Annotated in this window: 74 protein-coding genes (1 of these 74 only partly in view); 24 read left to right on the forward strand and 50 right to left on the reverse strand. The window is 34.6% G+C overall.

The window, feature by feature from the left end; all coding sequences use genetic code 11:
• Positions 1–60: 60 nt before the first annotated feature.
• The 46 genes from B9N65_RS09655 to B9N65_RS09875 all read right to left on the reverse strand — a co-directional run bounded on the left by B9N65_RS09655 (position 61) and on the right by B9N65_RS09875 (position 27665).
• Positions 61–1065, reverse strand: coding sequence for a tyrosine-type recombinase/integrase (locus B9N65_RS09655; RefSeq protein WP_180385111.1), 1005 nt, complete (start codon positions 1063–1065; stop codon positions 61–63).
• Complete coding sequence (locus tag B9N65_RS09660) at positions 1046–1339, reverse strand: hypothetical protein (protein WP_087582499.1); 294 nt, start codon at positions 1337–1339, stop codon at positions 1046–1048. The genes B9N65_RS09655 and B9N65_RS09660 overlap by 20 nt, the downstream gene beginning before the upstream one ends.
• Before the next feature lies 1 nt (position 1340).
• Positions 1341–1520: a hypothetical protein gene (locus B9N65_RS09665; protein ID WP_087582498.1), complete on the reverse strand. Its 180-nt coding sequence runs from the start codon at positions 1518–1520 to the stop codon at positions 1341–1343.
• A 2-nt stretch (positions 1521–1522) separates the two neighbouring features.
• Complete coding sequence (locus tag B9N65_RS09670; protein WP_087582497.1) at positions 1523–2209, reverse strand: hypothetical protein; 687 nt, start codon at positions 2207–2209, stop codon at positions 1523–1525.
• On the reverse strand, positions 2202–2507 hold the full coding sequence (locus B9N65_RS09675; RefSeq protein ID WP_180385110.1) for a YopX family protein: 306 nt from the start codon (positions 2505–2507) through the stop codon (positions 2202–2204). Before B9N65_RS09675 ends, B9N65_RS09670 begins: the two co-directional genes overlap by 8 nt.
• 110 nt (positions 2508–2617) lie before the next feature.
• A complete protein-coding gene (locus tag B9N65_RS09680; RefSeq protein WP_087582495.1) occupies positions 2618–3130 on the reverse strand; it encodes a hypothetical protein in 513 nt (170 codons plus the stop codon).
• Positions 3121–3558, reverse strand: a complete 438-nt coding sequence (locus B9N65_RS09685; protein WP_087582494.1) for a hypothetical protein — start codon at positions 3556–3558, stop codon at positions 3121–3123. Before B9N65_RS09685 ends, B9N65_RS09680 begins: the two co-directional genes overlap by 10 nt.
• On the reverse strand, positions 3558–4037 hold the full coding sequence (locus B9N65_RS09690) for a hypothetical protein (protein ID WP_087582493.1): 480 nt from the start codon (positions 4035–4037) through the stop codon (positions 3558–3560). The genes B9N65_RS09685 and B9N65_RS09690 overlap by 1 nt, the downstream gene beginning before the upstream one ends.
• Positions 4015–4527 (reverse strand): hypothetical protein, encoded by a 513-nt coding sequence (locus tag B9N65_RS09695; RefSeq protein ID WP_087582492.1) that lies wholly within the window; start codon positions 4525–4527, stop codon positions 4015–4017. The genes B9N65_RS09690 and B9N65_RS09695 overlap by 23 nt, the downstream gene beginning before the upstream one ends.
• Positions 4527–4769, reverse strand: coding sequence for a hypothetical protein (locus B9N65_RS09700; protein WP_087582491.1), 243 nt, complete (start codon positions 4767–4769; stop codon positions 4527–4529). Before B9N65_RS09700 ends, B9N65_RS09695 begins: the two co-directional genes overlap by 1 nt.
• A gap of 27 nt (positions 4770–4796) precedes the next feature.
• Positions 4797–5162: a DUF6378 domain-containing protein gene (locus B9N65_RS11060; protein ID WP_180385109.1), complete on the reverse strand. Its 366-nt coding sequence runs from the start codon at positions 5160–5162 to the stop codon at positions 4797–4799.
• Positions 5159–5419 carry an HU family DNA-binding protein gene (locus B9N65_RS09710; protein WP_087582490.1) on the reverse strand — a complete coding sequence of 87 codons (261 nt, stop codon included), beginning with the start codon at positions 5417–5419 and terminating at the stop codon, positions 5159–5161. Before B9N65_RS09710 ends, B9N65_RS11060 begins: the two co-directional genes overlap by 4 nt.
• Complete coding sequence (locus tag B9N65_RS09715) at positions 5420–5860, reverse strand: hypothetical protein (RefSeq protein ID WP_087582489.1); 441 nt, start codon at positions 5858–5860, stop codon at positions 5420–5422. It abuts the gene before it with no gap.
• On the reverse strand, positions 5860–6510 hold the full coding sequence (locus B9N65_RS09720) for a hypothetical protein (protein WP_087582488.1): 651 nt from the start codon (positions 6508–6510) through the stop codon (positions 5860–5862). The genes B9N65_RS09715 and B9N65_RS09720 overlap by 1 nt, the downstream gene beginning before the upstream one ends.
• Before the next feature lie 9 nt (positions 6511–6519).
• Positions 6520–7182, reverse strand: coding sequence for an AAA family ATPase (locus B9N65_RS09725; RefSeq protein WP_087582487.1), 663 nt, complete (start codon positions 7180–7182; stop codon positions 6520–6522).
• Positions 7183–7977: a PD-(D/E)XK nuclease family protein gene (locus B9N65_RS09730; protein ID WP_087582486.1), complete on the reverse strand. Its 795-nt coding sequence runs from the start codon at positions 7975–7977 to the stop codon at positions 7183–7185.
• Positions 7974–8153 carry a hypothetical protein gene (locus B9N65_RS09735; RefSeq protein WP_087582485.1) on the reverse strand — a complete coding sequence of 60 codons (180 nt, stop codon included), beginning with the start codon at positions 8151–8153 and terminating at the stop codon, positions 7974–7976. Before B9N65_RS09735 ends, B9N65_RS09730 begins: the two co-directional genes overlap by 4 nt.
• Complete coding sequence (locus B9N65_RS09740) at positions 8135–8521, reverse strand: hypothetical protein (RefSeq protein WP_087582484.1); 387 nt, start codon at positions 8519–8521, stop codon at positions 8135–8137. The genes B9N65_RS09735 and B9N65_RS09740 overlap by 19 nt, the downstream gene beginning before the upstream one ends.
• On the reverse strand, positions 8506–9729 hold the full coding sequence (locus B9N65_RS09745; protein WP_087582483.1) for an ATP-dependent DNA helicase: 1224 nt from the start codon (positions 9727–9729) through the stop codon (positions 8506–8508). The genes B9N65_RS09740 and B9N65_RS09745 overlap by 16 nt, the downstream gene beginning before the upstream one ends.
• On the reverse strand, positions 9693–10115 hold the full coding sequence (locus B9N65_RS09750; protein ID WP_087582482.1) for a hypothetical protein: 423 nt from the start codon (positions 10113–10115) through the stop codon (positions 9693–9695). The genes B9N65_RS09745 and B9N65_RS09750 overlap by 37 nt, the downstream gene beginning before the upstream one ends.
• On the reverse strand, positions 10112–12310 hold the full coding sequence (locus B9N65_RS09755) for a hypothetical protein (protein WP_087582481.1): 2199 nt from the start codon (positions 12308–12310) through the stop codon (positions 10112–10114). Before B9N65_RS09755 ends, B9N65_RS09750 begins: the two co-directional genes overlap by 4 nt.
• A gap of 288 nt (positions 12311–12598) precedes the next feature.
• Positions 12599–12853 (reverse strand): hypothetical protein, encoded by a 255-nt coding sequence (locus B9N65_RS09765; protein WP_141083827.1) that lies wholly within the window; start codon positions 12851–12853, stop codon positions 12599–12601.
• An 8-nt stretch (positions 12854–12861) separates the two neighbouring features.
• On the reverse strand, positions 12862–13053 hold the full coding sequence (locus B9N65_RS09770) for a hypothetical protein (protein ID WP_087582478.1): 192 nt from the start codon (positions 13051–13053) through the stop codon (positions 12862–12864).
• Positions 13050–13469 (reverse strand): hypothetical protein, encoded by a 420-nt coding sequence (locus B9N65_RS09775; protein WP_087582477.1) that lies wholly within the window; start codon positions 13467–13469, stop codon positions 13050–13052. Before B9N65_RS09775 ends, B9N65_RS09770 begins: the two co-directional genes overlap by 4 nt.
• Positions 13466–14053 carry a hypothetical protein gene (locus tag B9N65_RS09780; RefSeq protein ID WP_087582476.1) on the reverse strand — a complete coding sequence of 196 codons (588 nt, stop codon included), beginning with the start codon at positions 14051–14053 and terminating at the stop codon, positions 13466–13468. Before B9N65_RS09780 ends, B9N65_RS09775 begins: the two co-directional genes overlap by 4 nt.
• Before the next feature lie 11 nt (positions 14054–14064).
• On the reverse strand, positions 14065–14835 hold the full coding sequence (locus tag B9N65_RS09785; RefSeq protein WP_087582475.1) for a DNA polymerase: 771 nt from the start codon (positions 14833–14835) through the stop codon (positions 14065–14067).
• A gap of 206 nt (positions 14836–15041) precedes the next feature.
• A complete protein-coding gene (locus tag B9N65_RS11065) occupies positions 15042–15188 on the reverse strand; it encodes a hypothetical protein (RefSeq protein ID WP_180385108.1) in 147 nt (48 codons plus the stop codon).
• Positions 15189–15309: 121 nt separating this feature from the next.
• Positions 15310–15915: an NUMOD4 domain-containing protein gene (locus tag B9N65_RS09790; protein WP_087582474.1), complete on the reverse strand. Its 606-nt coding sequence runs from the start codon at positions 15913–15915 to the stop codon at positions 15310–15312.
• 110 nt (positions 15916–16025) lie between these two features.
• Positions 16026–16211, reverse strand: coding sequence for a hypothetical protein (locus B9N65_RS09795; protein ID WP_087582473.1), 186 nt, complete (start codon positions 16209–16211; stop codon positions 16026–16028).
• On the reverse strand, positions 16204–16410 hold the full coding sequence (locus B9N65_RS09800) for a hypothetical protein (protein ID WP_087582472.1): 207 nt from the start codon (positions 16408–16410) through the stop codon (positions 16204–16206). Before B9N65_RS09800 ends, B9N65_RS09795 begins: the two co-directional genes overlap by 8 nt.
• A gap of 131 nt (positions 16411–16541) precedes the next feature.
• Positions 16542–17600, reverse strand: coding sequence for a hypothetical protein (locus B9N65_RS09805; RefSeq protein WP_087582471.1), 1059 nt, complete (start codon positions 17598–17600; stop codon positions 16542–16544).
• 195 nt (positions 17601–17795) lie between these two features.
• Positions 17796–18191, reverse strand: coding sequence for an FAD-dependent thymidylate synthase (locus B9N65_RS09815; protein WP_087582469.1), 396 nt, complete (start codon positions 18189–18191; stop codon positions 17796–17798).
• Positions 18169–18747, reverse strand: coding sequence for a hypothetical protein (locus B9N65_RS09820; RefSeq protein ID WP_087582468.1), 579 nt, complete (start codon positions 18745–18747; stop codon positions 18169–18171). Before B9N65_RS09820 ends, B9N65_RS09815 begins: the two co-directional genes overlap by 23 nt.
• On the reverse strand, positions 18740–19081 hold the full coding sequence (locus tag B9N65_RS09825; RefSeq protein ID WP_087582467.1) for an FAD-dependent thymidylate synthase: 342 nt from the start codon (positions 19079–19081) through the stop codon (positions 18740–18742). Before B9N65_RS09825 ends, B9N65_RS09820 begins: the two co-directional genes overlap by 8 nt.
• A complete protein-coding gene (locus B9N65_RS09830; RefSeq protein ID WP_087582466.1) occupies positions 19078–19278 on the reverse strand; it encodes a hypothetical protein in 201 nt (66 codons plus the stop codon). Before B9N65_RS09830 ends, B9N65_RS09825 begins: the two co-directional genes overlap by 4 nt.
• An 84-nt stretch (positions 19279–19362) precedes the next feature.
• The gene (locus B9N65_RS09835; RefSeq protein WP_087582465.1) at positions 19363–20133 is read right to left on the reverse strand and encodes a hypothetical protein; all 771 of its coding nucleotides are present in this window, start codon (positions 20131–20133) and stop codon (positions 19363–19365) included.
• Positions 20121–21566, reverse strand: a complete 1446-nt coding sequence (locus B9N65_RS09840; RefSeq protein WP_087582464.1) for a hypothetical protein — start codon at positions 21564–21566, stop codon at positions 20121–20123. Before B9N65_RS09840 ends, B9N65_RS09835 begins: the two co-directional genes overlap by 13 nt.
• Positions 21556–22650, reverse strand: a complete 1095-nt coding sequence (locus tag B9N65_RS09845; RefSeq protein ID WP_141083826.1) for a hypothetical protein — start codon at positions 22648–22650, stop codon at positions 21556–21558. Before B9N65_RS09845 ends, B9N65_RS09840 begins: the two co-directional genes overlap by 11 nt.
• A gap of 272 nt (positions 22651–22922) precedes the next feature.
• Positions 22923–23387, reverse strand: a complete 465-nt coding sequence (locus tag B9N65_RS09850) for a hypothetical protein (protein ID WP_087582462.1) — start codon at positions 23385–23387, stop codon at positions 22923–22925.
• Positions 23368–23898 (reverse strand): hypothetical protein, encoded by a 531-nt coding sequence (locus B9N65_RS09855; protein WP_087582461.1) that lies wholly within the window; start codon positions 23896–23898, stop codon positions 23368–23370. Before B9N65_RS09855 ends, B9N65_RS09850 begins: the two co-directional genes overlap by 20 nt.
• 73 nt (positions 23899–23971) lie before the next feature.
• The gene (locus tag B9N65_RS09860) at positions 23972–24271 is read right to left on the reverse strand and encodes a hypothetical protein (protein ID WP_087582460.1); all 300 of its coding nucleotides are present in this window, start codon (positions 24269–24271) and stop codon (positions 23972–23974) included.
• 56 nt (positions 24272–24327) lie between these two features.
• Positions 24328–26259 (reverse strand): DNA-directed RNA polymerase, encoded by a 1932-nt coding sequence (locus B9N65_RS09865; protein ID WP_087582459.1) that lies wholly within the window; start codon positions 26257–26259, stop codon positions 24328–24330.
• A gap of 97 nt (positions 26260–26356) precedes the next feature.
• Positions 26357–26527, reverse strand: coding sequence for a hypothetical protein (locus B9N65_RS11070; RefSeq protein ID WP_180385107.1), 171 nt, complete (start codon positions 26525–26527; stop codon positions 26357–26359).
• Positions 26528–26537: 10 nt separating this feature from the next.
• Positions 26538–26708: a hypothetical protein gene (locus B9N65_RS11075; protein ID WP_180385106.1), complete on the reverse strand. Its 171-nt coding sequence runs from the start codon at positions 26706–26708 to the stop codon at positions 26538–26540.
• Positions 26709–26883: 175 nt separating this feature from the next.
• Positions 26884–27174: a hypothetical protein gene (locus tag B9N65_RS09870; RefSeq protein WP_087582458.1), complete on the reverse strand. Its 291-nt coding sequence runs from the start codon at positions 27172–27174 to the stop codon at positions 26884–26886.
• Between the two features lie 272 nt (positions 27175–27446).
• Positions 27447–27665 (reverse strand): hypothetical protein, encoded by a 219-nt coding sequence (locus tag B9N65_RS09875; protein ID WP_087582457.1) that lies wholly within the window; start codon positions 27663–27665, stop codon positions 27447–27449.
• 858 nt (positions 27666–28523) lie between these two features.
• Between B9N65_RS09875 and B9N65_RS09885 the strand changes: the two genes are divergently transcribed.
• Positions 28524–28952 (forward strand): hypothetical protein, encoded by a 429-nt coding sequence (locus B9N65_RS09885; protein ID WP_087582455.1) that lies wholly within the window; start codon positions 28524–28526, stop codon positions 28950–28952.
• Between the two features lies 1 nt (position 28953).
• Positions 28954–29571 carry a hypothetical protein gene (locus tag B9N65_RS09890; RefSeq protein WP_087582454.1) on the forward strand — a complete coding sequence of 206 codons (618 nt, stop codon included), beginning with the start codon at positions 28954–28956 and terminating at the stop codon, positions 29569–29571.
• On the opposite strand, the gene B9N65_RS09895 is transcribed toward B9N65_RS09890, so the two are convergent.
• Positions 29555–29851, reverse strand: coding sequence for a hypothetical protein (locus tag B9N65_RS09895; protein WP_087582453.1), 297 nt, complete (start codon positions 29849–29851; stop codon positions 29555–29557). The genes B9N65_RS09890 and B9N65_RS09895 overlap by 17 nt on opposite strands.
• Positions 29852–29970: 119 nt before the next feature.
• Between B9N65_RS09895 and B9N65_RS09900 the strand changes: the two genes are divergently transcribed.
• The 21 genes from B9N65_RS09900 to B9N65_RS10015 all read left to right on the forward strand — a co-directional run bounded on the left by B9N65_RS09900 (position 29971) and on the right by B9N65_RS10015 (position 50749).
• Entirely contained in the window at positions 29971–30738 is a 768-nt protein-coding gene (locus tag B9N65_RS09900) for a hypothetical protein (RefSeq protein ID WP_087582452.1), read from the forward strand.
• The gene (locus B9N65_RS09905; protein WP_087582451.1) at positions 30731–32329 is read left to right on the forward strand and encodes a phage terminase large subunit family protein; all 1599 of its coding nucleotides are present in this window, start codon (positions 30731–30733) and stop codon (positions 32327–32329) included. Before B9N65_RS09900 ends, B9N65_RS09905 begins: the two co-directional genes overlap by 8 nt.
• Position 32330: 1 nt before the next feature.
• Positions 32331–33089, forward strand: a complete 759-nt coding sequence (locus tag B9N65_RS09910) for a hypothetical protein (protein WP_087582450.1) — start codon at positions 32331–32333, stop codon at positions 33087–33089.
• Positions 33089–35077, forward strand: coding sequence for a phage tail protein (locus B9N65_RS09915; RefSeq protein WP_087582449.1), 1989 nt, complete (start codon positions 33089–33091; stop codon positions 35075–35077). Before B9N65_RS09910 ends, B9N65_RS09915 begins: the two co-directional genes overlap by 1 nt.
• Before the next feature lie 10 nt (positions 35078–35087).
• Positions 35088–36722 (forward strand): RCC1 domain-containing protein, encoded by a 1635-nt coding sequence (locus B9N65_RS09920; RefSeq protein WP_087582448.1) that lies wholly within the window; start codon positions 35088–35090, stop codon positions 36720–36722.
• Between the two features lie 10 nt (positions 36723–36732).
• Complete coding sequence (locus B9N65_RS09925) at positions 36733–37131, forward strand: hypothetical protein (RefSeq protein ID WP_087582447.1); 399 nt, start codon at positions 36733–36735, stop codon at positions 37129–37131.
• Positions 37132–37400: 269 nt separating this feature from the next.
• Positions 37401–38024: a DUF7338 family protein gene (locus tag B9N65_RS09935; RefSeq protein ID WP_087582445.1), complete on the forward strand. Its 624-nt coding sequence runs from the start codon at positions 37401–37403 to the stop codon at positions 38022–38024.
• The gene (locus B9N65_RS09940) at positions 38017–38361 is read left to right on the forward strand and encodes a DUF1353 domain-containing protein (RefSeq protein WP_087582444.1); all 345 of its coding nucleotides are present in this window, start codon (positions 38017–38019) and stop codon (positions 38359–38361) included. Before B9N65_RS09935 ends, B9N65_RS09940 begins: the two co-directional genes overlap by 8 nt.
• 1 nt (position 38362) lies before the next feature.
• A complete protein-coding gene (locus B9N65_RS09945) occupies positions 38363–38749 on the forward strand; it encodes a hypothetical protein (RefSeq protein ID WP_087582443.1) in 387 nt (128 codons plus the stop codon).
• A 425-nt stretch (positions 38750–39174) separates the two neighbouring features.
• Positions 39175–39507, forward strand: a complete 333-nt coding sequence (locus tag B9N65_RS11480) for a phage holin family protein (protein ID WP_087582440.1) — start codon at positions 39175–39177, stop codon at positions 39505–39507.
• On the forward strand, positions 39504–39923 hold the full coding sequence (locus tag B9N65_RS09965; protein WP_087582439.1) for a DUF5675 family protein: 420 nt from the start codon (positions 39504–39506) through the stop codon (positions 39921–39923). Before B9N65_RS11480 ends, B9N65_RS09965 begins: the two co-directional genes overlap by 4 nt.
• The gene (locus tag B9N65_RS09970) at positions 39910–41928 is read left to right on the forward strand and encodes a portal protein (RefSeq protein ID WP_087582438.1); all 2019 of its coding nucleotides are present in this window, start codon (positions 39910–39912) and stop codon (positions 41926–41928) included. Before B9N65_RS09965 ends, B9N65_RS09970 begins: the two co-directional genes overlap by 14 nt.
• A gap of 18 nt (positions 41929–41946) precedes the next feature.
• Positions 41947–42243, forward strand: a complete 297-nt coding sequence (locus tag B9N65_RS09975) for a hypothetical protein (RefSeq protein WP_087582437.1) — start codon at positions 41947–41949, stop codon at positions 42241–42243.
• The gene (locus B9N65_RS09980; RefSeq protein ID WP_087582436.1) at positions 42243–43220 is read left to right on the forward strand and encodes a hypothetical protein; all 978 of its coding nucleotides are present in this window, start codon (positions 42243–42245) and stop codon (positions 43218–43220) included. Before B9N65_RS09975 ends, B9N65_RS09980 begins: the two co-directional genes overlap by 1 nt.
• A 23-nt stretch (positions 43221–43243) precedes the next feature.
• Positions 43244–44413 (forward strand): N4-gp56 family major capsid protein, encoded by a 1170-nt coding sequence (locus B9N65_RS09985; RefSeq protein ID WP_257640012.1) that lies wholly within the window; start codon positions 43244–43246, stop codon positions 44411–44413.
• A gap of 55 nt (positions 44414–44468) precedes the next feature.
• The gene (locus tag B9N65_RS09990; protein ID WP_087582434.1) at positions 44469–44852 is read left to right on the forward strand and encodes a hypothetical protein; all 384 of its coding nucleotides are present in this window, start codon (positions 44469–44471) and stop codon (positions 44850–44852) included.
• Positions 44853–44855: 3 nt separating this feature from the next.
• Positions 44856–45515 carry a hypothetical protein gene (locus B9N65_RS09995; RefSeq protein WP_087582433.1) on the forward strand — a complete coding sequence of 220 codons (660 nt, stop codon included), beginning with the start codon at positions 44856–44858 and terminating at the stop codon, positions 45513–45515.
• 10 nt (positions 45516–45525) lie between these two features.
• Complete coding sequence (locus B9N65_RS10000; RefSeq protein WP_087582432.1) at positions 45526–47148, forward strand: hypothetical protein; 1623 nt, start codon at positions 45526–45528, stop codon at positions 47146–47148.
• Positions 47148–48257 carry a hypothetical protein gene (locus B9N65_RS10005; protein ID WP_087582431.1) on the forward strand — a complete coding sequence of 370 codons (1110 nt, stop codon included), beginning with the start codon at positions 47148–47150 and terminating at the stop codon, positions 48255–48257. Before B9N65_RS10000 ends, B9N65_RS10005 begins: the two co-directional genes overlap by 1 nt.
• Positions 48258–48267: 10 nt before the next feature.
• Positions 48268–48768 carry a hypothetical protein gene (locus B9N65_RS10010; protein WP_087582430.1) on the forward strand — a complete coding sequence of 167 codons (501 nt, stop codon included), beginning with the start codon at positions 48268–48270 and terminating at the stop codon, positions 48766–48768.
• 1 nt (position 48769) lies between these two features.
• A complete protein-coding gene (locus B9N65_RS10015) occupies positions 48770–50749 on the forward strand; it encodes a hypothetical protein (protein ID WP_087582429.1) in 1980 nt (659 codons plus the stop codon).
• Here the strand turns inward: B9N65_RS10015 and B9N65_RS10020 are convergent.
• Genes B9N65_RS10020 through B9N65_RS10030 form a run of 3 tightly spaced genes read right to left on the reverse strand, consistent with a single transcriptional unit; the run spans position 50746 to position 52537 of the window.
• Positions 50746–51153, reverse strand: coding sequence for a hypothetical protein (locus B9N65_RS10020; RefSeq protein ID WP_087582428.1), 408 nt, complete (start codon positions 51151–51153; stop codon positions 50746–50748). The genes B9N65_RS10015 and B9N65_RS10020 overlap by 4 nt on opposite strands.
• Positions 51153–51614: a hypothetical protein gene (locus B9N65_RS10025; protein WP_087582427.1), complete on the reverse strand. Its 462-nt coding sequence runs from the start codon at positions 51612–51614 to the stop codon at positions 51153–51155. The genes B9N65_RS10020 and B9N65_RS10025 overlap by 1 nt, the downstream gene beginning before the upstream one ends.
• Positions 51605–52537, reverse strand: coding sequence for a DUF559 domain-containing protein (locus tag B9N65_RS10030; RefSeq protein ID WP_087582426.1), 933 nt, complete (start codon positions 52535–52537; stop codon positions 51605–51607). The genes B9N65_RS10025 and B9N65_RS10030 overlap by 10 nt, the downstream gene beginning before the upstream one ends.
• A 206-nt stretch (positions 52538–52743) precedes the next feature.
• Between B9N65_RS10030 and B9N65_RS10035 the strand changes: the two genes are divergently transcribed.
• A protein-coding gene (locus B9N65_RS10035; RefSeq protein WP_087582425.1) for a hypothetical protein crosses the window boundary here: on the forward strand, positions 52744–55809 show its beginning. 7200 nt of this gene lie beyond the right edge of the window; 3066 of the gene's 10266 nt are visible here — the first part of the coding sequence; it begins with the start codon at positions 52744–52746; its stop codon lies beyond the right edge, outside the window.

Consider the following 55809-nt stretch of genomic DNA (forward strand, 5'->3'; position numbering starts at 1 on the left):
TATTTTTTGCTTTAAGAAATATTTTTGCAATATTGTTAAAAGCCCATATTTCAATTCGTTCTAGTCTTGATGTGCCTTAATCGTGTCAAGACTAGCTTTTATAGCTTCTTTATCTTCAGTCTTCACTCCAGTAAAATGTCCATAAACTTGCTCTAACATTTTCATAGATGAATGTCCTAATGCCTCTTTAATAATTAATGGATTAACCTTATCGTTGAGTAATAAACTAGCATAGGTATGTCTAAGGCTATGAAATCCTGCATAAGGTAAATCTAAAGCATTACATAAGTTCTGAAATGCTCTACCTAGTCTCTGGTAAGACATGGTAAATCCCTTGAAGTCAGTGAACTCTGTTAGGATATCTTTAGGTATATAGACAACTCTAGGTTTATTAGTCTTGGTAGGATGTAACCCACCAGTATTAATGGCTATTGTCTTAGATATAGAGATAAACTCACTAGATATATCTTTAGATGTCAGTGCAAGTATCTCTCCTATTCTAGCTCCAGAATAGAAAGCTAATAATAATACAAGTCTAAGCTCACCCTTAGCACTATTAATCAATCTAGGTATATCTTCTTTAGAATATACAACTCTAGTCAAGCTCTGTTTAGTATTTACCTTTATATTATAGACTGGATTAAAGGTAATAATACCTTGCTTTATAGCATACCTAAAAGCTTTACTAAGTACCATTAGATAATTCTTAATAGTATTAGAGCAATAGCCTTGCTTAGATAGCATAATCGAGAACTTTTCTATATCTATGACAGTGATCTCTTGAATACTTCTATCCTTAACCATCTTCTTTATACTAGATATAGTATAGATAATATTCTGCAGAGAAGAATTACGTAAATAGTTTTCGTCTAGTTCTAGGGATAAATCTAAGGCATCGAAGAGCATCAGTTCTCTAGGTTTATCTTGCATAAGTTTAGGTATCAATTCTACTCTAGCATAGTTAAGATTAGTCTTATTCCACTCTAATTTTAAACTCTGTCTGTATCGCTTACCTCCCTTGACATAATCAGCATAAATAATATTATTACGCTTGTATAGTTTCATTGTTAAACCTTTCTTGTAGTAAGGCATCTCTATCCCAAACTAATATCCTATCTGAAATTTTCTTATAATGAATATTAGGGAGATAGATAGCCTTAAATACTCTAAGCCTAAGAGCATTAGGAGTGATACCTAATAGCTCTGCAGCTTGAGTATTACCCTTGATCTTTTTAGGATACATTCTCTGTAACTCTCTTAGTTCTAGGGTATCTACAATTTTAGATAAAGATAAATCTAAAGCTCTTGTAAATATACTAAGAAGTTCAGATTCACTCATATTAGTTCTCGCTATCTGCGAAGACATGAGCCTTAACTATAAAGATAGTCTTATCACTATCTTTTCTTATTCTAGCATTTTGTTCAGCAGCTTCTTTCTCAGCATTCTCTTCTTTCAAGAATGCTTTATGAAAATGTTGCCTATCTTCATTTACTATCCTGACTTCATAAAACTTTTTCACTTTTACTCCTTTATTGAAAATCCGAGACTATAAAGTATTCGCCTCTCTGTAACTGATTTACCATCTATGCTAGTGATCTCTAAGGTATCTTGAAATGACTTTCTAGTAGATGTAGGCATAGACCAATCACCATCTGTCTTTAGCTCCCAATGCCATAAGACATTATCACCGAAGGCATCTAGATATACATCATGAGCTGTCTTAAAGCTTACAGCTATCCCATTAGATAGGTAATAGATCTCTTCAGATTGATTAGTTTCTACAACTTTAGGTAGATATTTATCATTATCTTCTAAAGATCGTCCTGCATCAGACTTACGTACTAAGACATCGTCTTCAACGAACTCCATCTCAATAGGTATTCTAAACCCTTCCCAGTAAGCTGTAAGTAGTATCTTATCTGTAGTCTTACTAGGAGCATATAAATCTCTAGCTTCTTCAATAGTCATAGGACCATTGTAAGGTGTCAGCTTATTAGTTGTAGTATCTAGAATGTAATGTTGCCATAAGACATCAGTAACCTTAACGTACTCTCTTTCAGCTTGTTTTATATCTATAGTGCCATAGTCTGATAAGAAGTATTCTCCTTGTTGTAGCCCAGTAACTACTTCAAAGTACATTAGTGGATCTATAGTTTGTCTTTCTCTAAACCTATGTATTAATAGATCTCCATCTGAAAACTTACACATTTAGTAACTCCTTATTCTCGTAGATATTCCCTAAGATTTTTATATTATCTACTTCGTTAAAATACTCATTGTAGTGGTCTTTAACTCTAAGTACATAGCTAGTAGCATCTTTATCCCACTCAACAACGCCTACATAGTTCTGACGAGAAGCTGAGAAGCTAACGATATAGCCTGTATATATCTCATTACCATCCATATCGTAGTACTCAGTGAACTCTAATAGTTCAATCTTATCTTTAGGATAGAGATCTAGAATAAGATCAGTATCTCCATAGTATTCTGGTAAGGCATCTTTCATTGGTACAGCAACAGTTTCTATAAGCCCTGCTTCATTGAACTTTACACTTACTACTCTAAGTATCTTCTTCTGAGCAGGATAATAAAGCTTATACTTGATGTTTCTCATTATTAGTCCTTTCTTAACCCTTTTCTTAAGGCATCTAAAATGTAGTAAGAGAGATCAAAATCTCCATCATCAATTCCTTTAAGTGTAGAAGCTTCTACTCTATTAAAGGCTATTTCTTTAATCTTATTCTTAATAGCTTCCTCATTCTTTTTCAGCATATTCTGGACTAAAGTATTGATATATGTAGCTCTCTTATAAGTAGCTGGTCGATAGTACCTATCACTGGCATTTGGTTCAATGCTATACCCAAACAATGAGTAGCTAGATATGAACTCTCCATCTTTAACTAGCTTCCTTAGTTGCTGTAAGGCTTTCTCTACAGCTTCAGGGTTCTCTTGAAAGATAACTTTTAAAAACTCTCCTGATATTGAACCATAGACAGCTTCAGAAATAAAGTCCTTTATGTTAGTAAATTGACTTATCTGTTTATCTAGATAGCTTCTTACACTCTGCTTGCATATCTCTTTAATATCACTCTCAGAGATATAGTCCTCTACGTTTATAGTTAGTTCCATTCGTTCTCCTCAAATAGAGTATTAGCTTTAGTTTCCATTAGTGGTAACTCATTGAATAATCTATCAGCATAAGGCTTTAGCTCTTCTTGGATAATTCTTAGTTTGAGTTTCTCTGCTTCTTCGTCAAACGTTTTGCTGTTCTCCATAGATAAGAGTGTATTGAAGTCAATAGCTTTCAGTTTAAGCTCTCTCATAAAGTCAATACATCTACTAAGTAATGGGAACTCTCCTTCGACTATGCTGAGTATCTCACCATACATGTTCGGATACTTAACTAAGTTATTCATAATCTCATAAGGATAAGCTGTAGCTTCAGATATATGTTTAGTTATATCCTCTTCTATAGTTCGTGATCGTCTAAACTTTTCTAGATACCATCCTTTAGAGATATATCTCTTAACAGTCTCTTCAATCTCTTTCTCAAACATCAGTTCTCCTTTAGTTTAAATCCAAGAGCGTATATAGGCTTCCATCTAAAAGTATCGTGTTTAGATGCATATTCTTTCTCTAACTCAGCTCTAGTTATTCTCTTAGGGTACATTGAGTACTCTTTAGAGATATAGTCGTATATCTCGAAGTACCATAAGACATCTCTTTCGTTGATGAAATCTTTATCTACCTCTTCGATAGCAGTAGGACTTGTATATTCAAACTTATAATTGGTTTCGTCAATGTCTGTGATTGTATATGTCATTGGACATAACCCTTCTTCAGAGTCTTTAAATACAAGAGTATCTCCTACTTTAAACTTAGTATCTCTATCGGATTTAACTCTATATGTACCATCTTCGAAATCCCAAACATCTTGATTTATCTTACACCACTTACCCTCAGATCGATAGTATGTTTCTATTGTCTTACCTTCTTCGTAAGCAGTAAGTATCTTAATCTTCTCTTCTAGATTCATTTTCTTCTCCTCGAGGGATCCTAAATCCCATACTAAACATAGGCTCATACGTTTCGTTAGCCCAACCTTTAATCTCACCTAGCTTCATCATAGTTGGAGCTAAGGTATATCTATCCTCTTTCTTATAGTGAATAACGTGCCACCAATAGACATCATTGATGTTTCTATAGTTAGCATCTACAGCTTCTACAGGAGTATGGATAGCATCTCCCTCGAATAGGTAATCTCCATTTTTAGTAAAACCTTTTACTGTTACTATCTCTGGTTCAAGCTTACCTTCATCAGCTATATGTACTAACTTATCTCCTATCTGAAAGGTAGTATCAGGGTTCTTATTAGGCTTAACTCGATACTCATACATACCGAAATCTAATTCACCAGTTAGCATATCTTCCCAGTCGTCTTCTTCGCCATCAGTTTCAGAATACTGAATAGTTAAACCTTTATCCATAGCTCGGATAATCTCGATTTTTTCTTGTAAGTTGTTCATTATTGTTCTCCATTTAGGTATCTACCTTTTAATATTTTTAGAATATCTTGCTTAGTAAATTTAGACTTCTTATGTAGTTCTATCTTGCTAAGCCAATATTCATCTAGCTTTCTTCCATAGTATTCGAAAGCTTCAGCTTTAGTCGCAAAAGGTTCGTAAGGCTCAAGTTCATCGAATACCCAGACACCATTAACCATTCGCTGACTTTCTTGTTGCCTAACTAATGCTTCGCCTTTAGTCATATAAGTATCCTTACTTAAGAAGGGGATTTACTCCCCTCTTATTGTTTTAAAGAAATCTCTGATAGCTTGTTTTCTAGCTTCTTCGTCTTCTGTTTTATAGACTACGATCTCGCAGAGTTCTTTAAACAATAAAAGATCTCTGTCTTGTTCTTCATCTTTAGCAGCAAGAGTTGCATAGCCAGCTATATCTACCCAGTGGTCTTTAAAGTTACCATTACCACAGACTATTCTTGCAATCTTATGTAAGATCATATCTAAGGCTTCTGCCTTAGCTGGAGTTAAGTCTGACTGTAAATGAGCTTCGCAGACATCCTTAAGTATCTGAGAAATCTTACTGACTAATCTATAGTCACCATGAGTATCCTGTCTCTCGTTTAGAACTTCCTCGATCATTTCTTACCTTTCAATAATTTTTTTAGAGTATAAGAACTTGTATAAGTCACTTTACTAATTACTCGTCTTTTACCTTTTAAATCGGTAATAGGCACTTTAAGTAACTTGAAGTGACCTATGGTGGGGAAATTAAGCTTTCCTTCTTTCTGTAAGATCTCTCTAGCTAACTCGAATGTCTTAGATAGAGTAATTCTCGTACCCTTCTTAGACATACCTGACCTAGAGGCTACTTCGTCGATAAAATCCTTATATAGCATTTATTCCTCCTTGTATTTAGTATGAGCATAATGAAGTAAACCTAGGGCATCACTTCTGCCATCTAGTAAGCCTCCCTTAGCTCCATAGATAGAAGCATTAGGGTAAAGCTTGATTAAGGTATTAGCTATAGTTTTCTTATCAGCTTTAGCTGGGATACCTATAGCTTTCTGCCAAACTTGCGGAGAGACCATAATGTAAGGGATTTCAAGTGCTTGAAGTACTCCTTCTATCTCTCCTAATCTCTGTCCGAAACTAAAAGTAGAACTAACACCTTGCTTAGGCATAGAATGAACTTTCTCCACAATACATAGATCTACCTTATTAGATTTCAAGGCATGGATATAGCCTTGTAAGTTTTGGGATTTAAAGTCTATAAATGTAAGGGGAGAAGTTTCTATAACTAAAGCACCGTTAGATCCAGGATCTATCGCTGCGTACATTACGATCTGAAAGGATTGTCAGCTGTCTGAACTTTTATATCTTTAGAAGCTTGTGCTGCATTAGCTGTAGATTTACTAGCTTTCCAAGCTTCAACATCAGCGATTGTAAGACCATCGTCATAGCGATTGTTCTCAGCATACTTTTTATCTTTTTCAAGTTGTACACCTACTGCTGTACCAGATACGATCTCACTAGCTGTAGCACCATCTTCTCTGTAAAAGCCCATAATCTCACGTTGTTCTCTGATCTCACCATTGTATTTAGAATATCTAAATCTAATATTGACTTTAACAGGTAAGTCATTGAACTGATCTAGAACATCAAATGACTCTTCTTTCTGATCACGTCCTACTTTATGTACCTCTTTTACAGGGTCATTAACATTTTGAATACCTGCAATAACACATAGTTTATTGAAGATATTTCTCTGAAAGTTTTCACTTCCATCGTTGTTATCTAGTTTAAGTCCATACAATGTAGTTTCACTGCCTTGATATAGTACATTGAAGTTTAGGCTTCTAGCACCATGATCATTGACTTTAACACTGACGAACTTAATAACTACGTCGTAAATACCACTCTTAGTGATAAACTCTTTTCCGTTTTCTGCAATAGCTTTTTTATCTATGCTTGCTGTGAAGAAACTCATTTTAACTCCTTATAGTATATATTCTTCAATTTCGTTTTTAGCATTTACTAGCTTGTTGAGATATTCATTGATATCAAACTCGTTTATTCCGACCTTATCTGGTAAGTCTTTCAATGTTGTTCTAGCTGGATACTTGAATGAAGTAAAATAGACAACTAACTTACCACTGGATTTCTCTATAAATAAACTATCGTTTACTATAGATAACCAACTGCCTGCTTTAGCGAATTGACCTTGAGCAGGTATAATATGCCTATCACTCTTCTCGTCTACCATTGTATGAGCTACAATGACTACTGATACTCCATTGGCTATCAGAACATTCTCGATATAGTTATTTAAATCTAGAGTATCAATATTGTTCTGTTCATGGATTTTAAAGCCTGTATATTTAACAGAGTTATATCTAGTCATTGCTGCATAGAGTTGAGTGACAGTATCGATAACTATGAACTTCGGAAACTCTTTAAACTTTTCCTTATATGCTTTTATCTTGTCATTGATAAAAGTTATTACACTCTCCATGCCTTCATAGTTTTTAAAATTAGCATGGGGTACATTAAAGCTATACTCTTTCTTATCGAAGTTTATAACCAACGCATTTTTTATCTGAGAAGTTAGGGTAGATTTACCACTAGCTTCATAACCGCTTACAAGTATTTTAGTACTCAATTATTTCTCCTTTAATCTGTAATCTGAATAGAGTAGATAGACTAACTTAGGATCTTCTACACCTTTAAGATAAGTCTCAGCAATCAATCTAAGGTAGTCTTCAATGAATTGCATATCCTCATCGGTAATAACTTGAGTAACAGGGATCACTTGAGAAGGGTAGTCTTTTAAAGGCTTACCAGTCTTCTCACTTACTCTGCCAACTATATTATTAGTTATCCATACAATGCGAATACGATTAATATCTACTCCCATCTTTCTATAGATATAGGCATAAGTAAGTAATTGCCATTTATAGTTATTAGGCATATAAGTTTCGTCTATACTTGTCTTAGATGTAGTTTTAAAATCTATAAGAGTATCACCGATGACTGCATCAGCTGTTCCTGCTGCATAAACATTATCTACAATCTTACAAGCTATAGCTTCTTCACTTCTATTTGGTATCCCGAATACTCTTAGATAATCTATAAGTGCTTGACCCATAGGTATAAACTGATCTTTTATATATTCTTTATCTATTTCTGGATTAGATTGAGAATCTATATAAGCATACAATTCATCTTTATCTACTGCTTTAGTTTTAATATAGCTCTCTGCTATTCTATGAACGCATGAGCCTAGTACAGTAGATGTACTACCTTCGAATATCTTATTGCCTAAGACATTCTCTTGATACCACTCCCATTTCTTTTCAGTAAACTTAGCTACACTAGATGGACTTATTCTGAAACTTCCTTCAGGCAAGAGATCTAAGTAGTTCTCTTGATAATTCATAGGTTTTAATGGAGTCATTGTACTTCTCCTGTCTCTCTTGTTTCTATGAGCATTTCTTGCTTCTCTTCATCAGAAGCTCTCTCAAAGTATTCAAGAGCCATACCTATAGCTTGCTCTCTAGAGATTTCGATCTCAGTTTCTATCTCACATAGATACTCATTTACCTGAATTATCTTTACTCTGTTCGTGAACATACAACTCCTTTCTTGACTGCAAGACCTAAGTCATAGACCTTATTCTTTACTGCAGTAGCTGTAAGGCTATTAGGTAAAGTTCTTAGAAGATACGAGAACTGTCTTTTAGACATTGCTGTCTTAGGATCAGCACAATACATTATCTGTTTTACCTCTGAATCTGTCCATCTATGCTTTTTAGCTTTAGGCTGATTAAAAGGGTTATTAGTATCTTTAACTTCGCTAACAGGTTTTAGTATCTCACTCTTTATGTCTTGAACAAGATTAGAAGATGTCTTAGTACTATTATCTTGAGACATTAGAATAGATACAATCCTTCTTACGCTAGACATGAGCCTAATTAGCTCATCAATTATTTCTGATTGCAAGTTTTCTCCTTTAAGTTTTTATAGTTTCTTGTTTCGCCTACGAATAAGTGAGCTTTATACTTCATACGAGATATTGCTACGTATGTTAGTTTTAGAAACTCCTCTACACTAATAGGTTTATTGTAGTTGTTATATCTCGTAGGTTTTCGATATAACTGCTTGTATATATCTGTAGCATCTATGAATACTTCATCTAAAGTCATGCCTTGAGCTTTATGAATAGTGCTAGCATAGGTATGCTTAGGATGCATATAAGTATCTGCTATACTCCAATAACATTCAGGATTAGTTCTAAGGACTTCATCTAAGATGCATTTCTCTTGCTTTTTACTCTTACAGATACGAAATCTAACAGATTCTCCATCGTTACTAATAGCATGAATATCCCAGATACCTTCACTAGATCTCTGAACGTCATAGATTTCAACTATATCACCATTCTTACAATAGCCTATAGGTTTATCCAAGACTAATAGATCACCTACAGAATAAAGTTCTTTATCAGCTAAAGCCTTGTTATAACTATCTATAACACTATTGCTATAGCCTAGTATTCTTTTAGAACTATTGCACTCTAGATAAGCTTTACAGAAATCTTTATGGCTATCGTACAAGATAATGCTATCTGGTAAATCTTTTCTAAAATCTGGTAATTGCTTAGATTTAATACTAGATCTAAGAGACTCTAGATACTGATGTAGTTTTTGATCACTGATAGATTGTCGCATCTGTTGAGTTAAAACAACCTCCATGTCAGGCTTAATGTCTGCTTTAAGACCTATAGCAGATAACTGACATTCATCTCCTACAAGCAAGATATGCTTATAGCTTCCATTTAAAGCCTTCTGATAGACTTTATTAGGTAGCATAGACATTTCATCGATTATTAGAAGATCAGCTTCTATAGGCTCTCTAATATCGCTTAGATATTGTTCTATCCCATTACGTGTCATATTGAAACCTAAAGCACTATGAGTTGTATATGCCTTAGTACCTATAGAAGCTTGAAGATTATTTTTAGCTTTATGAGTAGTAGCTGTTACTAATACAGATCCTTTATAGTCTTTAACTATCTGAGATAGTACAAAACTTTTACCAGTGCCTGCAGCACCTCGAAGGACAACTATTCTATTAGGTTTAGGACTGTCTGAAGTGAAGTAGTCATAGATTTTTACTTGTTCTGGAGTAAGTCTGATACTCTTGTCCATAGGCTTAAACCATTCTCTCTATCTACATACCACTCACCATTTTTAAAGAGATAAAAGTAATCAATCATATCGTCACCTTTCTCATAATTAGCTAATTGAGTATGCTTAGGTGCTACAGTATTCCAAGGTTCTCCTCTGTCTCTATAATAAGCTACAGTAACATCTTCTTCAGGTTCATCGAAGTCATGCTTACCTTTAGGGATTAGGTTTTCTCTTAGACTTGATATATCACCCAAGTTAAGTAGCTCATCTACCTTCTCGGGATTTTTATAATAAGTATCCAGCATATAACCTACATATTCTGGATAGCCATCCCAGTGACAATAGATAAACTTAACATCATTGGATTTATCGTCTAATTTACCTATATAACTTCTTGTACTCATTTCCAGTTCCTTATCTGATTTATAATCGTATTTTCGAATCTTTTAGACTCCATAGGTACTTCCCAGTATTCATTAATCTCATTCATAAGTGAGATAATCTCTTCTGTACTCATACCTAAATCCCTAGCATGTTTAGCTGCTCGTATAAGGCTTACACTACCTTCACCATCTCTAGCATTAAACGCATAGTTGAATGTATCTAGAGGAGAAGATAGTAGAGCTTGCTTTTGAGCTTCATTTAAAGTACTAACAACTTGAGGAGCTTTAGCTTCATCATTAGCTTGAAGTAGATGTTCTCTTACTTCTATGCAAGATTTATTAGTAACAGAAAGAATGTTTCTATCACTATAGCTATAGAATATCTGAGATTTAGGGAGTATATCTGCATCTAAGCTTAGATATTCGCAGATACTTTTAATGAAGGCTTTATAAGTCTTCTCGTCTAAATCTACGAAGCTGTCTAACTCTAAGAGTACTCTAAACTTATAAGCATTAGTTGGATCACTAGTCCTTACAATATGGTGATTGAAGTTAGCTAGTATCTCATGAGTCTGCTCATCAGTAAATAGACTCTTATCAATATCTAAGCATATCCACTTAGCTCCACTATCTACACTAGCTTTAGATCTCACTCCATTCTTAAATCTAAATGGAGAATAGGCATAGTCTTTAGTGAGCATATCACCAAGAGCTTTAAAATCAGTTTCTGCATAGGTAAATCCACTAGAACACTTTTTAGCTCTCTCTTCTTTAGAGCCACTGCAAGCTAGGTAACTAACACCTAGAGCATTAGTTTTTATAATCTTGGTATATTCAATACCATTTTCTAAAGCTCTATAGATACCACTTTCATCATAGCTTCCTGCAAGAGTAGCTAACTCTTTTAGTTTATTAGCTATGCCAGAACTACCTTGAATATACCCTAGCTTTTTAAGTAAGTGAATATTGACGAAACACTTGTTATCCTCGAGTAGTTGTTGTACTAATCCTACGAATAACTCGTAGGGTTCTTTTACTAGCTCTATCTCGAAGTTTCTCATATCTTCATCTAATAGCTCACAAAACTTACAAGCATCTACATAGTCTTCAGCTTCAATAGTATCTTTACCTCTAAATAGAGCTATTGCTCCACTTAGCTTTAGAGCCTTCCATTGTAAGTGAGATCTAACTATCTTAGATATAGGATACTGTTTCTTTATAGTCTCTGCGGTAGCTTCGTTATACTCTTTATATAAAGTAAAGAGTGATCTAACTTCATTTGAGACATTTAATGGAGTACCGAGCTTACTTATCTCTCTCTGAGCGATACCTAAGAAGATGCTTTCATACTCTGTTATAATCTTCTTAGCTTCGTCTTCAAGAGTAATCTTTTCTGCAAGTAGATCTTTTATAGATAGATACTCTTTAGCTGGTGGTAGGATAGGTGAATAGTTAAAGAAGCTTCTTCTAGCTAACTTAGAGCTAAACTCCATTTTAAACTTCTTCTTCACTTCAGTATCGAATAAGATATTATCTGGGCTACCTACGAATAAAGCAGATACTGCTAGATTCTTAATAGCTTTAGATTGTTTATCTTTATCTTTAATAACCTTTACTTCTTTCTTGCCTTCATCGTACATCTCAGATATAAGCTGAAAGTTAGAAGTAATTACAGGTGATACAAGAAGCTCACTACCGATCTCTGAGCTAGTTAGAAATCCAGCTCCTATACCATCTTCTTCAATACCATTTAGATATGCTATATATCCTTCATTAGTTGAAGGTGATGCGAATAGTGGAGTAGGTGCTTCATAGAACTTAGAATAAGTTTCTGGAGATGAAGGTTTAGCTTGATTTCTATCTTTAGCCTTAGCTATAGCTCTCGCTACTGCTTTCTCTTCTCTGATTGCATTAATATGGTCATAACCTAGTTTATAGTTCTTTCTCATAATATTGATTGAACTATCTTTACCTACGCCACTACCAGTTATACAGAAGGTAATAGCATTAATAGGTATCAAGCTAGTATTCCAGTGCAAGATATGTCTTCTAAACTGAGACATAAATAGAATAAACTCGCTTACTGCAATAGTAAGCTTCATTCTTTCTGGTACTTTAGAGTTAGGTATAGAGTGAGATAAATCTAGTAAGAACTTAGGTAGCTTATTATCGAATAGCTGGTATTTTTCCAGCTCTTGTCTTAACATTTCTACCATAGCTCAGCCTTAAACTTGCAAGAGCTTTCAATATCTCCATAGTAATATCGTGCCATTAAGCACCTCCTTTTTTAAAAAGTCGAAGAAGCCTTCGTAGAAGGCGAAGGGTGATAGTGAGTAATCAGAGAACATAATTCTTTTATCTCGTCATAGTCCATAGCGTATACGAAATCTTGCCTTTCTCTAGGAGTAAGAGTCTTATAGAGATCTAATAGACTTATGCCATCTAGATCTATCTCTATATCACTAATACTAAGCTGTTCCCACTTACCATTTAACTCATTTTTCTTAAATACTCTTAGCATTTTTTAACTCCTTTTCTAGCTTCTTACGAACTTTCTTAGTAGCTTTTCTTTGAGCATAATATTTAATTAGATAGTTCTTAATAGCTTCCTCTTCTAATCCACCTAGAATTGTCATAGCTTCTTTTACTACTTTGCCTTGAGTCATTGTGATAATATCTACTAGACCAGTAGCATCAATAAGTAGATCAGAAGCACATAAAGGTACTTTATGAAGACTATTGCTTAGTGACTTTTCCACGTAGTAAATCATTTCTTTAACCTCTCATTGATCTCTTGTTGTTGTTTTAGAATCTGTTGGAGCATCATGATCTGAATATTTTGTCCATCGTTAAGGTCTTGTAATAGTCTGATAACTTTATCTAATTGATTTCTGACTACCATAGACTCTTCTGCAAAACATAGTGCTGATGCTAGTAACATTGCTATTATTATTTTCATATTTCACTCTCCATTACATCAATAGCTAAATAGTTAGCTAGAGCTTGTACAGCTTTCCATTTATAATCGTCTAGGTCTGCACCTAGATAATCACCTAAAAATGCTAGTGTAGAGCTACAACCGATTAACTCAGCTTCTTGCTTCAACCACTCTAGCATATCGTCTTCATTCTCATCAAAGAACCTAGACATATCCATACAACCTATCAGTCCTGAGAAGCCTGCATTAGCTCCACAGTGATAGATGTCATACATTCTCTGTAATAGGTCTTCTCTTTCAGATACTCTATGTAGATCCATCTGTTTAGCTAAAGGCTTAAATAGAGGATGTTTATCAGTAGCATCTTTGATTATCTTAGATACTTGAGATTTCTTAAGTTCTGTACCACCTTTATAGTATTCATATAAGCACCTCATTGTTGCTCCTCATACTCTTTAAGAACTTGTCTAGCCCTAACTCTACCTGAGTCAGATATACCTTTATAAGCTGTAAGAGCTTTCATATAGTCTCCGTTATACTTAGTTAGATAATAGCTAAGAATAAAGGCTGTAGCATATATCTGCTCTTCATAAGTCTTATTAGGTATTTTCCAATACTTGGCATTAATACCACCTAGACCAGACACTGTAGGATTACTATGTTTAGTTTTAGTACTATACTCACTCTCTGAATTAATTAGAGCTGTAAGTAATCCTGCATCTATATCATACTCTCTAGCTGCTCTATAGGTTAGCTCAGCGAGATCAATATCCTTATTACGCATCTTGGCATATATGGTATTAATCTCGTTCATTCTAGACGTTTCTAGAGCAATACTATGCTCAACTAAGCCAAGACTATCAGCTAAAGCTTTTTCACTCTCTACAAGTCTGGCATCTTTATTCTCTTCGATTTCAACTCTCTGGTTATAATCCATTCGTAATACAATTATGCAAAGTACGAATGTAATTACAAAGAGAGTTATAGGCAAGCCTATGCCTTCTACAAATCTTTTTAACATTAAGATCCTTTTTAGTGTGTTTCGTATTGATTAGCTCCGAAGTTAGGTTCACCATGTACTTGGTATTTAAGACCTAATTCATCACTAGCAGTTTTAAAACTATTAGTTAGAATATCTCTGACAGAGTCTTTAATCTCTGGCAAGATTTCTAAGTTAATAGCATCGTGGATATTAGAGACGTAAGCGAACTCTTTACCATGAGTATATAAAGCCCTTAGTTGTCGATCTACTTCAACTAAGTAATACTTCATAAAAATAGCTCCAGCAGACTGGAGTAATAGATTAAAGGCTTTATGTTCAGCTCTAACGTTGAGTAATCTTCCATCTAAGCCTACGATCTTACTATCTCTAATAGATTTAGTAGTCTCTTCAACTAGCTTACGATAGCCTTTAGTATTATCTCTAAACATCTGAGAAGTTCTAGCCCCATAGATTGTCTGATAGATTAAATCTTCATTATAAGGAGCTAATGTACCTTTAGCTATAGGATAGAACTTCTTACCATCTAGTAAAACTATTCTCTTCTCTATCTTTTCAAGAGCTGTAGCGTACTCTTGCTGGGTATATTCGAATGGTTCTTTATTCCATACTTGAATACCTATCTTAGTCTCTCCAGCTCCGTAACAAACAGAGTAAATAAAGGTTTTAGCTAGATCTCTAGTAGGTAATCCAACTCTATGTTGATTTACTGTATGAATATCAGTACCTTTAGATTTATCGCCAGTATCTACTGTATGAGCAAACTCATAATTATCGTATGGACCTAAGTAATGTCCAAGCATTACCAATTCTACATTTGTGTTCTAGTAGCTTCGCAAGTGCTACTACGTTCTCTTATGAACTGCTTATAGTTTCCTATAAGATCAGACTATATCACGTATATTTCTATACCAGACCGCTTCCACTATCATTGGCTTATAGTGTACTCCCATAAGGGATAGTCGTTACGCTTTCCTATTTCTAGGCTTAGTTCGGTATTGTCCTCGCCTTATACGTTAGGAGTTTCACCGAGTTCAATCTGTTTTATATGCGCTAAAATTAACGCATCCGCATCAACATCTACTAATAGTTTACCTTCTGGTACGCATAGGAGTTTTCTAAACTCTGGGTCTTTAGGGACTTGAGTAATGTTCATTTATATTCCATATAGGTCGTTAATCTATATGCGTTCTCTTACGAACTGCTGCATATTACTATGCAGATTAGACTATATCAATACCTTCAGCATTACCTGCTAAGGTAGTTACTTTTTCCACCTACTTAGGTGTACTCTCTTTCGAGATAGTCGTTGAGCTTTTATCAATTATATTTTTAGGACGATCTAACTTATAAGTATCTATAATCCAGTTTACGTGTAAAGCAGCTTCTTCTTCTGTTTTAAACTTTCTTGGGCATAAGTTCTTACCATTATGAGTTACCTTAGCTAAATAATAGTAAGTACGTTCTCCTTTATAGTCATTGTAAGTTGTACTTACATTAAAATATTTAGTTTTTGATCGTGCATTTTTTCTGCCTACATAAGTTTTATGTTTCTCTAAATTATGTAAGCCATCGTTATATGCTTTCTGGATATTCTCTGAACAAGTTACCCATTGAAGATTATCTACTCTATTATTATCTTTATTACTATCAATATGGTCTACATATTTCTTGTTAAGTGGATTATCTATAAATGCTGAAGCTACTAATCTATGTATTAGATTGTGCTTTGTAATAAGTTTAACAACTAGATACCCAGAATTATTTCTAAAAGGTTTTAAGACTTGAGAAGTTTTCTTATTGCGTACTTGTCCTAAATTAGATACTTCATAATTTGAGTTATCTTGTACATCTTTCCATGTTTCTATAATTGAACTTAGCATAGTGTTGTCCTTTATAATTTAAATATTATGTTTGTAATATAGTTACCATAAAGGAGTTTCACCATTTAAGTAACATTTCATTTAGAGTATTTCTACTCTAACGCCCTATATTAAGGCAGACTATGGGTCATACGCCCCGTATTGGCTCCGAGAGTATCTACTTTACCATGTAATCTATGAGTATCTGGATTGTAAAGATTAATAAGACTATTATCTCCTAGAAGTAATTGTCCTATATCTTTAGAGAGTTTAAGATATTCTTTTAGTTGCTCTAGAGCTTCATTAAGACTACTCATAGTACTCCTTTAGAAGTTGCTCATTAAATGAGATAGCTTTAAGAACATCATTAATTCTCTTCTCGTCTCTATTTTCTAAAGGTACAGAGACTAACTCTTTTAGCAATTCTTTAGCTGAATGTATCTTAGATTGATAATGGTTTTTAGCATCTGGAAAAGCTTGAATAGGTTTACCGTATAAGTACTCGCTCTTTTTCATTAAGCCTCCTTTCATATTTAGGTGGGATATAAACGACATTACAAGGTATAGAAGCTTGAGTAACTTGCTGCTTTATGAAGTAATTAGTACCCATTACAGTGTCGTAAAAAGCTTTATATACTTGTTTAAAATCATGCATCGAAATTGTCTTCGTTGTCTTCATAGGTTTCTCCTAGTATCGATTCGTCTATCTTTATATTGCCCTTTTCGGTATAGTTCACTGGTTGCCAGTTAAAAGTAGAGATCAGTCTTTTAGCTATCTGCTGACGAGAGTTAGGATTAAAATTTACTAACTTAATTTTCTGATATTCTCCACTAACAACTTGTGGGATTATCCTATAAGGATAATCTAGCCACTTCATAGATTTAGGTGGATATTTATACTTACCATTTCTACCTATCTCTAATGGTCTATAGAACTCAGTAATCGTAGTATGCTTAGGATATGTTCTATATCTAAGCTTAACTGTTCTAGGTTTAGCTGGGATAATAGGATCACCATCAGGCTCGAATTGTTTTGGGAAGATCTTGAGTAAAGCATGCTCTAGATTCATCTGTCTAAACTTAAGCTTAGTAGCAAGTTCTCTAGCTTTATCTATATCGAAATAGAAGCCATATTCTTGTTGGTCGAAAATAATAGAGGCTACTTTATATTCTAGCTCTCTTACCTTCTTAGATGGATATGTAGTTCTTGTAATAAGATGTCTATATAAGGCATAAGTTACCTCTACATCTTGTTTACAATAAGTTACCATATCTTCATTGAGTTCAGTAAAATCATCATAGTCAAGTTTATAGTTACCTAATCTATAGCCAAATGCTTTTAGAGAATAAGAGCCTTTAAGAGCTTTAGGTAGCTCAGGTATCTTATAATCTATACCTAGTAGTATGTCTTTAGGATATGTTAGCTTGGCATCAATCAGGGTATCTACTATAGGTGCAGTAATCTTTCCTAGAAACTTCTCAATAATAGGGATATCGAACTTAGTTATATTATGACCGATAACTAGATCAGCTTTATTTAGAATATCTAAGACAACGCTTAGATCTCCGTCTGAATTAGCTATAGGTTTGTATGTATAACACTTAGTTGGATTGTCGTCTATCTTGATAGCAATACAAAGAATCTTCTCAATATCTAGAACTAGCTTAGGGATTGAAGTAGTCTCAATATCGAAGGTAACAATCATTTAGATGTCGTTACTATTTCGTCTAGTTCTTTAAAAGTATATTCTTTAGTATCTATATTTTCTAGGGGATTACTCTTCTTAGTAGGACTATGCTTAAAGGTTTTAAATCTAACTTTATTAGATTTATCAAGGACTTGACCACATACAGGACAAGTATTATAGTAAGTTGGTATTAAAGACTCACAATGCTTACAACTAATCATTCTTGTTCTCCTCTAGTAAGTCTTTATACAAGAATAGATGTTCTACAGGGATTGATGTAAGCATCTCGTTAGCTAAGGCTCTAATACTCTTATGGGCTGATTTAGACAATCTTAGCTGTAAAAAGTTTCTTAGAGATCTAACGTTTATAGTCATAACAAGATCAGTTAGATAGCTCTCTGGGATTATGTGTTTTAAATTATCTGATTTAACCCCTTTTAAAGCTAATAATCGTACATTCTCTAGAGCTTGAATGATAAAGAAGTCTTGTTCGTCATCTCCAGTCAATTCTACATATTTAGAAGCTCTTGCTACATTTTCTGCTGTAATCTTATAATTTTTATAGAGTATCTCTCTAACAAAAGTATTATTCATATCGGTTTCTTGCATTGTAATAAGCTCCTCCTGAAACACCGTATTTTGCAAAAAGAACTGGTAATAGTATATGTTCTTCTTTATTAGCCTTTTTAATCTCAAAGTAAAGTTTTTCTGATATTACAACCTTATCTTTACCCGCATTTATCTTGAGAGGGACGAACTGAACATTCGTAGGGTCATAGCCTTTTGTAACGTCTACCCTATCAATAGTTAAACTATCGGTATACCCATTTTCTAAGGCAAACTGTTTAAAGACTTCAAAGTTATCCCATTCTGGGCATACTTTAATACCTTTTGCACCATAATGTTTAAAATGCTGTTCTCTTAGATTGTTACATCTACTTCGCATGTTTATCCATGTTCTATATAGCCTTGTATACCGTTGTCCATGTTTCAGTCTTTTCACTCTTAAGACTTTATAAGCACATTCTCTACAAGCTATTAAATTTTTACCAGCATGTTTGGGTCTTTCAAAAACCTTATCACAAATAGGGCATTGAAAGAGTGCAAACATATACCCTCTTTTCCCATACTGTTTTATTTCAGTATCTTGAATAAACTTAACCATTAATGATCTCCTCTATAAAAGCAGTTTCCTTCATTAACTCTTTAGTTGTTGAGTATCTAGTACTCTTTACGCTATAACTAGCTATACGATGCCTAGCTAGTTCTTGCAAGCATAGTCTAGGGATACCTAGTATATTGAATACATAAACAATATGCTCAAAGATACTTTCATGCTTATTCTTGAAAAGTAACCTAGATAGAAGAGTCTTGTCCTCCTCAGTAATTTCATTAGTAGGGCAATCGTATAAGCCTCCTTTATGAAAGCTATTCCAGCATGTTCTAGCAGCTATTACTGCACTAGATAAGTGAGTATGTTCTAATAGTTTTACATTCATAGCTTACTCCATTCATATCCAGTACTCTTAGCTAGATAGAAGAACTCATGATTATGGTAAGCATATCCATAAGGGTATTTTCTATCTAGTGGATCTTGTTTAGCGAAGAGAGTATTAATATAACTCTCTTGCCATTCTTGTGTAATACCTAATAGTAAAGGCTTATAATCCTTCACTAGTTTTAGTAATATGTTCATTTTAGTTTCCTTTATTGTTGTATATACTTTATGAAAGCAATAAACAAGACGACAACTAAAGGGAGTAATATAAGATCTATAAGATCATTCATTGTAATCTCCGTTTAGATTCCAAAATGGATCGTCTTGAAAATTGTTGTCATAAGTAAAAGTATTGTCTAGTAGTTCTTCTATAACTCTAGGTTCTAAAAGCATCCTTAGAGTGCTTTTAGTTTCTTTAAAGTTAATAGTCTCTGAAGTAGTATGCTCGTTATAGTATCCTACACTTAGATTTATGCAGGCAATATCCCAGTACTTAGCTAGATTACTCGCATCTGTAAAAGTGCCATAAACACTCTTATATCCCTCTTGTTCGAATACATTAATTAAGCTTGCACTATCGTAACCATATAGAGCTGCGTGATCTTTACCTCTTCGATCTAGTCCTATGAATGCTGTTATATTCTCATAAGGCATTACGCTAGATATACCAATCTTATCGCTTCCTACTCCTCCAATCTCTTCGTCTAAGAAGAATCCGAATGCATAAGGTACATTACTGTCCATTAATTGTAATGCAGTATATACTCCACATCTGTCATCTCCTCCAAGACAAGAGCATGAAGAGTATGGATTAAGTGATAAGGTATCTCCATCTATGAGTATATCTACTATAGATGGAGCAGGTCTATCATTAAAGTCATTTATAGTATCTAAATGAGTACATAGTAATGGGTACTTCTCTTCGTCTAGTGGGATAAATAATACTCCACCATTAGGTACTATAGATTTAATATAGTTAGGATTGTCAATACTCTTTACATGCTCGTATAGAGTAGCTTGATCCATTATCAGTAAGTTTATTAATTCGTCCATGTCCATTCTCCATTCTTATTCTCTACGATACTTTTAAACTCATCAGCATCGCCTTTACCTTCGTCTAAACACTGTTCAAAGTGTTCTTTAACTATAGATACTAAGTAATCATCATAGATATAGTAGTTAGGTCCTAAGCTTTTAATTTCTATAGCCAGTTCTTTAGGTATCCAGTTAGAAATATTTTCGCTTAGCATATCTTCTACAGCATTACTCTTAGCTACCATATATCTAGTGTCATCTGAGTCTTGAAACTCTACAAAGTCAGGATTCTCTATATTGATAGGTTCATCTCTATCATCCCAGTTATAGTACCAGCCATTGCCATAATCATCTTCGTGAAAGTAGTCTCTCTCTGTCTGACTCCATACAGCATTATTGGACGAGATATGGCTATTTAAGTTCTCTGACCATACAGCATCATCTTCTTCAATATCGCTGTTCTCATACTCAGAATATATTGTGCCGTCATTTTCGTCCATATCCCTTGTATAGCCATCGGTAGATAACAGTACTTTATACTTTTCAGGATTTACCTCCATAGCTAACTCTTTTAGATCACTACTATTGTGTCCATAGGCATTCCAGTCATAGTAGTAAAGTCTATTCTCATTTATATCTAGTAAGCTAAATCTGTCCATCCAAGGGTAGTTACCATTTTCTATCTCTATAAAAGGATTATTGATATACAGATTCCAAGTATCGATAGCTTCTAACCTATCTAACTCTAAGATACCTTTAGCTTCAAGCATATCTTTAAAGATATTGCCGTATTTACCTTCTAGCTGATAGACTTTGTCATATAACTGACAATCTATAGGTTCATCGTCAGTACTATTGATGACCACTCCTTTATCCCAGACTATACACCTAGCTAAGATGTTAGTTGTCTTATTAGATGTTAGGTAGTACATCTTACCCATAGTATCTAAGGGTTTAAACTTGAGACCTTGACCTTTCATGCAGCTAGATGGTAGGTCTCTTAGATTGTAACCTTCAGAGATAGTTATGGTGTTAAGCTTATACTCTGTTGGAGAAGCATCTAGATATAATCTAAATTGTCTTCTAAGAACTTCACACGCATAGTGATCTAGAATATCACAGCTACCAGTTATCTCTATGAGACTCTCGATAAATGGATCTATATTAGATTTCTTAACCTGAGAATAACTAAGCTTACCATCTTTAAAAGATATGCCTACTACTGTCTCTGGACATATAGCATATATCTGATGTTTAAACTTATCAGGAGCTAATGTCCTTAGTAGATGTGTAGTGATATGTCTAAATTTAGCATCATATACTATAAGTCTTCTATCGGCATAGGTTAAATGGTCAGTTCTATTATATTGGTAGAACTCATTAGAATCATCGCTAAAATTGGCTTTAATGTATTGTTCAATAGCTTGTTTAACTTTCTGTCTATTGTCCATCGTTAAGCTCCTCTGATATCTCTGCTAATTCTTCAGGAGTTAATAAGAAGTCGCCATTAGCATTAGTAAAAGCTTTTACTACATCTGCTAGCTTGACATCTTTATAGATATGTAAATTCTTAGATGGTAGATAGATAGCTCTATCTCTAGGTATGTATATTTCTGTTATGTAATCTATAACAGTATCATCTCTTGGTATTAGATACCGTTGTTGTGTATGCTTATCTGTCCAGTAGTAGAAGTTTGCATTATTAGTACCTACTACGTAATCTATCTTATCTTCAGGATTAGGGTAGATAGGTAGCCATACATCACCTTTACCATTGATTGGATACCAGTCACCATCATAAGAGGATTGAAACGATCTAGTATCCGTAAGAATATCTCCTAGATAGTTTGAATAAACTTGTCTGTCAGTAGGGATACACTCATTCTCGTAGGCTGAGAAGTTCTCGTCATCTTCATCAGAGTCTTCTAGTGGATATACTACATCTCCATCTTGAGATAGTAAAGCTCCTATGATCTCTAATGTAGGATAATCTCTAGCTAGATCGGTAATGTCTTGTTGGCTGTAGCCATACTCCTGCCAGTCATAAGAATATAAGTAGTCATTTTCTCTTAGGATACAGAAGGTATCCATCCAAGGGTAGAGACCGTTATTAAATGGGTTCTTGATCCTTATATTGAAAGTATTGCACCAATAAGCATTTAGTGGCTCTATGCCTTTATCTGCTAGGTAGCTAATCATAGCTTCTTCAGCTTCACCATCTACATAGTAAAGTCTATCGTATAGGTCTTTATCTATCTTAGTACCATCAGCTTTCTCTACTATACCTTTATTCCAGACGATACATCTGGCTACCATCTGATTAGTAGAGTCTTTAACTAAGACAGCCATCTCTGCTAGATTGTCTAGTGGGATAAAGAGATCTCCCTTACCCTTCATACAACTAGATGGTAATCCATCTAAGTTATAGCCCTCTGATACCTTGTACCAGTCTAAGTGATAGGTAGAATTATCTGGTATAAATAACTCTTGTAAGAATAGACCAGAGTTATCTCCTTCTGATGCTATCTTCCACATTAGTTCTCCATAAGACTTCTTGATCTGTTTAGTAACATATCCATAATCATTATGAAGAACTCCGAAGAGAGTACTCTTATAACTAATATATGCAGGATACTTAAACTCTTTTTCGTACTTCTTAGGTATCTTTAATGTACCTGTTAGATATAAGGTGTCCTTTAGAACATATATCGTAGTAGTATTAGAAGATACTTTTTCTAATTGAGTTGCATCTAACTCAGAAACAACTTCTCTAACGTGTGTTAGATATTCTTGATTAATTGCCATTGTTAGCCTCTTATAGCATCCATTATTGTGTGAGCTAATAAGTAACTACCTTCGTCAGAGTCTTTAAACTCTGCACTATCACAAGAGCGATAGCTAATCTCTAGAATAGTATCTCTATTGTCTTGATACCAATCAGATATTTTTGTAGGTAGTTTCTTAAAGGATTTCTCACACTTTTCGAATGAGAGATATAGTAAAGTCATAGCTAGTTGAGTATTAGAAATACAATAATCTCTATTATCTCGTTTTAATTTACTATCTATAACTTTAGAGTATTTCTCGACTTCAGGTCCATGCTTTACATAGTCAGATAAGAGATCGTAGAGATCAGATCTAATCTTATCTACCATAAATGTAGTTTCTTGGTCTATGTAAAGCTCTTTTATATTGTCATCTATCATTAAGCCATAGCAAGTAGACAATACTGCTACTATACGTTTTTCACCACTAGAGAGTACACTTGCCATAGTTAGCCTTGTACCATTTAGCTTTCGCTTCAGGACTAGTATTCTTTATCCACTTTTTAAGTGAGGCACTGTAGTGTCCTGTACGAGAACTAATCTCTTTTATAGTCTCGTCCATAGCTATGAATAAGTCATAGTTACCCTGCATAGCTAGTATCTTGCACACATGATAGATATTACAGAGGTACTTTGTATCCCAGTCTCTGGCATACTTAGCTATCTCGTGAAGTAGATTACGATAGAGGGTTTCTCTTGGAGTATTACGAGTAATAGTCATACTAGTTGCACTATAAGAGTATTCATCTAAGGCATTGATACTAAATACTACGATGTCGCATAGTGCATCGATATATTCTTCAGAGTTACCTTGCTTAACTGCTTCGGCTAACTCACCTAGTTCTTCCATGATGTTTCTTAGATAGCCTTCACGTTGGCTATCTAGTGAGAGACATCTCTCAGCCTTCCATTCATTTAATGATTGAAATAGCATTCTTATTTCAGTTACTGCTGACATGTTAATCCTTTAAATAAAAAAAGTTCGAGAAACCCTGCGTAGCAGGGTTCTCGATTGGATTAACAACGAATCTCTATAGTTGTGTTTCTTGTATCTTCTCTCTCCATGTATCTGGATATCTGAGTCTTAGCTCTATATAGAAGCTAAAAGCTCGTTTATATTCATAGTTCTTACGAAAGTACTTATAGCAGTTGATAAGATACTTATCGTCCATATCTGCTATGCAATACTTCATTCCTGAACCATTTACGTGATACTCATAGATATCGTTAGCTTTCTTTTTTTCTAGTTTTGCTTGTTTTCTTTCCCTCTCTTCTAAGTGATACTCATAAAGAGCTGCACCTATTTCAATGTCTTCTGTAAACATTCCCATTATTTATCTCCTAAAATAATTGATAGATAAGTATTTTTACTTATGTAATAGAGTACTCAACAGATGTAATAGCCGTTTAGGTTATTCTTGACTGCCATAGAAGTTTTAAGCTTGTAGTCTGGTCTGTCTAATTTAGCTGTAGGATCTATTTCAGTTAGGATATTATTAATAATATCTTCTCTGTATAGTTCAGCTAGGACTTCTCTATAAGCTTTTCTAAGAGCTTCACAGTTATTAGGACTTACTCCGAATGAGTCATGAATAGGAGATACTGCTATGCCTTTATCTGCTAGAATAGTTATAACTCTCCTGCATACATAGGCATCTAAGCTATGTACGATATTAGGGCATAGTGATCGTTTCTCTTCTTCACCTCCTTGATTGATTGAATGAATGAAGTTCATTACTGCAGTACCACCTTTCATCTCTTTAATCTCTATGCGAGATGTTTTAGTAGTAATTACTGGGCAATATGCAGTATGGCTATCAGGTAAAGTCCATTGATAGACTAGTCTAGAATTATCCCAGAGATCGTTAATTGTCTTCTGTAGTTTTCTAGCACCTGTAGTGAACTCGTCTAGTACTTCATAGTATACTTGTAGCTCTTTAGTATCTTTACCGAAGTATTCTTCAGGCTTACAAGTACTATTGTAGTACGTCGTCATAATAGCCCGTTTAATGTTAGATCGTATCTCTTTAAAGTTAGGGTTAGTACCCCATAGAGAGCTGTCTTTAGTTCGGTTATAAACCTCTTGAGCTACTAGAGTATAGAAGTCATTTCTGCAAGAGTCTCCTAAGACGTTTAGTCTAGCCATAGCTTCTTCATCTCTCATAACAACTGACATTAGTTGTGGACCACTGCAAGTGGCATCTAGTCTTACGATTTGATCTGATGTACCTGTTATAAGAGACATCTGATAGCTATTGAGAGCTGACTTAAAGAGTAAAGGTTCGTCTGCTTTAGATATCCATTCGTCTGGATTAGTAAGCATAGAGTCTATGTTCTCATTAATGAAGTCTAGTCTCTCTTGCCATGTAGATTTATCTAGACCATAGTGGTTAGCTAGGTCTATCTTAAGCCACTTCCAACCCTCTTCAGTAAGCTTCTCTGCCTCAGCAAACTTGAGCATAGCTTTTCTATAAGAGTTACCTTGAATATTTATATGGTAACCTTTAGAATAGATACGTCCTCGTTTATCGTATTGAAATACGAAGTGAAAAGGTTTATCTCCCATTTCAGTATAGACATATCTATTTTCTTGTAAAGCTTGATTGAAGTTAGCTTGAGCTTGTTCTCTAGACTTAGGATCGATTGAGTCTAGGTCTAGTACATCGTCCTCTTTAGTTATCGTACTATCTAGACGATAGCTAACGTCCTGCAATAGGTTTAGGACATGAAGATTAATAGGGTTATCATGCTTGTTATATCTATCGCCTAGTATGGCATAGTTATGAGTAAGGTCATAGCCTCCATTAGATTTAGTAGTCCATGCATTAGGACGAGAGACCATAGGAGGCAAGAAGAGAGACAAGTTTAGAGCTTGCTTGATGTCAGCTGGGATAGAGATCAGTGGTTGTATCTCAAAAGTATTACCACTGAATGCTTTAGGTCGAATGATCTCATAACCTAAGCCATCGCATACTGCAAGTATCTCACTACCACTCTTAGCTGCAGTAAGTATATCTTCATGGATGTATAAACCTAGTTTAGTAGCAGTAGCTTGTAAGGTAGTCTTACCTAGTAAGCATACTGAGTAGAGTACATATCTAGGTAGGTCATCTACATGTTTCTGTACTTCTGCAAGTCTCTCGTCTTTACTAGTATAGGTCTTGCCATAGACACCTGTTCTATAATCTATAAGCCATTGGCATATACGCTCATAGATTTCATCTAATAAGTTTACTTGAGTATCTAAGTAAGTTTTAACTTCTGTCTGAATGTATTGTTCGCTGAGTAGCTCTTCTACTCTTGATTGAGTCGTAAACATTGACTATCCTTAGTATTAAAATTAGTAGTAATAGAGATGTCTATCTCTAGGAGTTAAAAAGGGTAATCAGTTTAGAGACTTGATTAGGTCTATGAAGTTATTCTTCTTCTTCTTCTAACATTCCGTTAGTTCTACTTTGAAGGATATACCAGTCAATAGGATGTACTTGGTATACGATATTAGATAGTCTAACAAGTTCTTTTCTATGTCTCCATAGTTGTCTACTTTTTAGAACTCTTGCTCTAATTTCTTTGCGAGATATTTTCATGATTAATCCTTTATTTTATTCTTGGCAAGAACTCAAATAGAGCCTTGCATGTATTAAAGTATGTTTCTGCCTTCTTGCCGTTATAGTTGATCACTACACGATAAGGCATAAACCTTTCTCGATCAGTATCGAAACTGATCACCATATTTTCTCTATGAATGTAACCTCTTACTCTTTTCATGGTTACTCCTTTCTGTAAAAAAAAAAATCAGCATGGATGAATTACTAATCTATGCTGACTCGATTAGTAATTAAGGAGAATTAGAAGGATTAAAGTAGTCAATAGATACTCTTATACCTATTGATTACTCTAATGCTGAGAGAGATACGAATACCTCTCTCAACTAATTCTATAATCAGAAGTCTATATCTTCGACTGTTGCTGTCTTGTTCAAGATAGCTGAGATGAACACATCTCTACGATCGTAACCTTCATTTACTAATTGAAGTGCATGAGCATAAGCCTCTTTAAATGTCATAGGCTTTGTACCTTTTTCGCATTTATGTCCTCTAACATTAGTAAAGAATGCTACGTCATAATCTTGCGTATATTGCTTGACTTCTTCAAGTGAGTTAAGAAAGTTTTCTGGACTTCTTTCGTCTGAGCGATGCTCAACTGATTTTGATACACTGATTGCTAATCTCATGGATTATCCTTTATTAATTAATTTAGAATGACGAATCATTCAGACGATAAACCGAACGGAGAACGAGCTTGAACAAGGAGACGAGAGTTGGATATGAAGGAGAGACGATAGACGTAGGGTAGTGTAGGGTGTAAGTGTGAGTGTTAAGTGTATAAAGTGTAAGGAGAACAATATGAGAGAAAATGAGAGAAATACAAGGAGATACGAAAAAAAAGTAAGGCTAGGGATAAACCCTAACCTGAGATGGAGAGAAAGTTAAGCTAATTTTAAGCTTATTTAATTCTCTCTAGCAATGCAACTTTCTCTTCGAAACTCTTAAGAGATTCTTCACTAATCTCTAACTCGTTTATTGCCTCTAGCCTTGCAACCTTAGCTGCTTCTAGTGCATATTGAGTGCCTTGATCAGCTATTTTAACTAGCCTCTCACCTGATCTAAGGACAGTGCCTAATACTTCCTTAACTGTACCGAATAAACTGATTTCTTTAGACATAATGTCTCCTTTATAAATTATTTTTATTAAGAGTATTACTCTCAAACGATTAACCGAATAGCGTGGATAACTCTGAACTACTAGAGAGCTGGCTTGAGAAAAAGAATGCTTTTTACAATGAGTAGGGGGGTAGGTAAATAATTTTTGAGAGTGAGAGGGGGAGTACTACCCTCATATAAAATTATTGTTTTTCTATACAAATCAGCACCTAATCTACCTCTACATAAAATTATAACTCCCCAGTACAAACGAGTCCTTGTACTCTCCCTATGCTCCTCATAGCCTAGACTATCTTTTTAGAGACCATGCTTGGTCGAGAGAGCCTGCCTAGTATGAGTTACTAGGACTAGTGCCTTGTATTAGTGAAGGTACTCTAAGAATACTTCTAGATAATGTAGGACATATCTCTGATGTATGTTTAGAGTATGCTTAGGTTTAGATTGTAATGCTTTTACTGTCTGGATTGATGACTGAAGTATTGGCTTAGGTATCTGCTTAGATTGAGTTACTACTGCTTGTCTTAGATGCTCTTCTATTATAGGGAGAGATAGTTTAAATAGGTTAGTAGCTCGTTCTCTAGAGATAGGATCAAGGTAATAGACTATAAGTGAGCTTTCGTCTAGGCATTCACATAGATAGAAGGTAGCTCTAGAGTATAGATTCAGAAGCTGGTTTAGATCTTGAAATCTAAGAGAATATTCAGCATAAGTTTCTACTTCGAATATTGTTATTAGCAGATTATCTCTGTAACTCTTGTAGGCTTGCTCTAAGTTCATAGTAGGTCCTTTAAGAATTGATAAGAGAATATTAAGACTAATACTTTTAAAATATGTTTAAATGAAAATCAGGGAGGGTTATATGAGTGGTAGATTCTGGCTTACTGATGATGTAATCGAAGTTCATTGCGAGAGCTATGCTGATAATTTTCAAGAGATACTAGGAGATATCCCATTAGATAAGGACTTGTATAAAGGCATTACTGAAGAGCTAAAGCAAGATGAAGATTGTATTTCTATGGTACTAAGAAAGTTTAAGAATGGTATAGGTAATATGGATGGGATTAAAGAATTAGATAGCTCTATTACTAATATGCTGGCTTCTAAATATCTAAGTGAAGTCATAGGTAGAGAGATAGGTTATTGCTTACAGGGTAAGGATAGTGATAAGCTAGCTAGATTGAGAGATATCGTAGAGAGATACTTCAATCTAAGTGAGACCTATATTGGTACTAGGTTATATACTCCTAGTGAGATCAGAGATACTTTAGATAAATTAGTAAGGATGTAAGATGAAGAAGAGTGCTGCATTAGTTATAGGGATATTGAGTGGATTCTTGTTCTCTGTTGTAGGGATTACTCTAGGTAATATTCTAGTAGCTACATCTAGGGGAGATACAGATAAATCAGTTGCTGGAGCTGCTCCACTAGTTGTCACTATACTAGTAGTCGGTATTGGCTGGGTTATAGGCAAAGCTGTCTATACTAAGATGCTAACTAGAATGAATGGAGTGAGTGCTGCATTTAAGGATAGATTATCTCAAGATGTCTTTAAAGATATTCGTGAAGTATTCAAGGACAGAATGAGTTTATGGTTTAATGTAGAAGGTGAGCAATATATTGATTGGCTGAATAAAAAGATATTCTTAACAGAAGAGTATAGGAGTAGAGAAATGTTTAGTGAAGTATATTTATCGAAGAAGATTGATGGTACTTTAAGTAAAGAGCAGTATAAAAAAGATTGTGAGGCTGTAGCTACTGAACTAATGTTTAATCTACTCAATAATAAGTTAGAAGAGCTAAAGAGTGAAGAGAACTTAAGTGAAGAAGATTCTTACTTATATAAAGCTCTAGTAAATATTATAGAAGTAGAAGGTCTTTCTAGTAAAAAGGTTAATAGCAGAAGTTAGAGTCTTGTAGTTTATACATAACTCTATTCTCGTCTACACCTATTACGTCTCCTACTATATATCTACCTATTATAGATCTATCTAATGAGATAGGTATGTTATTATAATCTTGTAAGATTACAGCTATATCCGAAGGTATACCTATTGCTACTAGTACTTTTACTGGCATACTCCATCCATAGTTCTGCTTTACAGATACACAAGCTTCTATGATGTCAGTCTTGATCCAACCGAAGCTAGAAGTCACTAAAATTAAAAATCCTAAAAATATTTTCTTCATAGAATGTCCTTTATAAAGGTTTAATCTAACCTTAATTATAGCAGATTTACTCTTGAAAGTTTATCAGTATTACGCTAAGATTAATTCGTAATATTTAATTAGATCTTAAGGAGAAGACATTGAGTGATACTGATTTAGGTCTTAGAAATGTTGTCAAGACAGTTACTAATGTATCTAAAGAAGAATTAACTGAATGGTTTAGTAAGTCTCTAAAGGGGAAGAAGAGACTTACTATTACTCCTGAGGCTCTTGACTTAATTAACCAGACAATTAATGAGCCTGACTTCGATGGCTTTAGATTTATGGATACCCTTTATACTTATCAAGATGCTCTACAAGGTGATCGTGTTAGCCTAGAAGATTATGTTAATGCCATTAGATTTTGTAGTTTTCTAGAAGCTAATGGCGGCAATGTAGTTCAAGCTTATACTAGAGCCTTTAGTTATAGGGATTTTGTAAAAGATAGAGTAGGGGCAGATACTAGTTCTGATGAATATAAGCAACTAAGTAGTGCTGCTATTAGGTATCGTAAAAATCCTACTGTCATAAAAATACTCTCTCAAGCTGAAGTACCTTTATGGCTTATGTTTCAAGGCTATAGATATAAAGCTGTTAAGAGATTAGTAGAGGAAATGGATACTGCTAAATATTCTAGAGATAGGATTAATGCTGCTGATAAATTATTACTTCACCTCAAGCCACCAGAGAATATAAAAGTAGATGTTAATGTTAATAACAAGGCTGACAGTATTGTAGATCAGTACGAAGAGATGCTAGCTAACATGGTACAAGAACAGAAAAGATTGATAGCTAATGGTAGTAAGCTTACTGATGTAGCTAACTCTAAAATGAGCTTCATAGATGCTAAGGTAGTAAACGATGGCTAAGAGTGTAGATGAGTACTTAAACGAAGTAGATTATAGTTTTAAAGACTATATACCTAGTGAAGGAGTACTTAAGTTTATTAACTTCATTCAGATGGCTAGTGGTGATACTCTAGAAAATAAAACTCCTCTTGTACATTTAAAGATGTGTGAAGCTGTATTTAATTCTACTAGAAATACTGCTGTCCTATGCCATAGAGGCATCGGAAAAACTTCTGTATTCGCAGAGTGGTTATTTCTATATGCTGCAGCTTTCGGAGAATTACCTTGTATAGGTAAGGTAGAGTTTGCTGTATATATCGGTGACAGTATTGAGAATGGTGTTAAATCTCTTAGAAAGAATATAGAGTATAGATACCAGAATAGTGAGTTCTTACAGAAGCTTATACCTAATAAGAGTATTAAGTATGTAGACGAAGATGGTAATGAAGATGACAATGTTACTGCAGGAAGAAAGATCACTGATGTTAGATTGGAGTTTGTAAATCTAAGAGGTGATAGATTCGTAGTAAAAATGTATGGTGCAAAAACAGGCATTCGTGGTGCTAAAGAATACGGTAAGAGACCTACATTAGCTATCGTAGATGACATTATTAGCGATGAAGATGCTAGAAGCGATACTGTTATTAAAACTATAGAAGACACTATTCATAAAGCTGTTAAGTATGCTCTTAGTCCTGTAAAGCATAAGGTAATCTGGTTAGGTACTCCATTTAATGCTAAAGACCCTTTATATAAGATAGTAGAGAGTGGAGCTTGGGAAGTAGCTTGCTATCCAGTATGCGAGAAGTTTCCTTGTACTAAAGAGGAGTTTAAAGGTAGTTGGGAAGATAGATTTAGTTATGAGTATGTAAAAGATGCTTATGAAGAAGCTATGAGTATAGGTAAGATAGATAGTTTCTATCAAGAGCTTATGCTTAGGATCACTTCTAAAGAAGATTTACTTATACCTAATTCTAGTCTAGTTTTCTTCAATAGAGAACAAGTACTAAAGCATAAAGATAGATATAACTTCTACATTACTACTGATTTAGCTACTAGTGCTAAGAAGAATGCTGACTTTAGTGTTATTAGTGTATGGGCTTACTCTAATAATGGTGATTATATGCTTGTAGATGGCTGGTGTGATAAGACTGAAGTTAGTAAATTTATAAATAAAATATTCGAATATGTCTCTATCTATAACCCTATCGGAGTAGGTATAGAAGTTACAGGACAACAAGCTGGATTTATCTCTTGGTTAAGAGATGAGATGCTAGCTAAGAATATCTATTTTAACTTCCTTAGTTCGAATAACAATGGTGAAGATGGTATTAGACCTACTGGAGATAAGTTCTCTAGATTTATTCTGTTTAAACCTAGATTCGATACTAAGAAAGTATGGATAGCTAATGAGATGAAAGATACTGCATGGTATAACGAGTTCGAAGAGGAAAGAAGTAAGGCTACTAAACAAGGCTTTAAATCTAAGCATGACGATGTACTAGATAGCATATCTATGCTAGGTAGTTTCGATGCCTTCAAGCCTAATACCTATGGTACTTACGATAATGAAGTAAGTGAAATAACTACAATAAGGAATACGGTATTTTAACATGAAAGTAAAAGAAGCACTAGAGCATTTAAAGATCGTTACTCTACCTAATGTTACTCCTAATAAGCAGATGAATAATGAGAACTTAATAGTACTTATTAATGAAGCTATGAACACTATCTATGGACTATTCAATGTTAAGAGAGAACAAGCCATAGTTCTAGTACCTGCTTTTAGAAAGAACTTTAGAATATCTAGACAAGATCCTAATGTTATTATGGCTACTCATGCTAAGCTTGCTAAGTGTGAGATGACTCATGGTGGTTTTACAACTAAAGCAGCTCAGATAGAAGCTCTTAAAGAGATGAATATTACTTTAGATAAAGAAGTGATGCTAGAGAATGAGGCTGTAGAGACAGATATTTTTAAAACTAATGAAGACGAGATCTATAAGATACTTAGTGTTAGAGATGACAAGAATAGTACTCTTAGATTGAATGAGATCAATGTATTTGCGATCAATCAAGATACTCTATTTTTCCCTAATGCTAAAGAAGGTGATATTTACTATGTAGAGTATAAGCCTAAGCCTATAAAGGTAACTAGTATAGAAGATGAATTAGATTTACCTAGTGGTCTATTAGATGTCTTATATGCTTACGTAGCTTTAAGAATTGTTACTAATATAGAGGGTTATAAACAATACTATGGCAATGCCCTAACTGCTTATAACAATGAAGTTGAGAAGGCTATTATGAATCAACAAGTGATCCCTGATAGTCTTATTCGAACTACAACTGATATGAAAGGGTTTTGTTAATGGCTAATTTAGTTCAGTTTATAAACTCTAAGCATGAAGGTACGCATAGTAATCTATCTAATGCAGAGAATACAGATACTATAAAGACAATAGTACTTAGAGAAGAGTTGAGTGATGAAGAGAAAACTCTACTAGAGAACTTACCACTCTTTAAAGAGATGAAAGCTGAGATGGGTAATATCCATGATATGCTCTCGTTGAGAAATACAATAACTAAACTTCGAGATAGTATTGAGTATATTAAGACTATAGAGCCTTCACTAGATGTCATAACTAATGTATCTAAAGTAACTAGTGATATAGTTAATGTTTCTACTGATCTAGATAGTGTTAAGAAGGTAGCTCAAGCTAGTGTATCTGGCTTATTAGATAACATAGCTAGACATATAAATGAGATCACTCGTGTCTATGGTATGTCAGAGGCTATTGGAGTACTAAATAATATCTCTTATAAGCTAGAAAGACTTTACAAGAGTATAGATAATGTAGATAGCGTATCAGAACATCTAACTGAGATAGATGAAGTATCTCAGCACTTACTAGCTATCGAGATAGTAGCTAGATATTATGGCGTACTAGAAGACATACAAGAAGTTATACCAGAACTAAAAAACTTAGCAGATATAAAACAAGATTTACTAGACTTTAGAAACAATAGAGCTGAGACTAAAGAAGTCATAAAAGCTTATAAAGAAGCAGGACAGATAGTTCAGAGAACTATTGATGATGCTGTGACTAAACTAGAAGAGAGAGTTAAGAAGTTCGATCCTGAAAGTATTAAGAAACTTGATGAAGAGATGACTACTCTAAAGAGTTCTATTACTACTATTCAATCTACAATAGAAACTAAGTTCACTGAGATAGATGGAGTAGTAGCGAATAAGCTTACTCCTATGCAAGAAAAGGTAAAAGAATTAGGGGATAAGCTTACTTTTGAGGTAAATAAGTTTACAGCAGGTATGACTAACTTAGATTCTATGTTATCAACCTTGCATGAAGAGCTTAATTCTAAGCTAGATGCTGATGCTACTGCAGTAAATAGTGCCAAGCTTGGCGGACTAGCTCCTGAAGAGTATGTAAGACAGACTGAGACATACGATAAGAGAAGCTATACTGGATATATACCTAGATTAAAATCTGTTAGAGATGACTTTAATCCTGCTAATAATATACAAGTATTAGAAGCAGAGCAATTAAAGCTTACAGGTATTTTAGCTAAGGCTGATAGTATGTTAGCAGGACCAGATATTACTACTAATCTACAAATCCTTATGAGAAATACAAGTTATAACGCTAGACCTATTCATATCCTTACTATGAGAGGACTTATAGATTACATTAACAAGTATGCATCTATCAATGGTTACTGGGAGAAAGTAAAGGATATAACTAAGCCTTATACTCTGCAAGCTAATGAAGCTATTATCAGACTAGATCCTGTTATAGAGGATGAACTAGTAGTAGATGGAGAACTCTACATCGAAGGTACTACAGTAGATTTAGAAGAGCCTCAATTTCAAGCAGGACAATATGGCTTCTTCGCAATGAAAAACCCTAAAGGTAGATGGTTATTCTGCGATGGTAGAGAATTAAGTAGAGAAGCTTATCCTGACTTATTTGAAGCTATAGGCACTACATACGGCGAAGGTGATGGTACTACAACCTTTAACATACCAGATAGACGAGGCTACTTCGGTAGATGTTTAGATGCAGGCGCTGAAGTAGATTATCAGAGTGACAGAGAGATAGGTAGTAAGCAGGGTGATGCTATAAGAAATATAACTGGCAAGATGTATGACAATCACTTGTCTTTATCTAATGTAATGGAAGGGGCAATAACTTCTACTGTTAATGGCACTGGTTATAACTATGTAGGTAATGGTCCTTACTTCGGACTAAACATAGACTTCGATGCCAGCAGAGTAGTACCAACAGCACCTGAAAACGTAGTTAAGAACATAGCAGAATATGTCTGCATAAGATATTGAAAGGATAAATATGGCAGAGAGCAAGATAACAGTTGCCAGAGTAAAAGATAAAGTAGGTGGTAGAGAAGCAGAAGTAAGTAAGCTTCTATACTCAGATAACGGTAATATTAAAACTATAGGTGGAGATAGTGCTATCACTGTCGGTAGTGCTAAGACACTTAACGGAGAAACTAAAGAGCAGTTACTAAAAAATGTTAATGCTAGTACTATAGGTGGTAAGAGTTTAAGCCAGATACAGAGTAGAGGTAAGTTCGGACCAATAAAGTTATTACCAGATAACCTATATGCAAGTTTTTATATAAATATGGTAGTAACAGAAAATGAAGAGCTATTATTCTGCGGTGCTAATAATAGCGACCATAATACTTTTTCAGCTGGTAATATGCCTTCGTGGATTAATATACCTCACCCATTACAAGGCAAGTCGAAGGTTAAACAACTTATTACTAACTATCTGCATACTTTCTTACTATACGAAAACGGAGATTTATACGGTAGAGGCTATAATGGCTATAACACTTTAGGCATAGGAAATACTGCTAATCAATATGATTGGGTAAAGATAACTGATAATGTCAAGAAGGTATGCCCAGGTAAACCAGGTTATTATGGTGGTAGGTCTAATACAGGCATAATTAAGAACGATGGCTCAGTGTGGTTCTGGGGTGAAAATGCTTATGGTCACGCAGGTATGGGTAATACAACAGCATTAACAGTACCTACTAAACTAGCCCTTACTTTTTTAGATGCTGGGGATAGTGTTAAGGACTTGATACTAAATGATAGTTATTATACTTCAGCTTATATAATCACTGAAAAAGGTAAGTTGTATTCTTGTGGATGGAACGATAACGGACAACTAGGGCTTAACGATAAAACTAATAGAAATACATTTACACAGGTAACAGCACTACAAGATAAAAAAGTAGTAAGCTTAACTGCTTCAATGTCTTACAATAGTTCTAGCTCACAATACTTTTATAAAGTAGTCGTAGCTTCTTGCTCAGACAATACTCACTACGTTTGGGGTAATAGTAACTCGACTATACCTGCATTTAGAAATCCGTTACCTACTAAAGTTGAAGATAGTATGTTCCCATCTGGATATAAACAAGTTAATGACCCTATCGTTAGGATGGAAGTATGTGGTATAGGTTCATTTTATGCTCTTACTAGAAGTGGTAGGCTATTCGCTTGTGGTTATAGTAGTGCTACAGGACAATTAGGGGTAAATGCTACAACTGACGTAGTTACATTTAAAGAAGTAGTATTCGCTGACAGTACTACTAGCTATAAAGTAAAACAATTCTGGGGTACTTACCACTCAGTTCAACCACAATATGGTCAGATATATGCAATCGTAGAGATTGACAATGTTAGATACTTATATGCAGCAGGTTATAATGGTTATGGTCAGTTAGGACTAAATCATACTAATGCAGCTAATAGTTTAACAAGAGTACCTTTCAATACTAGTGATATAGACAATATCAAGCAAGTATACGTTCAAGGTTACGAAAACTTGAATAACCCTATGATACTTCTAAACGATGGTAGGGTTTATACCTGCGGTTACAATGCTAATGGTACTTGCGGTTTAAATCACGTAATAACACCAATAACTAGATTTGTACAAACACTATAAGGACAAGGCAATGGATAAGATAATTTATGTAACATCTAACTTTATACAAGAGCTAGGAGACGAGGTAATAACCTCTGCTCCTGAAGGTGTCAAGCTAAAGACTACTAATGAAAAAGCTTATAGTAAGTGGCTTATAACTAATCCAGATACTATCAGTGCTATAGATAACTTCTGGAAGCAGTTTGTACCTAAGCAGATAACTGTAAGACAACTAAAGCTACAGCTACTTAAGCTTAACCTACTAGAGCAAGCTGAAGCATTAGTTAAAGCAGATAAAGAAGCTCAGATAGAGTTTGAGTATGCTAGAGACATCGAGATTACTAGTCCTCTACTACAGAAGATGGCTAAGGCATTAGGTATGGACGATAATGCTATAGATAACTTCTTCTTAGAAGCTAGTAAGCTATAAGGAGAACAAGATGGGATATGCATTAGTTGCTTTACTAGCATTTGTCTTAGGAGTAATCCTATGCCCTATGCTTATATTCTTACGTGCTAGAAAATGCGATCAGTGGGATAACTCGAATATGACGAACGTCTACAGGGTAATAGCTCACTTAGCTACACATCCTGACGATTTCGGCAAGATGTACTATGACAATGGAGAGAAACCTTTTTGGTACATCGATGACGACGAGTTCACTGATGTCGTTCGAACTAGACCTAAAGAGAAAAAGAATGCTAACAATTAAAGAGATACTACAGCTAATAAGGACAATAGTAGTAGAGATAGTATTAGAAATATTGTCCTATATAGTTGTACCTATAGCTTTAGTATTTACTAAGAGAGAAGACGATCACCTACCTAGGTGGGCTAGATGGTTCGAGGATGCTAATGACTACTACGATAGTCAGTGTGCTGCTATTAATGGTGATAGTGGCTGGAGAGAAAAGCATTATCCTGAACCTAGTAATAGATCGTATAAAGCTAGATTGCATTGGCTATTTAGAAATAGGATAGGTTATTACTCTAGTGAAGTAGCAGGAGTAAGAGTATCTACTATAGATCCTGCTTCAGTTACTACGATAGGGGATATACATGCTACTAGTAATAATGGTACTAAGAGTACTTGGTGCAAGGTAACTTGTAGATTGAATAATGGTAAGACTAGGTTTGGGTTATACAAGGTAATCAGATACTCTAAGAAGTACTACTGCAGAATATACCTAGGTTGGAAGCTGATGGATATAGCTGGTATGACTAAAAGTAATTATGCTAGCTACCTAGAACCTGAAGACAAGATCAAGCTAAAGACTGTATGGAGTATTCATCCATTCAAGAAGGTAAGAGACAATGGTTAATAGACCTATTCTAAAGCCTGTAGGCAAGTATCAGTTCGAACTAGTAGAGAACTATAGGTATAGAGATATTGTTATACCTAAAGGCTATATAACAGATGGTGCCAGTGTTCCTAGAATATTCTGGAGTATCTTCCCACCTAACAAGGCAGAATATCTTAGTGCAGCTATAGTTCATGATTATCTTACCGATATAGTTATCGAAAAAAAGAGTATTACTTTTAGGTCTGCGGATAATACTTTTAAAGAGATGTTAATAGACCTAAATGTAAACAAGATAGAAGTTACGGTGCTTTACTGGAGTGTAAGGCTGTACCACTTACTTAGATATGGAGATTAAAATGGGAAATATACTCTCAGCAATTTTAGAGTTCTTTTCACTCAGTAAAGCTGGCAGTGCAATACTAGCTGTCATAACTTTAGTTATCGGCTTAGGCTATATGTACTACTCTGATAAGGTAGCTAATCTAGAAAAGCAGTTTAGAGATAAACAAGAAGAATATAAGAGCTTATACCTAGATAAAGCTTTAGCAGATTCTAAACTAGCTCTATGCAGAAATAGTTTAGATCAGCAGAATGAAGCGATAAAGAATCTAAGCGTTCAAGTAGTTAAAAAACCTGAGATTGAAGTTAAGTACAAGTATATAACTAAGCCTAGTGATAGTTGTGAATCTAAGCTTAACTACTATGAAAGGATAGCTAATGAAGCTGCTAAGCCTCTTAAGTAGTATCTTATTCTTAGTAGGTTGTTCAGCTAAGCCAGAGGTTGTTACTCAGATTGAGTATCAAGAAAAGTACATGCCTATTAGATGTGTCAATACTCTACCTGTTAAGCCTGAGTACGATCCTGCTAAGCCTGAGACATTCGAAGAATTAATGAAGTATTTTTCTCATGTTGAGGACTTGCTTATTCAATGTTACAAGGGGAGTAAATAATGGGGATAAAAGGTTTACCTAGACCAAAGAGTATGCTTAAACGCATTATTGTTCTAGTGCTAGGGGGAGTTTTTATAGGGGTTTGTGGTTATGGGCTATTCTGCCTATACGATCGTATGTTCAGCAGTATGGAGACTGCCCTAACGGTATGGGCTATTACACAAGGAGTGATCAATGCCATAATCTCCCCTGCTAAACTCTTAACGGTATTTAGGACATGAGAAAAGTGGAAATACATTATTTATGGTACGTGGTATTCATAGGTACTATAGGCAGCATTATCTCTTTCTTCAAGAGTTCTCGCAAGAAGTGTTTTTCTCATTTCTTTAACAGAATCCTTGACGGAGTATTTAGTGCATATATAGTCTATGAATTGGTCTTTTATTTCTGTCAAGATATGAAAGTAAGCTATGCATCTTGTGGAATAGGTGCATGGTTCGGCAGTGATGCCTTAGTTATGGTTAGAGATTTTTTTCTAGCTAAGTATGGCATAGGACCTTTCCCTAGATGTAAAGACGATTGGGATGGAAACGAAAGGAGAAGAGATTGATTTTAAACATTACTAGATTTAGAAATATACCTGATGGAACAATAGGTAAGTTTTCTTTAATGGATAAGGATAGGGCTATCTTACAAGGCTATACACTAGAGCCTGCTGGTGGAGATACTACAGAGAGTGGTAAAGATAGAAGAATACCTGTAGGTGCTTATAATGTAGTATGGCATAACTCTCCTAGATTTAAGAGATCACTACCCTTACTATACAACAATCTAGTACCTAGATCTAGATATATCTTAATCCATAATGGTAACTACCCTAAGGATACTGAAGGATGTATCTTACTAGGTGATAGCTATGACAAGAATGGAGTGTTTAACTCTAAGGCTACTCTAAACAAGTTTCTAGAGCTCAGTTATGGATATTTAAATGAAGTAAGAATAGAGGCTGACTATGATAGAGATTGACAACATAACTGAAGCTAGATTGCTCTCTAATTTAAAGGCAGACTTTACTGCATCTAAGTTACTCAGAAATGAGTTAGATCAGAAAATAGCTAGATGGAAGAGTGAGTACAATGCAGAGCCTTATGGCAATGAAGTTAATGGTAGGTCTAAATTAGTATCTAGAGATATTAAGAAACAATCAGAATGGCAACATGCTGCATTAATAGAACCTTTCGTATCTACTCCAGATATTATTAAAGCTAATCCAGTTACTTCAGAAGATGCTGAGATAGCTCCTAAGATAGAAGTACTACTCAATACTCAATTCTGTAGGCAGTTTAGCAGATATAACTTTATGACTAAAGCTTTAAAGGTTCTAGATCAAGAAGGTACTGTAGTTATTAGAACAGGTTGGGAGTACGAAGAAAAGGTAGTAGAAGTACAAGAGGATAGAGAGATACCTAATCCTGATTATCAGAGAGCTATAGAAGTTATAAATCAAGGTATGGCTGATCCTAGTATTCTTCAAGGTATAGAACCTACTCTGATAACTAAAGTAAGAGTAAGAAAGACTAAGCCAGTCAAGAATCACCCTACAGCTATGGTATGCAGAAATGAAGATATATTCATAGATCCTACTTGCCAAGATGACATGGATAAATGTCAGTTCGTTATCTATAGATATGAGACTGATATGACTACACTTAAGCAAGCAGGTATATATAAAAATCTAGACAAGATTAAAATACCTACAGGCTTAACAGGCACTAACGATACTGAGTACATTACTGAAGATAGCACTAGCTTTAGATTTAGCGATACTGCTAGAAAGAAAATAGTAGTACACGAATACTGGGGTAACTATGACATCAATGGTGATGACATAGCAGAGCCTATTGTATGTACTTGGATAGACAATACAATTATTAGGTTAGAGGCTAATCCTTTTCCTGATAAGAAGCCTCCATTTTTAATAGTGCCATTCTCTGCTATACCATTTAAACTATATGGAGAATCTAATGCAGAGTTACTAAGTGATATTCAAAAGATCAAAACTGCAATCTATAGAGGCTTTATCGATAATATGGCTTTATCTAATAATGGTCAGAAGGGTATAAAGAAAGGTAGTCTTGATGAATACAATAAACAGAGATTTCTCAATGGTGAGAACTTCGAGTTTAATCACTATGCTTCAGACTTCTTTATAGGCAACTTTAATGAGCTACCTAGCTCAATATTCAATGTACTTACATTAATGAACAATGAAGCAGAGAGCATTACTGGCGTAGCTAGTTTTAATACAGGTATCAATGGAAATGCATTAGGCAGCACCGCAACATCCATCAGAGGTGCTATAGATAGTGCTAGTACTAGAAGGCTAAACATAGTTAGAAATATAAGTGAAAATCTAGTTAAGCCATTGCTTAGAAAATGGTTAGCTTACGATGCTATGTTCTTAGATGAAGAGTCTCAATACAGAATAACTAATGATACCTTCGTATATCTAAAGAGAGATGACTTAGGTGCCAACATAGATATTGATTTAAGTATATCTACGAGTGATGACAACAGAGCTAAAGCTCAAGAGTTAGCTTTCGTATTGCAGACTGTAGGTCCTAGTGAAGATCCTAGATTGAGAAAGATACTTATGGCTCAGATAGCTCAGCTATATAGAATGCCTGATCTCGCTAAGATGATTATGGACTATAAACCAGAACCTGATCCTATGGCAGAACAGATGCAACAACTACAAATGCAGTTACTACAAGCTGAGATAGCTAATACTCAAGCTAAAGCTGGTGAGAATACAGTAGATCAAGATGTTAAGAGAGCTAAGGTACAAACTGAGTTAGCTAAGGCTAAGAATCTTAATTCTATGGCAGATAAGACTGACTTAGATTACGTACATCAATATAGTGGGATAAAGGAGAAAGAAGCCTTACAAAGACAGCAATTACAAAATCAATTTAACATAGATAGAGAAACTCTGAAATTACTTCAGAGTCCTAAGCAACAATATTTATAATCTAATAAAGGGGAAAATATGGAAGAACAAGTACTAGATGAACTTGAATCTGTAGACAATAGTTACTGGGTGGAGCTAGATAAAGCTCTTAGACGATTGCTAAAAAGTGAAGACTTTAAAAAGGTTATTCTAGAAGGTTATCTAAAAGATAAAGCCTTGAGTGGAGTAAGCTTACTAGGTAGAGGTGATGTCAAAAAACGAGGTGAAAGACCTGACGTTATTGAAGAGCTTGTATCTGTAGCTAACTTACAACAATACTTATTTACAGTTATACCATCATTAGCTGGATCAGCATTGGCAGAGGAGAATAGATAATGACTGAAGAGCAATTAAACAATCTTACTGATGAAGAGCTAGAGAAGATGGTTATAGACGAGAGAGCTAATGCGGTACAAGAACCTGTAGAAGAAGCTCCTCAAGCTGTAGAAGAAGAAGTTACTCCTGAAGTAGAAGAACCTATTACTGAAGAAGTTAGTGAGCCTGTAAGTGAGGAAGTGGAACAACCTACTGAGCAAGTTGTTCAAGAGACTCCACAACCTAAGACTTATAAAATAAAAGCTAATGGTATGGAGTATGACTTTAGTGAAGACGAGCTTATACGCTTAGCTCCTAAAGCTATGGACTATACCAAGAAAATGCAGACTATTGCACCTTATAGAAGAACTATAAGTGCAATCGAGCAGAATGGTATCAGTGAAGACGATATTAACCTACTTATAGATATTAAAAAGGGAAATAAAGATGCAATCTCTTCTCTTATTAAATCTAGTGGAATAGATGTTTACGATCTTCCTGAGAACGATGGGAAATATACCCCAACTAGATATGCAGAACAAGCTGAAGCTCAAAATACTCAAGATGTTATTGCAAGACTAGCTAGAGATCCAGAGTTCGAGAAAACTAAGAATGCTTTCGAGGTACTCGATCCGCAATCTAAGCAGTACTTGTTAAGTAATACTGAGAATATCGAGGGTCTGCATGATGATGTTAAAAACGGTATATATGAGAAGGTAATGCCAGAAGCTCTAAAGCTAGCGGCATTAGATGGTTATCAACAACCTGTTTTACAGTATTACTTTAAAGCAGGTCAAGATTATTTTACTAGGCAAGAGCAGATAGAAAAACAAGCTATAGCTACTAAAGCTAAAGAGGAAGCGATCAGAACAAGAGCTAAAGCTAGTGCTGCTCTCCCTAGTTCTAGAGCGGATAAGAAGAGCGTTATTAATTATCTTGACGAAGACAATGATGATGAGTATAACGCTTGGTATAAATCGCTCCAAAATAGATTCTAAAAGGAAAAACAATTATGGCAGTTATGGAATATAAAGACGGTAACAACTCAACAAGTGGTGCTAATACTATCTTACATTGGTACGATAGAGCTGGTATAAATGCAGCTAACGCTAAGAACGTATATGCTCAATTCGCTGATAGAAAATCTATGCCAACTAAGAGTGGTAAGAAGTATAAGATTTCTAGATGGCAACATATCTACGATAGAGATCTAAATGCAGCAGATTTTGCTAAGTATGGTTTCTTGTCAAGCAGAAACGTAGAAGATGTTACTAACGGTCTTAATCAAGCTAAATTACCAGAAGGTAGTGGTGCTAGAAATCAAGTAACTTTTCAGAAAGTAACTATGGAAACTACTTGTGCAAGCTATGGTGAAATGATTGAGTATACTGATGAAGTAGAGCTATTTAGTGAAGACGTTATGCAAACTAGGTATCGTGAAGAGCTTGGTGCTTTAGCTAACGTCAGAAACGAAGATCTAATCCAACTAGATATGCTTGGTACAGGTAACGTACTTTACTCAGGTCTAGCTACTAACCTAGCTACAATGGGTAATGGTATTACTGCTGGTGGTACACTAGATGACCAATACAGGATAAGCTACGACCTTCTAAGAAGAGCTGTTAAGAAGCTCGTTAGAAACAGAGCTGAGAAGAATACAGAGATAGTTACAGGATCTAATAAGATCGATACTAGAACTGTTAATAGAGCTTACTATGCAATTATCGGACCAGAGGTTAAGTTCGATCTAGAGAATACTACTAGAGGTAAGAACAATACTGAAGAGTTTGCATATATCCCAGCTTATAAATATGCTGATGCTAGTAACCTAGCTGAAGGTGAAGTTGGTGCTATGCACGAGGTTAGATTTATTGAGAGTGAGACAGCTGTAGTATATCGTGGTAAAGGTGCTACTGTACCTGCTGGATATACTGGTACATTATCTTACACTGGTGCTGCTGGTACAGGTAAGTTCGATGTATTCCCTATCTTGTTCCCAACTAAAGGTGCATTCGCTACTGTAGGTCTTAAAGGACAAGATAAGATTACATTTAGATCTCAAGATCCTAAACAAACTGAGTTGAGCAATCCTTATGGCACTAAAGGCTTCTTTAGTTATCGCTTCTGGTATGCAGGTATTATCTTGCAAGAAGAGAAACTATTGAAAACTCTAGTTCTAGCAAGTGCTTAATACCTTTTATCCCCTATAACTAGGGGATAACTTAAATCTAAATAAAGGATAAATTATGGCTAAGAAAAAAGATGAGAATATCGAGATCGAAAACAATGAAGAAGTTGAGACTTCTGAAGTAGAAGAGGTTACTAATCTACAAGCACTTGTAGCAAGTGTTAAGAAAGAAGCTTTTAAAACTAGAGTAGTAACTATTACATCTAACGATAAGAGAGATAATGATGTAACTAATGCAGTTATGCTAACTTGTGAAAATCAATTCTTTAACTTATCTAAAGTAGTGCCTCTAAATGTACCAGTAGAACTAGAGCAATGCCTTATAGACTCTGCTAAGGACGTTAGAATACCTATTCATAGTGATGAAGTGATTAATGGTAGAAGAACAGGTAATGCTAAGGTAGAGCTAGTTAATAAATATAATATCAGCTTCGAGGACTAATCAATGGCTAAGACTAAAGTAAAGATCACAACTGACTATAAGAATGTAAAGGTAGAGCCTAATGACATTACTTCAGGTGAAGTATTATCTAAAGAATTCTATGGAGAAAACAGACTCCAATGGTTAGGTGAAGGAGCTTTCGATGTCTTAATGCACGCTATTGACGAGAATCTTCGTATTCAATACGATAATGGTAGGATATTGGGCGATACATACGCCCAAGCCTACATTCAATTAGTCTCAGCAGCAATAGACAAGTCTGTTAATCTAGCTATAGCTAACGCAGAACTAAAACTAAAGATAGCAGAACTAGAACTAAAAGAAAATCAAGCTGATGAAGACGAAGCTCTTAATAAACTAAAACAAGAGCAGTTAAGAGCACAAACTAAAGTATACGATAGACAGATCGAAGGCTTTAGTGATAACTTAAAACTAAAACTACTTCAATCTCAGCTAGAGTCTTTCTCAATGATATTCGCCTCTGGTATGCTAGATTTCAATGAGAATGCAGCAGCATTCCCTAAAGCATTAAAAGCATCTTCACTATCTGAAGTCTATGATGACCTTAGAGCTTCAAGCTTAACTGATTGGGAAGCTAAGAAGAAATATAAGGTAGAAAATAGAATAGAGAAGGGTGGAGAACCTAGTGGCATAGAGTTATAGGATTATCGCTATGGGTTGGTTTTCTAAAACTGTTGAACGAGATAAAACCCTTTTTATTCCTTATGTAAGTGATCCTCTTAAGAAAAATAAAATAGGACAAGCTTATAAAAACCCTATACAAAAGAGTTATTTAGAAAAATTTTTAAACTTGAAAAACAGAAAAATCTCTAATAATAAAGCACTATATAAAAATATTCTAGATATTAATTTTCAGCATGAAGCAGGTTTTGTAAAGTTTAAACTACCGTATAGTCGAAAAACTGCTTTTTATATTGTGACTTATGATTTTGAACGAATAAAACAAGTAACTGGTATTCAAGGAGAGATAAAATCTTACCAATTAGGTTTTATGAATACCTTAGCGGAAGAATATATTATATCTAAACAAATCGAATATAATTTTACTTCTAAAGAGTTTTTAAAAGATGGATATACTTTTAAGTATTTAGGGAGTACTTCTGCACTAGTTATACAAGAAAAAGAAAACGATTCTAAGTATAAAGTAGATCAAAGAGTATTTTTGAGTGATATAGGTATTTTTACTTCTTTTAAAAATTATATTAAGAGTGTCTATCAGCCTCTCTTATTAGAAGAAATTAAAACTACTTTCAATATAGATCCTTTAGATAAGAATATTGAGTTACATCTTACTGAAATCGAAGTCGATAAAGATGTAGATGAAGCTACTAAAAGAGTTCTATTTAGATTATCTCAAGGACTAACATGGAAAGGGCATACGGAAGAAAAAGTAAACAATGAAGGTACAACTACTTCTCAATTAAAAATAGAAGTAGTTTCTAAAATTGTAGAAGTGGATAACTGGGTAAATGATCTTAGACTACTTTTTAAAGAGAATAGTCCTTATTTTATAGAATATGAATTCAAGAAAGAAAGAGGTATTTACTTTGGTAAAAATAGCGATAGTATAGCCACTAAACGTAGTGCTAGAGCAGAATATCTTGCTGCAGAGTATCCTTTATCTACATCTATTTATAGTAATAAGTACGCACGGATGGCTCTAGAAAAAGCTGGATATAAAGAAAGGTCTACACCTAAAAGAAGTAAAAAAGACCCTAAAGGCAAGGATCTTGTTCACGAAATGATGAGTACTAAAAATCTTGCAACAGCTAAGATTAGCCAATATCTAGATTTAACTTGGTTCTTGTATAAGAGAGTGCGAGAAAATAAGTTTTGGCAAAAATATTTACACACAATCTATAAATATTTTGAAGAGATAGCCTCTACTGGAGAAGATATTAAAAAAGCTCCTAGAAGTGTATATTGGGTAGGTAGGTACTTTTTTAATATTCAACTTATAAAGAGAGAAATCATAAATGAACCTATGACTAAAATATGCTATACAGGATCAGAGCTGATGTGTAATGAATTATTCTTATACTTAAATATACCAGATTGGAGTAGCTCTACACAAGAACAAGTAGAAAAAAAGATTTTTTCTAAATTTACTCAGTATGGGTTAAATCTTAGCTTCTTTTTTTGTCGCAATACAGATGATGATGGGCATAGTTCTGACTATTCTGGTTTAGATACTATATTCGATATATGGTACACAGATACTGGGCTTATAGTAGATCACAGCGATGATTATGAGCATTCTTTAGGAGCAGACTGATGAGAATACTAGACGAAGATTTCACTGTAGGTTTTGTAAATCCTAAAGATTTAATGAAAGGTGGGAATACTTTTACCCTAATACCTTATAAAGGTCCTTATTCGAAAGGAATAAGAGTAGGAGAATATAATCCTAATGTTAATACAAGTGTAGTTCCTCAAACATTTAAAGGTCTTTTTCCTTACATTAAAGTAGATCCTGATGAGTATAAAAAGACTACAGGTAAAACTTGGTTTAATCGAGGAGAAGAAGTTTTTACTGTAATGGAATCTACTCAATACGAAATCCAAGAAAGAAGGACTAGAAAAAAAACAGTAAGTGCTTTTCAACCTATGACTTACGATCTTAGGAGTAGGTATCATTATGGACCTAATTTTGATCCTTCGTGGGATATTGCAACAGCATACTCTGAAGCTATTTATGCCATTCCTCCTATGCCTTCTAGATTATGGTATAGAACTCCTTATGTAGCTCAATTAGAAGTTTTTTTAAGTACTCTAAAAATTACTACTAAATATGAGTGGGAAGAAAAAGAAAGCACACATTTTGGAGATTTTTTTAGAATAGTCTTTGTCCCTATAGCCAGTGCTGTCTTCGCAGGTTCTTCAGGTGGAGGAGCTGCTGCCTTTATTTCGATGGCAGGAAGCATCATGTCTCTTGCTGCTGAGGATAGTGAAGGTCCTAATGCTAAATATTGGAAAATAGGTGGAAATCTTTTATCTATGTATGGTGGTATGTCTGGATTCTTATCTGGAGCTACTAAACTTGGAGCTAATATGGCTACTACAATGTTAGCCTTGCAAGCGGCAAGTACAGCTGTTAGTATAACGAGTACTTTTAATCAAGATAAGAAAAACAGAGAAGTAAGAGATTTAGCTGCAGACATAGAAGATCTTAAAGCTCTAGCTGAAGCGGAGAAAGCTAAAGCAGAATCTGCAGACAGTACTCTTAATTTAGAAGAGTTTAACATAGATATAAATAACGAATCCATGCAAGAACTCTTAACTCTTTTTTCAATAGCTGAGTTTCAAGAGAATGCAATGGCTACAGGTGAGCTATTTAGAGCTTCAGAATTTTTAGAGCAAGACTCTTATAACAGATTTAAATAAAGGAGAAAAAATGGCGTATATTGAAGATAGTATACTAAATCAGTCTACCTATATCCCTAATTGGCTTCAATCTAATGGATTTAATGGTACTGGTATGCAACTAGGTGGGAGTTATGCTCCTAAACAATTTTATACAAGCAATACATCTACATTAGCTGGTAGAAACTTAACAATCCCTAATAATAGTGGCAATGCTTTAACTAATGCTTGGGATGGTATCCGTAACTGGTGGAATGGTGGTGGTACAACTACTACATTAGCTGATGGATCTACAGTAACTAGAGGTACTAATGGAGAAATGCTAGGTAACATAGGTGGCTTAGCTATGGGTGCTTATGGTATCTACTCAGGTTTACAAGATATGCGTAAGAATAATAGACTCTATAAAGAGCAGATGGAGAATATGCAACTACAACGAGATGCCTTTAAAGAGAATATGGCAAGAGATAGAGCTGAATATAATAGGCTTAAAGGTCAGAGAGCAGCATTAACAGCAGCTTACGGAGCATAATATGTCATACTATAATCCTCAACAATATATCTCGATACCTCACTTCGACTCTCCTATGAAGAGTGATAACTTCAGAACATTCTCTGCAATGCAAGAAGCTTGGAATAGGTATCAGCAAGAGAAAAGACTAGAGGAACTCCACCCTTTACAGGTGGAGAACTTTGGTCTTAGGAATCGAAATCTAACGTTAGATAACGAACTACAAGAGAAGCTTAATCCTCTAAAAGTAAAGAGTGAAGAGTTACTAAATACTCTTAGAGATAAGCAGAATACTAAGACTCAACAAGAGATAGATTTCGATGCAGAGAATAATCCTTTACTTCTTGAAAACAATCGTTTAAAGAATATAGGACAAGGCATAGAAAATCAATATGGTAATCTAAGAAACACTCACCAGAGAATACAGAACGATCAAGCTCAATGGGGATTTAACAATCTACAGAATGAGTATAAAATGATTAATGATGTATTCGGTAAGCCTGCTGCGGTTAGACAAGCTGAACTACTTGAAAAAGAAGCTCAAGCTAGAATAGATAAAGAGAATGCTAATAGAGATTGGTACAATGCTGAACGAGATAAGGTTATGATGGCTCAGAGAGCTGGTGACTCTACTTCTCCTCGTCCTAATATACAGCAAACTAATGATGGTAAATTCATTGACCCATCTACTGGAGATGAGTATGAAAGAAAACTAAACCCTAATACATTAGATTTTGAGTATGTCTGGAAAAAGCCAACAGATTTAAGTAAACCAGTTAGTCCAGAAAAGAAATACTCTGATAGAACTTTATCTCAGCAACAGTTGAAGAATATTTCTAGCTTGAGTCCAGAAGAGTTTCTTGCTTTACCAGAAGATGTTTTAAAATCTTATGCTCAATCAATGCTCCCTATAATGAATACTAACTCTAAATTTAGGGATGACGTACTTCATAATCGTGTAGATTCTGCTCAAAATAAGTATTTACGAGAAACACTGGCAGATGAGTATAATCAGGATAAAGCTTATACTCTATATCCTGATGGAGCTGGAAGTTTTTTAAAGATACCTGCTACATACGATAAAGAAAGTGAAGAAGGAAAGTTCTACGAGGAGTATAAAAAGAAACATCCAATATTTACAGACATGGATAAGATGCTAGCAGATACAAAGTATTTAGAAAAAGAGCATTTCAATTCTCAATTAAACAATGTAGGTTTCTATAAAGTGTACGATCCTTTTTCTAAAACAGAAATGAAAAAAGCTATACAAGGTAGAGATGATTTTGGTAACCAACAATTTGGGTGGAGTCCAGAAATTAATAAGTATGAAAGATTGGCTAAAGAAATAAGAAACTCTTCTACTTCTAATGAAGCTCTTATGGATATGCAACAAAACTTTTGGCATGAAGCTAAAGAAGCAGATCCTAAAGTTTTCGAAAATCTAAAACAAACTACTCTATCTGACTCTAATGGTAATATTTCTAGAGATTTTTTAGCTTATGTACCTTTAGTCATGCCTACTGGAAAGCAAGGGATTAATTTACGCAGTAATCCTAAAATGCTTCAAGCAGTTCTAAAAGTAGCAGAAAATCCTGAGGAGTTTAATGCAATGAAAGCATTAAAGCAAGGTGAGTTTCAGGCATTCGGCGATAAAGATCAAGATATAGCGTACCTTCTTGAAGATCTTGCTCAGTTTGTATCTAAACAGCATAAAGGTCCTAAACAAGCTACTGGTTTAACTTATGCGAATAGTTATGAATTAGGTTATACTGATAGTAACGGTAAGAAAAGAAAGTCTTTAGGAATTACTTTACCTACTCCAGACAAAGAAAGTATGGGAACTTTCATAGAAGATTTTGCTAATTATAAAAGAGAACGTAATTGGGAAAGATATGTCAAGAGAGAAAAGAAAGCTAATGCTATAGAGAATGATGCTCGTCTAGCAGGATCACTTACCAACAGACCATCTTCTTCTACTTGGTTTAATTTACTTAGAAATTAATAACTATTAGATAGATATACTGCAAAAATAGTTATAAGTACAAAGCCTGCTAGAAACAAAACGGCTGTCGTAAATCTAGTTTCTTCCGTCTGTAACTCGTTATGGGATACAACGGAAGACTCGCTTGAAAGTACTTTAGAGATACCTATAAGACTGTCAAGATTAAACTTAGTACTAATACTATTAGCTACCATAGCTTTCGTATACTTATCAGGATCACTAGAGAACTTATCCTTTAGATATTGTTCTCTTCTTAGTTCTAGCTCTCGATCAGCTATTCGTTTATCTAAATCAGCTTGAACTTGCTTAGCTTGAAGCTCTGCTTCTTGTTTAGTTCTATACTCGTCTAACTTCTTTTTAGCTTTTTTTTCTGCATCAGCTACAATATCTTCAATCTTACTCATTATTGCCCTTTTTTTATTTTAGTGTAGAGTTTCTTTTGCATAAACTTATATTCTTCGTAAGCTTGTTTATAATTAGAAGTAAGTTTATTGTTCTCTATAATTTTATCGACTAAGGTAGCTAAATTTATCTTAAAATATAAGAGATATTCATTGCTTAATGGACTATCTTCATTTAATTCAATCTCAAAATAATCTCCACTAATCTCTTCTGCTTTTACTAGTTCTTGAAAAGTTTCTATATCTTGATATATCTTTTTACTCTCTGCAGTAGAAGGTTTATCTAATCTCTCTAACAATAAAGTTTTTCTAGAATATTCAAGAGCTTTTTTAAGACTACTATTTTTAATTAAAACATTTTGTCGTTTTAGCTTTTCTAAATCTATCTGAGTTTGTTTCTCAAATGCTTTCATAGTATGTGTAACATCTTCTAACGTACTGATAAAGAGTTCTTTTAATCCCATTTTCTTATCTGCCTTATTTCTGTTAATGATATTTGAGGTTTATCTTTAAAACTTTCTATCTTTCCATGAATACAAATCTTACTTGTAGGGATTATCTTATCTAAAGCCTTGTCTAGTTCTGAATTAAAATCTCTTTCCCAAACTACAATAGTAAAAGGTATATTAGGGTACTTACCATCTAAATTAATGTATACCCCTTTAGAAAACTGCTTTATATCTGCAATGAATCCACAGACTTCTTTATACTCTCCAATATGATTTTTCGCATCAATTGCTTGTATGTAAGTAGGCTTAGGTTGCTCCTTTACTACTTCAATAGTTTTATTAGGTTTAAAAGCAATACTAGAAAAAAGAATAAGAACTATTAAAGCTAATGCTACTATTAAGACGGCAGTGCCGAAAGACATGGAATTATTTTCTTGTTTTACTTCTTTTAATTCTTTCTCAATTTTTTGTAAGTTTTCTTCTATCGCTTTATTGGTTTCGAATTGGATAAGTTTTTCTTCAGTTAGTTCTAGATCAAGTATTTTTGGTATTTTTAGCTCCTTTATATATTCTGTAATACTATCAATAACCCAGTTTGTTTCATTTAACATCTGATTATTTGTAAATCTAAGTAAGTGATTAAACTGCTTAATAAGATCGTTTTGTCGCATCATTGTGTCGTCGAATATGTTGTAGTTGTCAAACTTAGCTTTACCATCTAGTTCGATAGCTAAGTAAGTATCTTTACCTACTACAACCATAAAATCTATATATCTATTTTTACCATTATGATCTTTGAAATTAAATTGTGGAACAACCATATCAGGCGTTATAGAACTAACTTTAGATAACACTCTTAGGACGAACTCTCGCTCATAGTCTGCTGGATGCTGATTTAATAATACTTTATGTTTCTCTAACCATTCAGACCAAGTCATAGTAGCCTTTAATATTAAATACTAGGTGTAAGCATAATTAAATATACTTTAATTCAGTATTGTAAAAGTATATTCTTAAATTTAAACTTAATTTTATTGTATTCGAAAAGGATGTCCTTGTAAATAATTTACCTTTTCAATATTATTCTTTTAGTTAGATATAATAATACTATTACCTTAAAAAATATTACCATAAAGGAGAGAATATGGGTTTAGCAGACAAGAAGTTTAAAGCTCAACAAGCCTTTACAAATAAGTTAGCAGAACTAGAGCCAGACGATTATCAGATAGGTTTAGACCTAGCTGACGAGACGTTAGCTAACGTTACAGCAGAGCAAGCTAGGAGAGAGCAGTATGCTAACTTTAAGCGAAATATGACCTTAAATGCTCGTAATCCTTATGCCACTCCAGATCTAACAGGATTAACTTCTGAAGGTCTATTAGCTAGAGGCATGAGTATAAATAAACAGCTACACGGACTACAGAGAGCTATAGAAAATGGACAGAGAGCTGATGAGTTTGAGCAACGAAGACAACTTAGTCTAATGCAACAAGATATAATAGATGCAGAGCTAGATAAAGATAGGGCTAAACTCAATACTACTAGACGAGAACTAGCTAATCAGTTTACAAGACAATTAGGAGTTAATCGACTAGAGAATGCGGCAGGAGTATTCACTGAAGATTATGTACCTACTGATGATGCCCATGACTTTACAACTATGGGTACTATTAAATCTCAAGCTCTAGAATGGGGTGGAGATGCTCTAAAAGGTATCGGTGGAGCAGTAAAAGGTCTAGGTGATGTAGTAGATACTGCTGGATATATGTTAGATGGAGTATTGCCTACTCATACCCAAGATGATGGTCTTAGTTTAGCTCAACGTTGGAATAAGAACTGGAAGAAAGCTCAAGCAGATGATGGCTTACTAATGTCAGGAGTAACTGATGGCTTGAACTATATGGGTAATAAGGCTCTTAAGGCTAGTAAAGACATCAATGCTCAAAGTCTTAATACAGTTGAGAGTCTAAGACGACAATGGGATAGAGATAACTACTCAGTATGGGATATGGCTAAAACTATAGGCGGTATGGCTACTGAGTCTTTAACTCACCCTGAAGTACTCACTACTATAGCTACAGGTGGTTTAGGTAAAGGTATCCAACTAGGAGTAGCTGGTATTAATGCTCTAACTAAAGCTACTAATATGGATATAGATAAGAGAGAAGCTTTAGCTAGAATGCAAGGCTTAAGTGATAAAGATGTCTATAAAGATAAGGTAGGCATAGATGGTATCCTAGAGCAAGCTCCTGCTGCTTTAGCCTATACAGGTCTAAACTACATAGAAGCCTCAGCTTTACTAAAAGGTATGAGTAAGTCTATACCTAAAGGTCTTTATAATGCTGATCTAAAAGAAGTAGCTGGTTATCTAACTAAGTCATTACCTGAAGAAGATATGCTTAGAATAGCTAAGAATGGTTTTACTCCTAGTGAAGGTGGCATTATCTCTAAGATGATGCCTACATTCTCTAAGACAGCTTCTGAAGAAGCTAAAGACCTAACAGCTAAAGAAGTACTAAAATATGCCTTAGGTGGCATAGCTAAACAAGGAGCTAAAACTGCTGGCTATCTAGGTGGTAGAGCTGCAGTAGGTGCAGTAGGTGAAGCCCCTATAGAGTATCTACAAACTAAACTAGAACTAAGTGCTAGACCTGATCTAACAGCAGTTGAGAAAGAAGAACAAGCTAGAGATGCAGCTATAGCTGGAGGATTAGTAGGTGGATCTATCGGAGCTAGTACTCATATCCCAGCTACTGCTCTCAATACAGGTAAGAGTATCTATACTAAAGCTAAAGATATCTACACTAGAACTAATGATAAAGAAGTCAATACTGATCTTGCTAACGCTTCTAGTGAGCCTATAGATAATCAAGAGCTAGGTAAAGCTTTAGATATTATATCTAGGGCTAGTACTCCGTCAGAGACTCCTACAACTAAAGAGTTTATGGGTGAGATAGGTGGAGCTTTATCTTATATAGGTCAGACTGAAAACTTCTCTAAGCTACCTAAAGAAGTTCAGAATACTGTTAAAAACATAGGTCCGATTATCCAAGAACACTTCGCTCGTAAAAAAGAAAATCCTGACTATAATGTAATAGAAAGTATGACTCCACTAGAGAGTACTTTAGCTGCTCTTAGAATGCAACAGCCAGAGATAATTGAAAGTATGTTAAAAGGACAAGAACTTCATAGCCCTAATAACAATAGTTCAAGAGCTAAAGAGATAGAGAATAACTATAATACTTTAATGAGTGCTTACAACGATATCCAGAACTCACCTAATGCTTTCTCACCAGAAGAGTATAAAGCAGTTACTAGCTTAGCTACTAGTATTAAAGACAATCTAGCTAATGGTAAAGAAGGTTATCATGATATATCTAAAGATATATTCATAGAAGGTTTTACAGATAAATATGGTAAAGAAAGACCTTCACTTACTAACTATCTAGCTAAGGCTATGTCTTCTAGAACTTCTAAAGAAGACCTATCTAAAATGAGTGAGAATATCTCTAGTTTTAAGAAGTCTCAAGAGAATAAGGCTAAACTATACGAGTATGCTAGTAAGTATCCGATCAATGATGGATCAGTATATACTTTTAGAATACCTAAACAAGCTTCAGCTGATACTCCAGTAGAAGTGATCAAGGGTGCTATAGATCGTGAAGATGACAAGCACGAAGGCTACCATACATGGATTAAGCGACCTAATGAGAAAGCTAATAATATTCTAACTAAGCAACTAGCTGAGCTTAGAAACGAGATAGATACAATAGATACTATCAGTAGTCTAGTAGCTTACAAGACTAAATCTAAACAAGATGTTTCTAAGAAAGAAACTGTTAAACCTAAGCCAGAAACTAAGGTAGAGAATACTCAGCCTAAAGTAGAGCCTAAACCTACTCCTAAGCCAGAGGTTAAACCGACATCTAAGCGAGTAGAGCCTAAGCAAGAAGGTAAACCAGAGCCTATACAAGAAAAAGTACAAGAGCCTAAACCTAAGGCAGAATCGAAGCCTGAACAAGTCCCTAAACCTAGTACTAATACTACTTTAGATACCGCTCCAGCTTCTAAACCTGCCGAGAATACAAGTCCTAAAAAACCTGAGCCTAAACCTTTAGAACCTATCGAGGTAGATTCTAAACCTATTATGGATACTCTCTTAGATCAAGAGACTAGTATGCCTGAAGAGCATAAACTTAAAGTTACACAG

It is taken from the genome of Campylobacter concisus (genome assembly GCF_002165815.1).
Classification (GTDB): domain Bacteria; phylum Campylobacterota; class Campylobacteria; order Campylobacterales; family Campylobacteraceae; genus Campylobacter_A; species Campylobacter_A concisus_BH.

Coding starts and splice junctions, on each gene's coding strand:
- B9N65_RS09655 (WP_180385111.1), bottom strand. CDS start 1,065: ATGAAACTATACAAGCGTAATAATATTATTTATGCTGATTATGTCAAG.
- B9N65_RS09660 (WP_087582499.1), bottom strand. CDS start 1,339: ATGAGTGAATCTGAACTTCTTAGTATATTTACAAGAGCTTTAGATTTA.
- B9N65_RS09670 (WP_087582497.1), bottom strand. CDS start 2,209: ATGTGTAAGTTTTCAGATGGAGATCTATTAATACATAGGTTTAGAGAA.
- B9N65_RS09675 (WP_180385110.1), bottom strand. CDS start 2,507: ATGAAAGATGCCTTACCAGAATACTATGGAGATACTGATCTTATTCTA.
- B9N65_RS09680 (WP_087582495.1), bottom strand. CDS start 3,130: ATGGAACTAACTATAAACGTAGAGGACTATATCTCTGAGAGTGATATT.
- B9N65_RS09685 (WP_087582494.1), bottom strand. CDS start 3,558: ATGTTTGAGAAAGAGATTGAAGAGACTGTTAAGAGATATATCTCTAAA.
- B9N65_RS09690 (WP_087582493.1), bottom strand. CDS start 4,037: ATGAATCTAGAAGAGAAGATTAAGATACTTACTGCTTACGAAGAAGGT.
- B9N65_RS09695 (WP_087582492.1), bottom strand. CDS start 4,527: ATGAACAACTTACAAGAAAAAATCGAGATTATCCGAGCTATGGATAAA.
- B9N65_RS09700 (WP_087582491.1), bottom strand. CDS start 4,769: ATGACTAAAGGCGAAGCATTAGTTAGGCAACAAGAAAGTCAGCGAATG.
- B9N65_RS11060 (WP_180385109.1), bottom strand. CDS start 5,162: ATGATCGAGGAAGTTCTAAACGAGAGACAGGATACTCATGGTGACTAT.
- B9N65_RS09710 (WP_087582490.1), bottom strand. CDS start 5,419: ATGCTATATAAGGATTTTATCGACGAAGTAGCCTCTAGGTCAGGTATG.
- B9N65_RS09715 (WP_087582489.1), bottom strand. CDS start 5,860: ATGTACGCAGCGATAGATCCTGGATCTAACGGTGCTTTAGTTATAGAA.
- B9N65_RS09720 (WP_087582488.1), bottom strand. CDS start 6,510: ATGAGTTTCTTCACAGCAAGCATAGATAAAAAAGCTATTGCAGAAAAC.
- B9N65_RS09730 (WP_087582486.1), bottom strand. CDS start 7,977: ATGACTCCATTAAAACCTATGAATTATCAAGAGAACTACTTAGATCTC.
- B9N65_RS09735 (WP_087582485.1), bottom strand. CDS start 8,153: ATGTTCACGAACAGAGTAAAGATAATTCAGGTAAATGAGTATCTATGT.
- B9N65_RS09745 (WP_087582483.1), bottom strand. CDS start 9,729: ATGGACAAGAGTATCAGACTTACTCCAGAACAAGTAAAAATCTATGAC.
- B9N65_RS09750 (WP_087582482.1), bottom strand. CDS start 10,115: ATGAGTACAAGAAGTTATATAGGTAAATTAGACGATAAATCCAATGAT.
- B9N65_RS09755 (WP_087582481.1), bottom strand. CDS start 12,310: ATGGTAGAAATGTTAAGACAAGAGCTGGAAAAATACCAGCTATTCGAT.
- B9N65_RS09770 (WP_087582478.1), bottom strand. CDS start 13,053: ATGAAAATAATAATAGCAATGTTACTAGCATCAGCACTATGTTTTGCA.
- B9N65_RS09775 (WP_087582477.1), bottom strand. CDS start 13,469: ATGAGGTGCTTATATGAATACTATAAAGGTGGTACAGAACTTAAGAAA.
- B9N65_RS09780 (WP_087582476.1), bottom strand. CDS start 14,053: ATGTTAAAAAGATTTGTAGAAGGCATAGGCTTGCCTATAACTCTCTTT.
- B9N65_RS09785 (WP_087582475.1), bottom strand. CDS start 14,835: ATGCTTGGACATTACTTAGGTCCATACGATAATTATGAGTTTGCTCAT.
- B9N65_RS11065 (WP_180385108.1), bottom strand. CDS start 15,188: ATGAACATTACTCAAGTCCCTAAAGACCCAGAGTTTAGAAAACTCCTA.
- B9N65_RS09790 (WP_087582474.1), bottom strand. CDS start 15,915: ATGCTAAGTTCAATTATAGAAACATGGAAAGATGTACAAGATAACTCA.
- B9N65_RS09795 (WP_087582473.1), bottom strand. CDS start 16,211: ATGAGTAGTCTTAATGAAGCTCTAGAGCAACTAAAAGAATATCTTAAA.
- B9N65_RS09800 (WP_087582472.1), bottom strand. CDS start 16,410: ATGAAAAAGAGCGAGTACTTATACGGTAAACCTATTCAAGCTTTTCCA.
- B9N65_RS09805 (WP_087582471.1), bottom strand. CDS start 17,600: ATGATTGTTACCTTCGATATTGAGACTACTTCAATCCCTAAGCTAGTT.
- B9N65_RS09815 (WP_087582469.1), bottom strand. CDS start 18,191: ATGCAAGAAACCGATATGAATAATACTTTTGTTAGAGAGATACTCTAT.
- B9N65_RS09820 (WP_087582468.1), bottom strand. CDS start 18,747: ATGGTTAAGTTTATTCAAGATACTGAAATAAAACAGTATGGGAAAAGA.
- B9N65_RS09825 (WP_087582467.1), bottom strand. CDS start 19,081: ATGAATGTAAAACTATTAGAACATACTCACTTATCTAGTGCAGTAATA.
- B9N65_RS09830 (WP_087582466.1), bottom strand. CDS start 19,278: ATGAACATATTACTAAAACTAGTGAAGGATTATAAGCCTTTACTATTA.
- B9N65_RS09835 (WP_087582465.1), bottom strand. CDS start 20,133: ATGGACGAATTAATAAACTTACTGATAATGGATCAAGCTACTCTATAC.
- B9N65_RS09840 (WP_087582464.1), bottom strand. CDS start 21,566: ATGGACAATAGACAGAAAGTTAAACAAGCTATTGAACAATACATTAAA.
- B9N65_RS09845 (WP_141083826.1), bottom strand. CDS start 22,650: ATGTGGAAGATAGCATCAGAAGGAGATAACTCTGGTCTATTCTTACAA.
- B9N65_RS09850 (WP_087582462.1), bottom strand. CDS start 23,387: ATGGCAAGTGTACTCTCTAGTGGTGAAAAACGTATAGTAGCAGTATTG.
- B9N65_RS09855 (WP_087582461.1), bottom strand. CDS start 23,898: ATGTCAGCAGTAACTGAAATAAGAATGCTATTTCAATCATTAAATGAA.
- B9N65_RS09860 (WP_087582460.1), bottom strand. CDS start 24,271: ATGGGAATGTTTACAGAAGACATTGAAATAGGTGCAGCTCTTTATGAG.
- B9N65_RS09865 (WP_087582459.1), bottom strand. CDS start 26,259: ATGTTTACGACTCAATCAAGAGTAGAAGAGCTACTCAGCGAACAATAC.
- B9N65_RS11070 (WP_180385107.1), bottom strand. CDS start 26,527: ATGAAAATATCTCGCAAAGAAATTAGAGCAAGAGTTCTAAAAAGTAGA.
- B9N65_RS11075 (WP_180385106.1), bottom strand. CDS start 26,708: ATGAAAAGAGTAAGAGGTTACATTCATAGAGAAAATATGGTGATCAGT.
- B9N65_RS09870 (WP_087582458.1), bottom strand. CDS start 27,174: ATGAGATTAGCAATCAGTGTATCAAAATCAGTTGAGCATCGCTCAGAC.
- B9N65_RS09875 (WP_087582457.1), bottom strand. CDS start 27,665: ATGTCTAAAGAAATCAGTTTATTCGGTACAGTTAAGGAAGTATTAGGC.
- B9N65_RS09885 (WP_087582455.1), top strand. CDS start 28,524: ATGAGTGGTAGATTCTGGCTTACTGATGATGTAATCGAAGTTCATTGC.
- B9N65_RS09890 (WP_087582454.1), top strand. CDS start 28,954: ATGAAGAAGAGTGCTGCATTAGTTATAGGGATATTGAGTGGATTCTTG.
- B9N65_RS09895 (WP_087582453.1), bottom strand. CDS start 29,851: ATGAAGAAAATATTTTTAGGATTTTTAATTTTAGTGACTTCTAGCTTC.
- B9N65_RS09905 (WP_087582451.1), top strand. CDS start 30,731: ATGGCTAAGAGTGTAGATGAGTACTTAAACGAAGTAGATTATAGTTTT.
- B9N65_RS09910 (WP_087582450.1), top strand. CDS start 32,331: ATGAAAGTAAAAGAAGCACTAGAGCATTTAAAGATCGTTACTCTACCT.
- B9N65_RS09915 (WP_087582449.1), top strand. CDS start 33,089: ATGGCTAATTTAGTTCAGTTTATAAACTCTAAGCATGAAGGTACGCAT.
- B9N65_RS09920 (WP_087582448.1), top strand. CDS start 35,088: ATGGCAGAGAGCAAGATAACAGTTGCCAGAGTAAAAGATAAAGTAGGT.
- B9N65_RS09925 (WP_087582447.1), top strand. CDS start 36,733: ATGGATAAGATAATTTATGTAACATCTAACTTTATACAAGAGCTAGGA.
- B9N65_RS09935 (WP_087582445.1), top strand. CDS start 37,401: ATGCTAACAATTAAAGAGATACTACAGCTAATAAGGACAATAGTAGTA.
- B9N65_RS09940 (WP_087582444.1), top strand. CDS start 38,017: ATGGTTAATAGACCTATTCTAAAGCCTGTAGGCAAGTATCAGTTCGAA.
- B9N65_RS09945 (WP_087582443.1), top strand. CDS start 38,363: ATGGGAAATATACTCTCAGCAATTTTAGAGTTCTTTTCACTCAGTAAA.
- B9N65_RS11480 (WP_087582440.1), top strand. CDS start 39,175: ATGAGAAAAGTGGAAATACATTATTTATGGTACGTGGTATTCATAGGT.
- B9N65_RS09970 (WP_087582438.1), top strand. CDS start 39,910: ATGATAGAGATTGACAACATAACTGAAGCTAGATTGCTCTCTAATTTA.
- B9N65_RS09975 (WP_087582437.1), top strand. CDS start 41,947: ATGGAAGAACAAGTACTAGATGAACTTGAATCTGTAGACAATAGTTAC.
- B9N65_RS09980 (WP_087582436.1), top strand. CDS start 42,243: ATGACTGAAGAGCAATTAAACAATCTTACTGATGAAGAGCTAGAGAAG.
- B9N65_RS09985 (WP_257640012.1), top strand. CDS start 43,244: ATGGAATATAAAGACGGTAACAACTCAACAAGTGGTGCTAATACTATC.
- B9N65_RS09990 (WP_087582434.1), top strand. CDS start 44,469: ATGGCTAAGAAAAAAGATGAGAATATCGAGATCGAAAACAATGAAGAA.
- B9N65_RS09995 (WP_087582433.1), top strand. CDS start 44,856: ATGGCTAAGACTAAAGTAAAGATCACAACTGACTATAAGAATGTAAAG.
- B9N65_RS10000 (WP_087582432.1), top strand. CDS start 45,526: ATGGGTTGGTTTTCTAAAACTGTTGAACGAGATAAAACCCTTTTTATT.
- B9N65_RS10005 (WP_087582431.1), top strand. CDS start 47,148: ATGAGAATACTAGACGAAGATTTCACTGTAGGTTTTGTAAATCCTAAA.
- B9N65_RS10010 (WP_087582430.1), top strand. CDS start 48,268: ATGGCGTATATTGAAGATAGTATACTAAATCAGTCTACCTATATCCCT.
- B9N65_RS10015 (WP_087582429.1), top strand. CDS start 48,770: ATGTCATACTATAATCCTCAACAATATATCTCGATACCTCACTTCGAC.
- B9N65_RS10020 (WP_087582428.1), bottom strand. CDS start 51,153: ATGAGTAAGATTGAAGATATTGTAGCTGATGCAGAAAAAAAAGCTAAA.
- B9N65_RS10025 (WP_087582427.1), bottom strand. CDS start 51,614: ATGGGATTAAAAGAACTCTTTATCAGTACGTTAGAAGATGTTACACAT.
- B9N65_RS10030 (WP_087582426.1), bottom strand. CDS start 52,537: ATGACTTGGTCTGAATGGTTAGAGAAACATAAAGTATTATTAAATCAG.